Origin of the sequence: Curtobacterium sp. MCBA15_004 (assembly GCF_001865055.2) — a bacterium.
Taxonomy (GTDB): domain Bacteria; phylum Actinomycetota; class Actinomycetes; order Actinomycetales; family Microbacteriaceae; genus Curtobacterium.
Genome location: NZ_CP126266.1, coordinates 1,139,684 through 1,196,776, shown reverse-complemented (window position 1 = coordinate 1,196,776; position 57,093 = coordinate 1,139,684). Strand labels below are relative to the sequence as shown.

General features: G+C 72.2%; 52 protein-coding genes and 3 tRNA genes (2 of these 55 only partly in view). 21 read left to right on the top strand and 34 right to left on the bottom strand.

Features of this window, described 5'->3' with window-relative positions:
* The 12 genes from QOL16_RS05670 to rplU form a co-directional block, all read right to left on the bottom strand.
* A protein-coding gene (locus QOL16_RS05670) for an anthranilate synthase component I family protein (protein WP_071285037.1) crosses the window boundary here: on the bottom strand, positions 1-949 show its 5' portion. Its footprint begins 665 nt before the window's first position; the window shows 949 of its 1,614 coding nt (coding positions 1-949); its start codon is at positions 947-949; its stop codon lies off the left edge, out of view.
* Positions 928-1,851, bottom strand: a complete 924-nt coding sequence (locus QOL16_RS05665) for an aldose 1-epimerase family protein (RefSeq protein WP_071245833.1) — start codon at positions 1,849-1,851, stop codon at positions 928-930. Before QOL16_RS05665 ends, QOL16_RS05670 begins: the two co-directional genes overlap by 22 nt.
* A 246-nt stretch (positions 1,852-2,097) precedes the next feature.
* Positions 2,098-2,170, bottom strand: a tRNA-Ala gene (locus QOL16_RS05660).
* Between the two features lie 134 nt (positions 2,171-2,304).
* A complete protein-coding gene (gene rsfS / locus QOL16_RS05655; RefSeq protein WP_071245831.1) occupies positions 2,305-2,697 on the bottom strand; it encodes a ribosome silencing factor in 393 nt (130 codons plus the stop codon).
* A 182-nt stretch (positions 2,698-2,879) separates the two neighbouring features.
* Positions 2,880-4,364 (bottom strand): hypothetical protein, encoded by a 1,485-nt coding sequence (locus QOL16_RS05650; protein WP_071245829.1) that lies wholly within the window; start codon positions 4,362-4,364, stop codon positions 2,880-2,882.
* Positions 4,361-4,960: a nicotinate-nucleotide adenylyltransferase gene (gene nadD / locus QOL16_RS05645; RefSeq protein ID WP_065960247.1), complete on the bottom strand. Its 600-nt coding sequence runs from the start codon at positions 4,958-4,960 to the stop codon at positions 4,361-4,363. The genes QOL16_RS05650 and nadD overlap by 4 nt, the downstream gene beginning before the upstream one ends.
* An 11-nt stretch (positions 4,961-4,971) precedes the next feature.
* Positions 4,972-5,172 carry a hypothetical protein gene (locus tag QOL16_RS05640; RefSeq protein WP_065960243.1) on the bottom strand — a complete coding sequence of 67 codons (201 nt, stop codon included), beginning with the start codon at positions 5,170-5,172 and terminating at the stop codon, positions 4,972-4,974.
* 43 nt (positions 5,173-5,215) lie between these two features.
* The gene (locus QOL16_RS05635; protein ID WP_065960241.1) at positions 5,216-6,481 is read right to left on the bottom strand and encodes a glutamate-5-semialdehyde dehydrogenase; all 1,266 of its coding nucleotides are present in this window, start codon (positions 6,479-6,481) and stop codon (positions 5,216-5,218) included.
* A 234-nt stretch (positions 6,482-6,715) separates the two neighbouring features.
* Positions 6,716-7,534 (bottom strand): glutamate 5-kinase, encoded by an 819-nt coding sequence (gene proB / locus QOL16_RS05630; protein WP_065960240.1) that lies wholly within the window; start codon positions 7,532-7,534, stop codon positions 6,716-6,718.
* A 49-nt stretch (positions 7,535-7,583) separates the two neighbouring features.
* Positions 7,584-9,098, bottom strand: a complete 1,515-nt coding sequence (gene obgE / locus QOL16_RS05625; RefSeq protein WP_071285038.1) for a GTPase ObgE — start codon at positions 9,096-9,098, stop codon at positions 7,584-7,586.
* Between the two features lie 191 nt (positions 9,099-9,289).
* Positions 9,290-9,541 carry a 50S ribosomal protein L27 gene (gene rpmA / locus QOL16_RS05620; RefSeq protein ID WP_065960235.1) on the bottom strand — a complete coding sequence of 84 codons (252 nt, stop codon included), beginning with the start codon at positions 9,539-9,541 and terminating at the stop codon, positions 9,290-9,292.
* A 14-nt stretch (positions 9,542-9,555) separates the two neighbouring features.
* Positions 9,556-9,864, bottom strand: coding sequence for a 50S ribosomal protein L21 (rplU, locus tag QOL16_RS05615; protein ID WP_065960233.1), 309 nt, complete (start codon positions 9,862-9,864; stop codon positions 9,556-9,558).
* A 178-nt stretch (positions 9,865-10,042) separates the two neighbouring features.
* Between rplU and QOL16_RS05610 the strand changes: the two genes are divergently transcribed.
* Entirely contained in the window at positions 10,043-10,315 is a 273-nt protein-coding gene (locus tag QOL16_RS05610) for a DUF4031 domain-containing protein (RefSeq protein ID WP_065960231.1), read from the top strand.
* Between the two features lie 116 nt (positions 10,316-10,431).
* Here QOL16_RS05610 and QOL16_RS05605 read toward each other — a convergent pair whose 3' ends face one another.
* Together QOL16_RS05605 and QOL16_RS05600 are read right to left on the bottom strand one after the other, a co-directional pair.
* Positions 10,432-11,361, bottom strand: a complete 930-nt coding sequence (locus tag QOL16_RS05605) for a hypothetical protein (protein WP_139266468.1) — start codon at positions 11,359-11,361, stop codon at positions 10,432-10,434.
* Between the two features lie 157 nt (positions 11,362-11,518).
* Positions 11,519-14,530 (bottom strand): Rne/Rng family ribonuclease, encoded by a 3,012-nt coding sequence (locus QOL16_RS05600; RefSeq protein WP_071285040.1) that lies wholly within the window; start codon positions 14,528-14,530, stop codon positions 11,519-11,521.
* 359 nt (positions 14,531-14,889) lie between these two features.
* On the opposite strand from QOL16_RS05600, the gene QOL16_RS05595 reads away from it, so the two are divergent.
* Entirely contained in the window at positions 14,890-15,492 is a 603-nt protein-coding gene (locus QOL16_RS05595; protein ID WP_253181549.1) for a vitamin K epoxide reductase family protein, read from the top strand.
* A gap of 87 nt (positions 15,493-15,579) precedes the next feature.
* Here the strand turns inward: QOL16_RS05595 and QOL16_RS05590 are convergent, their stop codons facing one another.
* Genes QOL16_RS05590 through ileS form a run of 5 tightly spaced genes read right to left on the bottom strand, consistent with a single transcriptional unit; the run spans position 15,580 to position 22,121 of the window.
* Entirely contained in the window at positions 15,580-16,428 is an 849-nt protein-coding gene (locus tag QOL16_RS05590) for a thioredoxin domain-containing protein (protein WP_083395108.1), read from the bottom strand.
* 14 nt (positions 16,429-16,442) lie between these two features.
* A complete protein-coding gene (ndk, locus tag QOL16_RS05585; protein WP_065960223.1) occupies positions 16,443-16,862 on the bottom strand; it encodes a nucleoside-diphosphate kinase in 420 nt (139 codons plus the stop codon).
* A 32-nt stretch (positions 16,863-16,894) separates the two neighbouring features.
* Complete coding sequence (locus tag QOL16_RS05580) at positions 16,895-17,266, bottom strand: DUF4233 domain-containing protein (RefSeq protein WP_083393842.1); 372 nt, start codon at positions 17,264-17,266, stop codon at positions 16,895-16,897.
* A 41-nt stretch (positions 17,267-17,307) separates the two neighbouring features.
* Positions 17,308-18,855 (bottom strand): folylpolyglutamate synthase/dihydrofolate synthase family protein, encoded by a 1,548-nt coding sequence (locus QOL16_RS05575; protein WP_254780298.1) that lies wholly within the window; start codon positions 18,853-18,855, stop codon positions 17,308-17,310.
* Positions 18,852-22,121: an isoleucine--tRNA ligase gene (gene ileS / locus QOL16_RS05570; protein ID WP_071285043.1), complete on the bottom strand. Its 3,270-nt coding sequence runs from the start codon at positions 22,119-22,121 to the stop codon at positions 18,852-18,854. The genes QOL16_RS05575 and ileS overlap by 4 nt, the downstream gene beginning before the upstream one ends.
* A 258-nt stretch (positions 22,122-22,379) precedes the next feature.
* On the opposite strand from ileS, the gene QOL16_RS05565 reads away from it, so the two are divergent.
* Positions 22,380-23,414 (top strand): cation diffusion facilitator family transporter, encoded by a 1,035-nt coding sequence (locus QOL16_RS05565; RefSeq protein ID WP_071285044.1) that lies wholly within the window; start codon positions 22,380-22,382, stop codon positions 23,412-23,414.
* Between the two features lie 79 nt (positions 23,415-23,493).
* On the opposite strand, the gene QOL16_RS05560 is transcribed toward QOL16_RS05565, so the two are convergent.
* Positions 23,494-24,093: a TetR/AcrR family transcriptional regulator gene (locus tag QOL16_RS05560; protein WP_071285045.1), complete on the bottom strand. Its 600-nt coding sequence runs from the start codon at positions 24,091-24,093 to the stop codon at positions 23,494-23,496.
* Positions 24,094-24,124: 31 nt separating this feature from the next.
* On the opposite strand from QOL16_RS05560, the gene QOL16_RS05555 reads away from it, so the two are divergent.
* The 4 genes from QOL16_RS05555 to QOL16_RS05540 all read left to right on the top strand — a co-directional run bounded on the left by QOL16_RS05555 (position 24,125) and on the right by QOL16_RS05540 (position 29,305).
* The gene (locus QOL16_RS05555) at positions 24,125-25,765 is read left to right on the top strand and encodes an ABC transporter substrate-binding protein (RefSeq protein WP_071285046.1); all 1,641 of its coding nucleotides are present in this window, start codon (positions 24,125-24,127) and stop codon (positions 25,763-25,765) included.
* Between the two features lie 140 nt (positions 25,766-25,905).
* Entirely contained in the window at positions 25,906-26,826 is a 921-nt protein-coding gene (locus tag QOL16_RS05550) for an ABC transporter permease (protein WP_254780299.1), read from the top strand.
* Positions 26,823-27,704: an ABC transporter permease gene (locus tag QOL16_RS05545; protein WP_083393841.1), complete on the top strand. Its 882-nt coding sequence runs from the start codon at positions 26,823-26,825 to the stop codon at positions 27,702-27,704. Before QOL16_RS05550 ends, QOL16_RS05545 begins: the two co-directional genes overlap by 4 nt.
* Positions 27,701-29,305 carry an ABC transporter ATP-binding protein gene (locus tag QOL16_RS05540; protein WP_071285047.1) on the top strand — a complete coding sequence of 535 codons (1,605 nt, stop codon included), beginning with the start codon at positions 27,701-27,703 and terminating at the stop codon, positions 29,303-29,305. Before QOL16_RS05545 ends, QOL16_RS05540 begins: the two co-directional genes overlap by 4 nt.
* Positions 29,306-29,450: 145 nt before the next feature.
* Here QOL16_RS05540 and proP read toward each other — a convergent pair whose 3' ends face one another.
* Positions 29,451-31,025, bottom strand: coding sequence for a glycine betaine/L-proline transporter ProP (gene proP, locus QOL16_RS05535; protein ID WP_253181547.1), 1,575 nt, complete (start codon positions 31,023-31,025; stop codon positions 29,451-29,453).
* A 273-nt stretch (positions 31,026-31,298) separates the two neighbouring features.
* On the opposite strand from proP, the gene valS reads away from it, so the two are divergent.
* The 6 genes from valS to QOL16_RS05505 all read left to right on the top strand — a co-directional run bounded on the left by valS (position 31,299) and on the right by QOL16_RS05505 (position 38,870).
* Complete coding sequence (valS, locus tag QOL16_RS05530) at positions 31,299-33,890, top strand: valine--tRNA ligase (protein WP_071285048.1); 2,592 nt, start codon at positions 31,299-31,301, stop codon at positions 33,888-33,890.
* 65 nt (positions 33,891-33,955) lie between these two features.
* Positions 33,956-34,207: a hypothetical protein gene (locus QOL16_RS05525; protein ID WP_071245813.1), complete on the top strand. Its 252-nt coding sequence runs from the start codon at positions 33,956-33,958 to the stop codon at positions 34,205-34,207.
* Positions 34,208-34,269: 62 nt separating this feature from the next.
* Positions 34,270-34,932 (top strand): hypothetical protein, encoded by a 663-nt coding sequence (locus QOL16_RS05520; protein WP_139197312.1) that lies wholly within the window; start codon positions 34,270-34,272, stop codon positions 34,930-34,932.
* Between the two features lie 33 nt (positions 34,933-34,965).
* Positions 34,966-36,102, top strand: a complete 1,137-nt coding sequence (locus tag QOL16_RS05515; RefSeq protein ID WP_071245809.1) for an XRE family transcriptional regulator — start codon at positions 34,966-34,968, stop codon at positions 36,100-36,102.
* Positions 36,103-36,232: 130 nt separating this feature from the next.
* Positions 36,233-36,811 carry a TetR/AcrR family transcriptional regulator gene (locus tag QOL16_RS05510; RefSeq protein WP_071285049.1) on the top strand — a complete coding sequence of 193 codons (579 nt, stop codon included), beginning with the start codon at positions 36,233-36,235 and terminating at the stop codon, positions 36,809-36,811.
* A gap of 34 nt (positions 36,812-36,845) precedes the next feature.
* Entirely contained in the window at positions 36,846-38,870 is a 2,025-nt protein-coding gene (locus tag QOL16_RS05505) for a M3 family metallopeptidase (RefSeq protein WP_071285050.1), read from the top strand.
* Positions 38,871-39,161: 291 nt separating this feature from the next.
* Here QOL16_RS05505 and clpX read toward each other — a convergent pair whose 3' ends face one another.
* Entirely contained in the window at positions 39,162-40,442 is a 1,281-nt protein-coding gene (clpX, locus tag QOL16_RS05500) for an ATP-dependent Clp protease ATP-binding subunit ClpX (RefSeq protein ID WP_065960188.1), read from the bottom strand.
* A 182-nt stretch (positions 40,443-40,624) separates the two neighbouring features.
* Here clpX and QOL16_RS05495 point away from each other — a divergent pair, with 182 nt between their 5' ends.
* On the top strand, positions 40,625-41,353 hold the full coding sequence (locus QOL16_RS05495; RefSeq protein WP_065960185.1) for a YcnI family protein: 729 nt from the start codon (positions 40,625-40,627) through the stop codon (positions 41,351-41,353).
* Positions 41,354-41,418: 65 nt separating this feature from the next.
* Complete coding sequence (locus tag QOL16_RS05490; protein WP_071285065.1) at positions 41,419-42,030, top strand: copper resistance CopC family protein; 612 nt, start codon at positions 41,419-41,421, stop codon at positions 42,028-42,030.
* 215 nt (positions 42,031-42,245) lie between these two features.
* Here QOL16_RS05490 and QOL16_RS05485 read toward each other — a convergent pair whose 3' ends face one another.
* The 5 genes from QOL16_RS05485 to QOL16_RS05465 form a co-directional block, all read right to left on the bottom strand.
* A complete protein-coding gene (locus QOL16_RS05485) occupies positions 42,246-42,905 on the bottom strand; it encodes an ATP-dependent Clp protease proteolytic subunit (RefSeq protein WP_065960181.1) in 660 nt (219 codons plus the stop codon).
* 26 nt (positions 42,906-42,931) lie between these two features.
* Complete coding sequence (locus QOL16_RS05480) at positions 42,932-43,558, bottom strand: ATP-dependent Clp protease proteolytic subunit (RefSeq protein ID WP_071245799.1); 627 nt, start codon at positions 43,556-43,558, stop codon at positions 42,932-42,934.
* Positions 43,559-43,727: 169 nt separating this feature from the next.
* Positions 43,728-45,071: a trigger factor gene (gene tig / locus QOL16_RS05475; RefSeq protein ID WP_065960176.1), complete on the bottom strand. Its 1,344-nt coding sequence runs from the start codon at positions 45,069-45,071 to the stop codon at positions 43,728-43,730.
* Positions 45,072-45,107: 36 nt separating this feature from the next.
* Positions 45,108-45,184 (bottom strand) — tRNA-Pro (locus QOL16_RS05470).
* 55 nt (positions 45,185-45,239) lie between these two features.
* A complete protein-coding gene (locus tag QOL16_RS05465; RefSeq protein ID WP_139266469.1) occupies positions 45,240-45,563 on the bottom strand; it encodes a hypothetical protein in 324 nt (107 codons plus the stop codon).
* A gap of 54 nt (positions 45,564-45,617) precedes the next feature.
* Between QOL16_RS05465 and QOL16_RS05460 the strand changes: the two genes are divergently transcribed.
* A tRNA-Gly gene (locus QOL16_RS05460) sits at positions 45,618-45,691 on the top strand.
* Between the two features lie 150 nt (positions 45,692-45,841).
* Here QOL16_RS05460 and QOL16_RS05455 read toward each other — a convergent pair.
* Together QOL16_RS05455 and QOL16_RS05450 are read right to left on the bottom strand one after the other, a co-directional pair.
* A complete protein-coding gene (locus tag QOL16_RS05455) occupies positions 45,842-46,177 on the bottom strand; it encodes a hypothetical protein (RefSeq protein ID WP_139266470.1) in 336 nt (111 codons plus the stop codon).
* 137 nt (positions 46,178-46,314) lie between these two features.
* Complete coding sequence (locus tag QOL16_RS05450) at positions 46,315-47,118, bottom strand: hypothetical protein (protein WP_139266471.1); 804 nt, start codon at positions 47,116-47,118, stop codon at positions 46,315-46,317.
* Between the two features lie 220 nt (positions 47,119-47,338).
* Between QOL16_RS05450 and QOL16_RS05445 the strand changes: the two genes are divergently transcribed.
* Entirely contained in the window at positions 47,339-47,662 is a 324-nt protein-coding gene (locus QOL16_RS05445) for a hypothetical protein (protein WP_065960173.1), read from the top strand.
* A 97-nt stretch (positions 47,663-47,759) separates the two neighbouring features.
* Complete coding sequence (locus QOL16_RS05440; protein ID WP_175473120.1) at positions 47,760-47,912, top strand: hypothetical protein; 153 nt, start codon at positions 47,760-47,762, stop codon at positions 47,910-47,912.
* Positions 47,913-48,229: 317 nt separating this feature from the next.
* Here QOL16_RS05440 and QOL16_RS05435 read toward each other — a convergent pair whose 3' ends face one another.
* From QOL16_RS05435 to QOL16_RS05425, 3 genes are read right to left on the bottom strand one after another with little or no spacing between them, the layout of a single operon-like run.
* Complete coding sequence (locus QOL16_RS05435; RefSeq protein WP_083395190.1) at positions 48,230-49,105, bottom strand: DMT family transporter; 876 nt, start codon at positions 49,103-49,105, stop codon at positions 48,230-48,232.
* A 26-nt stretch (positions 49,106-49,131) separates the two neighbouring features.
* On the bottom strand, positions 49,132-49,794 hold the full coding sequence (locus QOL16_RS05430; RefSeq protein ID WP_071245795.1) for a response regulator transcription factor: 663 nt from the start codon (positions 49,792-49,794) through the stop codon (positions 49,132-49,134).
* A gap of 38 nt (positions 49,795-49,832) precedes the next feature.
* A complete protein-coding gene (locus tag QOL16_RS05425; RefSeq protein ID WP_083395192.1) occupies positions 49,833-51,413 on the bottom strand; it encodes a sensor histidine kinase in 1,581 nt (526 codons plus the stop codon).
* A gap of 141 nt (positions 51,414-51,554) precedes the next feature.
* On the opposite strand from QOL16_RS05425, the gene QOL16_RS05420 reads away from it, so the two are divergent.
* A complete protein-coding gene (locus QOL16_RS05420; protein WP_305411441.1) occupies positions 51,555-52,550 on the top strand; it encodes a hypothetical protein in 996 nt (331 codons plus the stop codon).
* Positions 52,551-52,674: 124 nt separating this feature from the next.
* Here QOL16_RS05420 and QOL16_RS05415 read toward each other — a convergent pair whose 3' ends face one another.
* On the bottom strand, positions 52,675-54,081 hold the full coding sequence (locus tag QOL16_RS05415; RefSeq protein WP_071285633.1) for a serine hydrolase: 1,407 nt from the start codon (positions 54,079-54,081) through the stop codon (positions 52,675-52,677).
* A 33-nt stretch (positions 54,082-54,114) separates the two neighbouring features.
* Between QOL16_RS05415 and QOL16_RS05410 the strand changes: the two genes are divergently transcribed.
* The gene (locus QOL16_RS05410) at positions 54,115-54,768 is read left to right on the top strand and encodes an FMN-binding negative transcriptional regulator (RefSeq protein ID WP_071285631.1); all 654 of its coding nucleotides are present in this window, start codon (positions 54,115-54,117) and stop codon (positions 54,766-54,768) included.
* The gene (locus tag QOL16_RS05405) at positions 54,765-56,237 is read left to right on the top strand and encodes an amidohydrolase (protein ID WP_071285630.1); all 1,473 of its coding nucleotides are present in this window, start codon (positions 54,765-54,767) and stop codon (positions 56,235-56,237) included. The genes QOL16_RS05410 and QOL16_RS05405 overlap by 4 nt, the downstream gene beginning before the upstream one ends.
* 6 nt (positions 56,238-56,243) lie before the next feature.
* Here the strand turns inward: QOL16_RS05405 and QOL16_RS05400 are convergent, their stop codons facing one another.
* Positions 56,244-57,093 carry the 3' portion of an Fpg/Nei family DNA glycosylase gene (locus QOL16_RS05400; RefSeq protein WP_065960161.1) on the bottom strand. It continues 80 nt past the right edge of the window, so only the last 850 of its 930 coding nucleotides appear in the window; its start codon lies beyond the right edge, outside the window; the stop codon is at positions 56,244-56,246.

Here is a 57,093-nt window from a genome sequence, read left to right as displayed (position 1 = left end):
AGGCGCCGAACGGCACCGGGTCGACGGCGCGCAGCCGCAGGTACTCGTCCAGGTGCGGGTCCGTGGCGGGCCCGACCCGCGCCTCCAGGCCGACCGCGAATGCGGTGGTGAGGCACACCTGGAAGGCGTTGCCCTCGCGGATCTCCGCGCGGCAGGTCTCGACCGCGGTCTCGTAGGCGGCCCGCGACACGCGCCCGGTCGCCACACCGGTCGGGAGGCCCGTGGCCGCGCCCGCCCCGCCGGTCACGCCCGGCACCCCGGTCACCGCACCGGCCGGGAGGCCCGTGGTCGCGCCCGCGTCCACCGCGGCGGCCGGTCGCGTGGTCACCTCGTCGAGCCACGCGCGGTTCGCCGTGCTGGCCGCGCCTGCCGCACCGTCCGTGTCCGTGCCCGCTTCCGCGTCCGCGCCCGTGTCCGTGTCCGTGTCCACGACGAGGGCGAGCGCCCACGCGCCGCCATCCGCGTCGACCACGACGGCCCGGTCCACGAACCGCAGGTCGGCGTCCGCGTGCTGCCCGGCGGTCCGGTCCGGCCCGTCGGTCTCACGGCCGAGCTCGTACCCGAGGAAGCCCACCCACCCCAGCGCGAAGCCGCACCCGGCGATCGGCGCGGTGCAGGCCGGTGTGCGTGCGAGCAGGTCCCCGAGCGTCGCGAACGCGCCCGCGTCGACGCTCCGCGAGGGACCGAACCACGCCTCCGCGGCCGGGGACACGTCGAGGAGTGCACGACGGTCCTCGTGCCGGAACCCGGCACCGAACGGCCCGCCGGTCAGGGCGAGGACGGACCAGCGGGCCCGCTCACGTGCGGCGTCCGGTGCGCCGTCGGGCAGGGCGGAGTCGAGCCAGACGACGTCGCCGGCCGCCGAGGCCGCGAGGGAGCCGAGGTCCGGGGTCCACCCGAACCGGCGGACGAGCGCCCGCGCTCCGGTCAGACCGCGGCGATCGTCCACGAGGCGGCGTGCGAGGCGTGCGGCTCGAGCACGACGAGCCCCGACTCCTCGCCGGTGTTGAAGGCGTCCGGCGCGCACGTCATCGGCTCGACGGCCAGGCCGACGCGGTGGTACTCGGGGACGACGTGGTCGGCGGTGTGCACCTGCACCCACGGGCACTCGGGACCGAACGCCACGCGGACGCCGCGGCCGTCGGCACCGGTGAGGACGATCGTCGCGACCCCCTCGCCGCCGCGGTCGAAGTCGGTGTAGGCGTGGTCGATGAAGCGGTCGCCGATCGGGGTCGCGGTGCGGAGGTCGAACTCGTCGTGCACGTCGGCGAGGCCGGTCGGCACGAGACGGTCCTCGGTCACCTCGAGCACCCGGGCCGCCGGCAGCGTGAGCGTCCAGTCGTCGACGCGCCCCGCGCCGCCGACCAGGTACGGGTGCGGACCGGTCCCCCAGGGCGCGGACTCGTGCCCGGTGTTCGTGCCGGTCACGGTGGTGTGCAGACCGTCGGCGTCGACGCGGTACTCGACCAGGACGTCCACGCGGTACGGGTAGCCCTCCTGCGCGGCGACCGTGGTGGCGAGGACGGCACGGTCCGGCTCGTGCGCGACCGTGCGGAAGTCCGTCCACGCGACCAGACCGTGCAGGGCGTGGTGGCGCTTCGGCTCGGTCAGGGCCAGCTCGTGCTCCCGGCCGCCGAACGTGTAGCGGCCGTCCACGACCCGGTTCGGCCACGGAGCGAGGACCGCGCCCCGGAAGGCCGGACGGACCTCGTCGGCGTCGAACGGCACGACCAGGTCGCGGCCCTCGTGCCGGAGGGTGCGCAGCGATGCCCCCACCGAGGCGATCTCGGCGGTGTAGCCCGCCGCGGTGATCGTCAGGGCGGAACCGGACAGGGGCGCGTCGTTGCTCATGCGGATCAGCGTAGCGGGAGCGTGGCGACGGTACGGAACCACCGCGGGGCCGTGGAACGGCACCACCACGGGTCGATCGGGGCCTCGGGGCATCAGGGAGCGACCGGGCCCCGGGAACGCCAGGAGCTCGGGGACGACAGGCGCTCGGGGACGACAGGCGCTCGGGAGCGACAGGCGCTCGTGAACGACAGGCGCTCGAGAACGACGAAACCCCACCGCTCGTGAGCGACGGGGTTCCGGTGTGGGTGGATCTGAGGGGACTCGAACCCCTGACCCCCTGCATGCCATGCAGGTGCGCTACCAGCTGCGCCACAGACCCAGGTCACGGTGCAAGTTCTCACTTGCTCGTGTGGTGTTCCTCCGAACCGGAGGCACCATGGAAGCGTACACCATGCGAACGCCGGGTGACGTAATCGAGCTCGTCACCCGGGCGCGTCGCGTGTGGTGGCCCGATCAGGCGGGCTGGTCGGCGGCGGCGGACTGGTCCACCGGCAGCTCGAGCGGGATGGTCGGGCAGTCCGACCAGAGACGCTCGAGCGAGTAGTACTGGCGGTCTTCCTCGTGGAAGACGTGCACGACGATGTCACCGAAGTCGATGAGCACCCAGCGGCCCTCGGCACGGCCTTCGCGACGGAGCGGCTTGGCGCCGTCGGCGAGGAGCCGGTCCTCGATCTCGTCCGCGATGGCGAGCACGTTGCGCTCGTTCCGGCCGGTCGCGAGCAGGAACACGTCGGTGAGCTGCAGCGGCGCGGTCACGTCGAGGGCGACGAGGTCTTCGGCCTGCTTGGCGTCAGCTGCCTGGGCGGCGAGCTGGACGAGTTCCACTGCACGGGGAGAGGCGGTCACGGAGTCCTTCCGGTCGTCGGACCCGCAGCGTGCGGACCCGTGTGATGGGTCCCGATCATAGGCCACCCCACCGACAGCGGCCAGGCAACGGGCTCGGGGGACGATCGGACCGGCGACGTCGATCGCCACCGGAGTGCGTCTGGTCGGACCACCACGGGGCGGTCCGGACGGGGAACGGCCGGTCAGCCGCCCATGTGCGTCGTGACCAGAGCCACGATGATGACCGCAGCCGCAGCGAGGCCCACGGCACCGACCGTCACACCGAGGATCACCGGCGTGCGGGACTCCTTGGGCTTGGCGGCGGCGAGGACGACCTGTCGCGTCGAGGTGTGGCTGGAGATGGCGCGGCTCGCACGGACCGGGCTCGCGTCCGTCTCGGGCTGCTCGTCGTGCTGCTCGAGCAGACGGTCGACCTCGGCGCCGTCGATCGGTCGGTGCGACCCGGTCGAGGACAGCGACGCGGGCAGGTCGATCGACCCGGTCAGGATCACCTCGCCCGTGGCGTTCAGCGCGCCGGTCGGGTCGGCCAGTGCGGAGTCGGGGAGCACGATCGAGTTCGTGTTCTGCACGGCGACACGGCGGGTGCCGGTCTCCTCGTCGTGCACCTCGGCGTCGTTCGCGTCGTCCGCGAGCTGCGACCAGTGACCGGCCGGCGGGGTGAACGCCGTCGTCACCGGCTTCGGCTCGACCGGACGGGCGAAGGAGGCCGGCACGCGGGGCGCGTCGTCGGCAGAGGCCGGGCGTGCCGACGCGGAGGTCGGGCGCTGGACCGGGACCTCGTTCGTGTCGTCGTCGAGCGACAGCGGGAACACAACCGGCGTCGACGAGGTCGGCAGGTCGGTGCCGGGCGTGGTCGCGGTGTCGGCGGTGTCCGCGTCAGCGTCCTCGTCGGGCGACGACCACGTGGACCGGTGCCGGCGGGGCTCCTCGGCGTGTGCCGCGGCCTCGCTGAGCGGCTCGAGGTCGTCCGGCGAACCGTCGGCCTCGGTCGCCTGCGCGACGGCGGCCGCGTCGAGCCGGACGGTCTCCCCGGGCTCGGGGGCGGACGGCACCGACGGGGTCGGCGTCGAGCCGACGGGGGCCGCGGGCGACGGCACGGAGGGGGCGTCCTGCGCCGAGGGCGCCGGGACGGCCGCACGCTCGGGAGCTGCCGGCGAGGGTGCTGCCGAGGCCGGGCGCACGGGGGTCGGGGGCTCGTCGGTGTCGAGCCGGTCCACGGAACCGAGGACGTCCTGCACGGTGCGGTCGGACGACTGCGGGGTCGGTGCCCGCAGCGGGACGGGCTGGACCGCCTGTCCCTCGGCCTCACGGCGCAGACGGAGCTGACGACGCGTCAGCCCTCCGGTACCGGGGACGATCTCGGTCGCCGAGGCCGGTGCCGGGCTCGCGGGTGACGGCGTGGACGACGAGGGGTCGCCGGACGCCTCGGCGCCGGAGGCCGGGGCGAGCGGGAACGCACCGGGCGTGCCCTGGGCGGACCGCTGCGCCGGCCCGGAGGGCGACGGCGCGACGTGCGAACCCGGGCGGCGGCGTTCCTCGCTCGGCTGGTCGGCCTGCGGCGTGACGGTCGGCGGGGGCGTGACGGGCTGCGAACCGGCTGCGGCGGCACGCTCCCGCTCGCGCGCTTCGCGCCGCGACAGTGGCGGCTGCGCGTCGGACGAACTCATGCAACGCTCCGATACAGATGGTGCTTGGAGATGTACTGGACGACACCGTCGGGGACCAAGTACCACACGGGTGACCCGCGCCTGACCCGGTCGCGGCAGTCGGTGGACGATATCGCCAACGCGGGGACTTCGAGCAAGCTTACGTCGCGTTCGGGCAGTCCGGTGATGCTGAGGTCGTGTCCCGGCCGGGTGACCGCGACGAAGTGCGCCAGGTCCCACAGCCCATCGTGGTCCTTCCAGTCGAGGATCTGCTGGACGGCGTCCGCGCCCGAGATGAAGACGAGCTGGGCATCGGGACGCTGCGCGTGCAGGTCACGGAGCGTGTCGACCGTGTACGTCGGTCCGGGACGGTCGATGTCGACCCGGCTGACCGTGAACATCGGGTTCGACGCCGTCGCGATGACCGTCATGAGGTACCGGTGCTCGGCGTCCGTGACGTCCGACTTCATGTACGGCTGGCCGGTGGGCACGAAGACGACCTCGTCGAGGTCGAAGGCGCGCGCGACCTCCGACGCCGCCACGAGGTGTCCGTGGTGGATCGGGTCGAAGGTGCCACCCATCACACCGATGCGTGGGCGCCCCGTGCTCTCGAGCATCGAGCCGGAGGTCAGTGCTTGGTGTGACCGAACTCGTCCACACCCGTCTCGTGGTGGCGGGTGGCCTCGAACTTCTGGGAGTGGCGGTACGCGACGTCGCGGAAGCTCCAGGTCACGAACCCGAGGAACGTGAAGAAGAGCGCGGCGACCATGGGGAAGACGAACGCGGGGACCCCGGAGGAGTGTTCTGCGGCTTCAGCGAGGAAGGTCATCGGACCGGTGCTCCGTTCGATCGGGGGGAAGACGCCGCCCAGTCTAGCCGCGGATCTGTCCCTGACCGCGCACGATCCACTTGGTGCTCGTGAGTTCCGGCAACCCCATCGGCCCACGGGCGTGCAGCTTCTGCGTCGAGATCCCGACCTCGGCACCGAAGCCGAACTCGCCACCGTCGGTGAACCGTGTCGACGCGTTCGCCATCACGACGGCCGAGTCCACCTGGGCCAGGAAGCGCTCCGCGGTGTCGACGTCGTCCGTGACGATCGACTCGGTGTGGTGCGTCGACCACCGCGCGATGTGCGCCATCGCCTCGTCGACGTCGGCCACGACGCGGATCGAGAGGTCGAGGTCCATCGACTCGGTGCCCCAGTCGGCCTCGGTCGCGCGGAGCACCCCCGGGACGATCGTGCGGGTCGCGTCGTCACCGCGGAGGGTGACACCGGCGGCACGGAGGCGCGCGGCGAGCACCGGGAGCAGGCGTTCGGCCGCCGCCCGGTGCACGAGCAGGGTCTCGAGGGCGTTGCAGACGCTCGGCCGCTGCACCTTGCTGTTGAGCACGATGTCGACCGCGCGGCCCTCGGGGGCGGAGGCGTCGAGGAACACGTGCACGACGCCGGCGCCGGTCTCGATCACCGGCACCTGCGACTCGGTGACGACGGTCTGGATGAGCGACGCGCTCCCCCGCGGGATGAGGACGTCGACGAGCCCGCGGGCACGCATGAGCTCGGTCGCCCCCTGACGCCCGAACTCGTCGATGGTCTGGACCAGGTCCTCGGGCAGGCCGACGGACCCGAGCGCGGCACGGACCGTGTCGACGAGCACCGCGTTGGTGCGGAGGGCGGCCGATCCCCCGCGCAGGACCACCGCGTTCCCGCTCTTCAGGCCGAGCGCGGCGATGTCCACGGTGACGTTCGGACGGGCCTCGTAGATCGCGCCGACCACGCCGAAGGGCACACGCACCTGCGACAGCTGCAGCCCGTTCGGCAGTCGTGACCCACGGACGTGCTGGCCGACCGGGTCGGTGAGCCCCACGACGTGCTCGACGGCTGCCGCGAGGGCCTCGATCCGGGTGGCGTCGAGCCGCAGACGGTCGAGCAGGCCGGACGACAGGCCGCTCTCCTCGCCCGCCACGAGGTCCTGGTGGTTGGCCGCGACGATGGCGTCGGTGTCCCCGCGCAGCCGTGCCGCCACCGCGCGCAGTGCGGCGTCCTTGACCGACGTCGTCGCGGTCGCGAGCACGGTGGACGCGCTGCGGGCGGCGACCAGCTTGTCGGTGAGGGTCGGGGCGGGTGCGGTCAGCGACATGGTCCGATTGTAGGAGCGGACGGGCCGGACGTGACCTCCTGCGTCGGTCCGGTGGAGGGCATCCGTGCCAGGCCGCCCTGTGGAGGAGGAGCCGGCCACGCGAGGTGGTCGCGACCCCGCACGCGACGAACCGGACCCTTCCGGCCGCACCGCGCCTCCCGACCGCGACCCGGAGCGCGACGCGCCGGACCCACCCGGCCGCACCGCGCCTCCCGACCGGTGGACCAGGTCGGGTCAGCCCCGCGGAGCCGGGTGGAAGAAGGTGCCGACCTGCTCGCCGGCCAGCGCGCGCTCGACCAGGCCGGTCGCGGTCACGAGCACGGCGGTGCCGGCCTCGGCGGCGAGCCGGGCAGCGGCGACCTTCGTGGCCGCTCCCCCGGTACCCACGCCGGCCGCTCCCGACGCGCCGAACGTGACCCCGGCGAGCTCGTCACCGAACGGGACGTCGTGGATCGGCCGCGCGTCGGGGTGCTCCGGCGGCCGCGTGTACAGCGACTCGACGTCGGAGAGCAGCACGAGCGCGTCGGCGCCGAGCAGGCGCGCGACGAGGGCGGCCAGCCGGTCGTTGTCGCCGAAGCGGATCTCGTGCGTGGCCACGGTGTCGTTCTCGTTCACGATCGGCAGGACCCGCAGCTCGAGCAGCCGGTCGACGGCCCGTTGCGCGTTCACCCGGTGCGTCGGGTTCTGCATGTCCCCCGCGGTGAGCAGGACCTGGGCCGCGACGACGCCGTGCCGGTCGAGCTCCTTCTGGTACCGGAACATCAGGAGGTTCTGCCCGGTCGCCGCGGCCGCCTGCTGGGTCGCGAGGTCGTCCGGGCGGCCCTCGAGCCCGAGGAATGGGAACCCGGTCGCGATGGCGCCCGAGGACACGAGCACGACCTCGGTCCCCCGGGCGTGCACGGCGGCCAGGGCGTCGACGAGCGCGCCGATCTGGCCGGCCGCGTCGCCGCTGACCGACGACGAACCGACCTTGACGACGAGGCGCCGGGCACGCGGGACGTCAGCCCGCTCCAGCACGGCTCCGGTGTCGGCGCGGTCGGTCGTCTCGGTCATCGGTCGTCGGTCCCTCGTCGGTCGGGGCTGCTGCGTCGGCGGACCGCCGTCAGCGGCCGTCCTCGTCGTCGTCGGCCCACAGGCCGGCGATGCGCTCCTGCTCGAGCTCGGCGCGCGCCGCCGCCTTGGCGTCCATGCGCTCGAAGTAGTCCTCGCGGCGCTCGTTGCGGGTCGGTCGCGAGGACCCACCCACCCGGGAGTCGGTGCCACGCGCGCTCGTGATGAGCTCGGCGGTCGAGGTGAGCGTGGGCTCCCAGTCGAAGATCATGCCCCCGTCGCCACCGATGACGACCGTCGACCCGGCGACCGCGCCGGCCTTGAACAGGCCGTCCTCGACGCCGAGCTTGGCGAGCCGGTCGGCCAGGTAGCCGATCGCCTCCTCGTTGGTGAAGTCGGTCTGCACGACCCAGCGCTCCGGCTTCTCGCCGCGGACGCGGTAGAAGCGGTGCTCCTCGCCGCCCTCGGCACGGACCGTGAAGGGCTTCGCGTTGACGGCCTTCGGACGGAGCACGATGCGCTCCTGCTCGGGCACGGCCGGACGGGCGGCGCGGGCCTGCTCGACGACCTCGGCCAGCGCGAAGGTCAGCTCGCGCAGGCCGGCGCGGGACGCGGTCGAGATCGGGAACACCCGGTAGCCGCGGTCCTCGAGCTCGGCCGTGACGAACTCGGCGAGTTCGGCGGCCTCGGGGACGTCGACCTTGTTGAGGGCGACGAGCTGCGGACGTTCGAGCAGCGGGGTCTGGCCCTCGGGGACCGGGTAGCGCTCGAGCTCGCCGAGGATCACGTCGAGGTCGCTCAACGGGTCGCGGCCCGGGTCGAGCGTCGCGCAGTCGATGACGTGCAGGAGCGCCTCGCAGCGCTCGACGTGGCGCAGGAACTCGAGACCGAGGCCCTTGCCCTCCGACGCGCCCTCGATGAGACCGGGGACGTCGGCGACCGTGAAGCGGACCTCGCCCGACTCGACGACGCCGAGGTTCGGGGTCAGGGTCGTGAACGGGTAGTCGGCGATCTTCGGCTTCGCGGCCGAGATCGCGGCGATGAGCGAGGACTTGCCGGCGCTCGGGAACCCGACGAGTGCGACGTCGGCGATGGTCTTCAGCTCGAGGCTGACGTCGCCGGTCCACCCGGGTGTCCCCAGCAGGGCGAAGCCGGGGGCCTTCCGCTTGGTGGTCGCGAGGGCCGCGTTGCCGAGGCCGCCCTGACCGCCCGGTGCGACGACGACGCGCATGCCGGGCTCGGTCATGTCCGCGAGCACCTCGCCGCCCTCGTCGTGCACGACGGTGCCGATCGGGACGGGCAGCTCGAGGGTCTCGCCGCTCACGCCGCTGCGCATGTCGCCCATGCCGGGCTGGCCGTTCTTCGAGGAACGGTGCGGCGAGCGGTGGTAGCCGAGCAGGGTCGTCACCTGCGGGTCGGCCACGAGCACGATGTCGCCGCCGTCACCGCCGTTGCCGCCGTCGGGCCCGGCGAGGGGCTTGAACTTCTCACGGCGGACCGAAACGCAGCCGTTGCCGCCGTTCCCCGCGGTGAGGTGCAGGGTCACGCGGTCGACGAAGGTCGCCATGGTTCCACTCCTTACGGTGCGGGCAGGTGTGCCCGCGAGGCTGCGGACAGGTGTGTCCGCGAAGGTGCGGGCAGATCGGCCCGCGAGGGCGCGGGCCGGTGTGCCCGCGAGGGCGCGGACAGGTCGGCCCGCGGAAAGCGAAGGAGGGGCGGGCACTCGGCCCGCCCCTCCAACTGAGAACGCTTCGTCGACTACGCCGCGACGATGTTGACGACCTTGCGGCCGCCCTTGGTGCCGAACTCGACCGCACCGGCCGAGAGGGCGAACAGCGTGTCGTCGCCACCGCGGCCGACGTTGGCGCCCGGGTGGAAGTGGGTGCCACGCTGGCGGAGGATGATCTCCCCGGCGTTGACGACCTGGCCACCGAAGCGCTTCACGCCGAGGCGCTGTGCGTTCGAGTCACGACCGTTGCGAGTGGAGCTCGCACCCTTCTTGTGTGCCATCTTCTACTCCCGCCTTACGCGATCGAGGTGATCTTGACGCGGGTCAGCTCAGCGCGGAAACCCTGACGCTTCTTGTACCCGGTCTTGTTCTTGAACTTCTGGATGACGACCTTCGGACCGCGGAGGTCCTCGAGCACCTGTGCGGTGACGGTGACGCCGGCGAGCTCGGAAGCGGCCGACGTGATCTTGTCACCGTCCACGAGGAGCACCGGCGCGAGGTCGATGTTGCCCTTGTCGTCGGCCTTGGCACGGTCGATCGTGAGGATGGTGCCGACCTCGACCTTCTCCTGACGGCCGCCGGCGCGCACTACTGCGTAAACCACGTGGAAATCCTTACGTACTCTGCTTGAGGGAAGTCTCGGGTGCCCACTTCTGCACGAGCGGCTCCCGGTAGGCCGGGCCCGATCGGCGACGCAGGCAGAACGGCCCGCTGACACCAGGGGTCGAGAATACTCGATCCCCCTAGGTCCGGTCAAACGGCGACACACGTACGATCGATCCGTGACCGTCCTGATCGACCCGCCGAGCTGGCCCGCGCACGACACGGTGTGGTCCCACCTGGTCAGCGACGCGTCCTACGACGAGCTCCACGCCTTCGCGCACCGTGCCGGGATCCCGCGTCGTGCGTTCGACCACGACCACTACGACGTGCCCCTCGCGCGCTACGACGAACTCGTCGCGGCCGGGGCCACCGCGGTGAGCGGTCGGGAGCTCGTGCTCCGGCTGATCGCGAGCGGGCTGCGGGTCGCGCAGCGCGACAAGCGCGCCGACTGAGACCGCGGGCCGGCACGCGGTGTCGGCCGGGAGGCGCGGCGCACCGCCGACACGTCGGTCCGGCTCCGCCTCGCCTCGTCTCGCCAACGGGTGCCGGGACGGGTGCGGATCTGTGCTCAGCGCGGTGCCGGCGGCTGCCAGGGCCGGGGCTGCTGCTCGGGCTGCGGCGCCCCGTGCTGCCCCTGCTCGGCCTGCGACGTCCCCTGCGGCCCCTGCGGCCCCTGCGCGGGGCCCTGGCCCCACGGGGCCTGCTGCGGCGTCTGCTGCCCCCGTACGGGCTGCTGCGGGTCCTGCTGCCCCCACGGCTCCTGCGGCGCCTGCTGCCCCCACGGCTGCTGCTGGCCCTGCTGCCCCCACGAGGGCTCCTGCGGCGCCTGCTGCGCCTGCTGCGGCCACGCCGGGGTCCCGGGCTGCGGCGGCACGGACTGCGGCCACGCCTGCGCCCCGGGGTGCGGAGCGGGTCGACGGGCCGGCTGCGGCTGTCCCCACGCCTGGCCCGGCTGCTGCACCGTCGCCGACGGCACCGCGTCGGCGGGCCGCACCGTGCCAAGACGCCCCGAGCCGCCACGGGCACCGGGACGAGCGCCTCCCGGGCGTCCGGTCCAGAGCCACGCGACGGTCGCGGTGCCGAGCAGCATGAGGGTGAACGGCACGCCGTTCGCCAGCGGGCCCGTGACGACGGCCGCGACGGTCCGGCCCCCCGCCCCGGGACGGCCGAGGTCGACCAGCGCGGTGGCCATCCCCACGAGCACGAGCGCCACGGTCCCGGCGGCGCCGGCGAGCAGCGCGCGGACCAGCACGGTCGGCAGCGGGCTGCGGCGGGCGATCGGCGTCAGGAACGCGAGCGCGAGGAAGGTGACCAGGTAGTACGGCAGCGGCGCGGTGAACACGCCCGTGACGAAGCTGCCGAGCAGGGACGCACCGGTGCCGGCGTTGCCGAACGGGTGCACCACGAGGGTCGTCCCGACCAGCGACGCCAGGCCCGAGACGAACTCGACGAGGACGATCGAGACGACCGCGATGAGCGCACTCGTGGTGTTCGCCACCGAGGCCCCGGGTGCGACGGCACGCCGCGGGTCACCGGCGGGACGACCCCGCCCGGTGGGCCCGGCGGGCATCCGGTCCCCCGGAGCGGGCTGTCCCCAGCCCGCTCCGTGGGACCCGGCGTCGTGCTGCCGGCCGGGGCCCGCCGGGTCGGTCACGTCAGTTGCCCACGATCACGGCACCGGCGTCGGGCGTGTCGCCCGCGTCGGTGCCGGTGTCCGCGGTGGCCGGAGCGCTGATGCTCGGCGACGAGACGCGACGCGAGCGGGAGCGGCCCTGGCCGGGCTGCTTCGGCTCGGGGAGCGCCTGCAGCACCGAGTCGAGCAGGGACTCGGCGTCGCCGGTCACCGGTCGGGGCTCGCGCTTCGTGACGGCGACCGGGATGTCCAGGATCGCGACCGTGGTGTCGGCCGGCGTCACCGTGGCGCTCGAGCTCGCCCGACGACGAGCCGGGGCCTTGACGGGCTCGGCGGCGGCGGTCGGCGCGGAGGCCGAGGTGACCGGCGCGGGCGCCTGCTCGGCTGCCGGTGCCGCGGGCGTGGACTCGGACCGACCGGACGTGGCTGCCGGACGCTCCTCGGGCGCCGGGGTCTGCTCGGCGCCGACGGTCCCGCCTGCGCCGTTGCCGCCGCGGCCACCGCGGCGACGACGACGCTTGCCGGACGGCTGCTCGCCGCCGTGCGCCTGGCCCTGCGACTGGTCGGCCTCGTCCGGTGCGGACACCGGGGTGGCGGTCGACGCGGGCGACGCCGGAGTCTCGGCTGCCGGTGCGGCCGCTCCCCCGCGGGGGTTCGCGATGCCGGTCCGGGGTGCGTCGGACTCCTCGTGGGGCAGCGTCGAGGCGGCGATGCGCGACAGGGCGTTCTTGACGTCCTCGGTGATCTGGTGCGCCGCGCCGCCACCGTTCGAGCCGGAGCCGTTCGACGAGCCGTTCGAGGACCCACCGTTCGACCCGTTGCCCGAGCCGTTGCCGCCGGTGCTCCGGGCCTTGCGACGGCCCTTGGTCGGACCGGGGTCGGCGTTGTTGTCGTTCACCTGCGCGTTGACCTCGTCGAGGGACTCGCGGAGGCCGACGCCGATCTTCTTGCGGGTCATCTGCACGAGGCCGAGCGAGGTGACCTCGGCGACCTGGTGCTTCGTCCGGTCGCGGCTCAGGCACTCGACCAGGCGACGGAGGACCAGGTCGCGGTTCGACTCGAGCACCATGTCGATGAAGTCGACGACGATGATGCCGCCGATGTCGCGCAGACGCAGCTGGCGGACGAGCTCCTCGGCGGCCTCGAGGTTGTTCTTCGTGACGGTCTCCTCGAGGTTGCCGCCGGATCCGACGAACTTGCCCGTGTTGACGTCGACGACGGTCATCGCCTCGGTACGGTCGATGACGAGCGAGCCACCCGACGGCAGCCACACCTTGCGGTCGAGCGCCTTGGCGATCTGCTCGTTGAGGCGGTACTCCTCGAAGGAGTCCGGGCCGTCGTACAGCTCGACGCGGTCCTTGAGGTCCGGCGCGACGGCGTCGAGGTAGTCCTCGATGACCCCGCGCGCGGCGTCGCCGTCGATGATGAGCTTCGTGAAGTCCTCGTTGAAGACGTCGCGGACGATCTTCACGAGCAGGTCGGGCTCGGAGTGCAGCATGACCGGCGCGTGGCCCCCGGCGACCTTCTTCTGGATCGCCTCCCACTGGCTGGTCAGGCGCTGCACGTCGCGGGTGAGCTGCTCCTCGGTCGCGCCTTCGGCGGCCGTGCGGACGATGACGCCGGCGTGCTCGGGCAGGACCTCCTTGAGGATCTTCTTCAGCCGGGCACGCTCGGTGTCGGGCAGCTTGCGCGAGATGCCGTTCATCGAGCCGTTCGGCACGTACACGAGGTAGCGGCCGGGCAGCGAGACCTGGCTGGTGAGCCGGGCACCCTTGTGGCCGACCGGGTCCTTCGTGACCTGCACGAGCACCTTGTCGCCCGGCTTGAGGGCGGCCTCGATGCGACGGCCGTGGTTGCCGGTGTCGACCGACGCCCAGTCGACCTCGCCCGCGTAGAGGACCGCGTTGCGCCCGCGGCCGATGTCGACGAACGCCGCCTCCATCGAGGGCAGCACGTTCTGGACCTTGCCCAGGTAGACGTTGCCGATGAGCGAGACGTTGTGCGACTTCGTGACGTAGTGCTCCGCGAGGACGTTGTCCTCGAGCACACCGATCTCGATCTTCGACGAGCTGGACCGCACGATCATCTGGCGGTCGACGCTCTCGCGGCGCGCGAGGAACTCGTCCTCGGTGATCACCTGGCGACGACGACCGGCGTCGCGACCGTCACGGCGACGCTGCTTCTTCGCCTCGAGGCGGGTCGAGCCCTTGATGCGCTGCGGCTCGGTGATGAGCTCCGGCTCGCGGCGGCGCGGCTCCTGGTGGTCGCGCGGCGCGCGCTGCTCGCGGTCGGCGCTCGTGCCACGACGGCGGGAGCGGCGACGGCCGCCGCCCTGCTCGTCGTCGTCCTCGTCGTCGTCGCGGTCGTCCCGCTCGTCGCGCGGGGCGCGGACGGGCACCTCCGGCAGCACCGGCGCGTGGAAGATCAGGCTGAGGGTGCTCGTGGCCCGCGGGACGAACGGCTCGTCGGACGCGTCGGACGCTTCGGCCGTCTGCACGGCGGCGTCCGGACGGGAGGCACGCCCCGCGTCGTCCGGCACGTCGCCCCCGGCGGTGGTCGGGTCGGCAGCGGTCGCACCTGCTTCGTCCTGCGTCCCGGCGGCCTGCGCCCCGTGCGCGTCGGCACCGGTGACGAGGGCGCCGACGCCGTCGCTGCCCACGCCGTCGGACGCCGCCCCGACGACCGGCAGGTCCCCGGTCAGCGTCGAGACGTCGTGCGGCTCACCGGACGCAGCGGCGACCGGGTCGACCGCGACCGGGACGGTCGTTCCGTCCTGCGCCACGACCGAGGACGGTGCCTCGGTCCCGTCCTGCACCGCTGCCGCGTCAGCGGCGGAGGTGTCGGGCGACGCGACGCGCTCGTCGGTCGCCGCGTCGGCGGGGAGGGTGACCCCGTCGGTGTCGGTCGTCGTCCGGTCGACGTCGCCACGGGCCTCCAGGCCGCCCGACCGCGCTCGGCGGCTGCCGAACAGGCGGCCGCGGCGCTTCGGCGTGGCGTCGTCGTTGGTCGTGTTGTCGGTGTTCTGCTCCACCATTGGTCTGGTGCACTCCTTGACCCCGCTCGCGCCCTGACGGGCGGCGGGAACTCTGCTCGTACCCTGTCGGGCACGGGAACCTTCGGTTGTGACGAGCGGCGTCCACGCCCCCGTCGTCGCTGTCTTGTGACCGGTGTCCGTCATCTTCGTACGGTCCGCGCCGGTTCCGCGGCGGACACCCGGTCCACGCGGATTCGGCGTCGGAGTGACGCACGTCCGGTCACGGTGCGCTCTCACCGCACCTGTTGCCCGGGCTGGGCCCGGGAAGCTCTGCTCGTCGCACGGTCGGACCGCGCGACTCGGCCATTGTCGCACGCCCTGCCAGGGAAGGGCCGGAACGGGCGTGCGAAGATGACGCGGTGAGCACGAGCGCAACCACGCACCGTCGTCCGATCGCGATGGCGGTCCTCCTCATCGTCACCGGCGCCGTCGCGCTGTACGCCGCCTTCCGCCTGGTGCTGGACGAGTTCCAGAAGTACGAGAACCCGCAGGCGGTCCTGAGCTGCGACGTCAGCCCGTTCGTGAACTGCTCGCAGGTCATGACGAGCTGGCAGGGGTCGCTGTTCGGCTTCCCGAACCCGCTCATCGGCGTGATGGGCTTCGTCGCGCCGATCGCGGTCGGCGTGATGCTGCTCGCCGGCATGCGGAACGGCCACCGGTGGTTCTGGATCACGTTCAACGCGGGCGTGTTCCTCGCCTGGGTGTTCGTCACCTGGCTGTTCACGCAGACCGTGTGGGTCATCGGCTACCTGTGCCCGTGGTGCCTGCTCGTCTGGTCGATGACCATCCCGATGTTCTGGGTCTTCACGATCTGGAACGCGGCCCAGGGGCGCTTCGGTGCAGGGCTGCAGCGCACGGGCCGGACCCTGCTGCCGTTCTCGTGGGCGTTCGTGCTCGCGAACTACGCGGTGGTCGTCGTCTGCATCCTGGTCGTCTTCCCCCGGGTGCTCAGCACGCTCTGACGGCTGCGACCGCGGTCGACGCGTCCGCACGACGCACGACGCCCCCGCTCCCTGGTCGGGAGCGGGGGCGTCGTCGGTGGTGGGGCGTTACTTCGCCGCTGCCTCGATCGTCGAGACGACGTCGGTCAGGCTGTCCACGCGCTTGCCGTTGACGAGGATCGTCGGCGTCCCGAAGCCCTGCGGGCCCGCGACCGAGGAGTCCTGCAGGACCTCGTTCGTCGACTTCGTGACCCAGCCCTTGTAGTGCTCGCTGGACAGACACTCGGAGATGTCCGAACCGGTGGCGCCGCCGGCCTTCACCAGGTCGGCGATCTCGGCGTTCGTCAGGCCCTTCGTGCCCTCCTCGGGCTGCTTCTCGAAGAACTGCTGCTGCACCGACAGGAACTTGTCCGGGGCGAAGTTCGCGACGCACATGGCGGCGTTCGCGGCACGGCTGGCGTAGCGCGAGCCGAGGTAGCTGCGGTCGAGGATCGACACGGGGTGCACCTCGAGGGTCGCCTTGCCGTCCTTGACCAGGTCGTTCACCTGGTCGCCGTAGGTGGTCTCGAACTGCTTGCACACCGGGCAGGCCCAGTCGACGTACTCGACGACCTTGACGGTGCCGTCGTCGTTCGCGGTGGCGACCGGCGACGGGGTGCCGTCGGCGGGGACGCCCTTCGTGGTGACGGGGGCCATCGCGCCGTTGCCGCCGGTGAACTGGATGCCGCCGGTGACCATGTTCTTCGGGCCAGCGGCCGAGGTGCTGCCGCCGCTGTTGACGTTCACCACGACGATGGCGACGATGGCCGCGACCGCCACGATGCCCAGGCCGATGCCGCCCTGGAGGAACCACTTGTTGCGGCGCTTGCGGCGCTTCTCGGCGTCGGCGCGCTGCCGGGCGACCTCACGCGCGTGCTGGCGCCGCTCGTTCTTGCTCGGTCGGTCGTTGTTCGTCACGTCGTCTCCCCCTCTCAGGCGAACCAGAGCGCGAGCTCGCGCGCGGCTGACTCGGGGCTGTCGGACCCGTGCACCAGGTTCTGCTGCACCTTGAGACCCCAGTCACGGCCGAGGTCGCCGCGGATGGTGCCGGGCGCGGCGGTGGTCGGGTCGGTGGTGCCGGCGAGCGAGCGGAAGCCCGCGATCGCGGCGTTGCCGGCGACGCGCACGGCGACGACCGGGCCGGACTGCATGAACTCGACGAGCGGCTCGAAGAACGGCTTGCCCTGGTGCTCCTCGTAGTGCTGGTCGAGCAGGTCGCGGGGCGCCGTCAGCATCTTCAGGTCGACGATCTCGTAGCCCTTGGCCTCGATCCGGCGGAGGATCTCACCGGTGAGCTGGCGGGCGACGCCGTCGGGCTTGACGAGGACGAGGGTCTCTTCGAGATCGGACACGCAGGTCTCCTGTTTCGTGGTCGATGTGGGGGTCAGCCCTCGCCCGCGGCGGCCCGGCGCGCGGCGTTCAGACGGTCGAGCTGACCGCCCTTGACGAAGCAGAAGACCCACAGCGCCAGGAACACCACCGCGACCGCGAACATGAACGGTTCGATGAAGCCGGTGGCGAGGATGGCCGCCTGCAGCAGCCACCCGAACACTACACCGGCGGGCTTGTCGGTCAGGCGTGAGGCGACTGTGAGGACGACGATGGCGGCGATGCCGCCGCCGAACGCCGCGAGCGGCGGGAGCGTGCCCTTGCCGTACACGACGAGCATCGGGAAGAAGAACATGATCGCCTCGAGCACGAGGGCGATCGACAGCAGGCTCTCCCGTGCTCCGCGGTCGCGTCGCGGCTTCCGCACGCGCGGCTGGTGACCCGGTCGGGAGGCCCGTGGTGCGTCCGTCACTTCGCCTCCCCCTCGGAGTGGACCAGGTCCATGACCGCGCCCACCATGACGACCGACCCGGCGACGAGCACGAGCGCGTCCTCGGCGTCCGCCTCGTCCGCGAGGTCGCGGGCTTCCCGCAGTGCCTGTGCGAGCGACGGCTCGACGACGACCCGGTCCTCGCCGACCTCGGCGACGACGACCCGGGCGAAGGCGTCCGCGTCGAGCGCGCGCTCCCCCGGCGGCTGCGTCACGACGAACGTCTGCACGGCGTCCCGGAGCGCGCGGACGAACCCGCGGGCGTCCTTGTCGGCGAGGACCCCGACGACGCCGACGACGTGCCCGGAGGGGAACGCGACGGGCAGCGCCGCGGCGAGTGCGCGGGCACCGTGCGGGTTGTGCGCGGCGTCGACCACGACGGTCGGCTCCTGCGCGATCGCCTGCAGGCGGCCGGGGCTCGTCGTCCCGGCGAGGCCCTCGGACAGCACGTCCTCGTCGAGGGCCTGCGACCCGCGGCCGAGGAACGACTCGACCGCGGCGATCGCGACGGCGGCGTTCTGCGCCTGGTGGCGCCCGAAGAGCGGCAGGAACAGGTCGTCGTACCGGCCGGCGATGCCCTGCACGGTGACGAGCTGCCCGCCGACCGCCGGGGTCACGTCGAGCACCGAGAACCCGGCGCCCTCGACCGTGAGCGTCGACTCGGTGAGCTCGGCGGCGCGCTCGAGCTCGGCGAGCGCCTCGGGCGCCTGCGCGCTCGACACGACCGCCGAGGACGGCTTGACGATGCCCGACTTGGTGCGGGCGATCTCGGCGACGGTGCCGCCGAGCTGCTTGGCGTGGTCGATCGCGATCGGGGTGACGACCTGGACCTGGCTCTGCACGACGTTCGTGGAGTCCCACTCACCGCCCATGCCGACCTCGATCACGGCGACGTCGACGGGTGCCTCGGCGAAGCACGCGAGCGCCAGGACGGTCAGCGCCTCGAAGAAGGTCAGCGGCTGCTCGCCCTTCGCGGTGAGCTCGGCGTCGGTCATCTCGAGGATCGGAGTGATGTCGTCCCAGTTCTCGACGAAGCGCGCCGGCGCGATCGGCTCGCCGTCGATGACGATGCGCTCCCGGATCGACACCAGGTGCGGGCTCGTCATGAGCCCGGTGCGCAGGCCGTGGGCGCGGACGATGCTCTCGGTCATCCGGGCGGTCGAGGTCTTGCCGTTCGTGCCGGTGAGGTGGACGACCGGGTACGCGAGGTGCGGGTCGCCGAGGAGCTCGACCGCGCGCCGGGTGGCGTGCAGCCGTCGTTCCGGGGCCTGCTCGCCGATCCGGGCGTACAGGGCCGCCTCGACCCGCCGGACCTCGTCGTCGTCCCCGCCGTAGGGCAGGGCGGCGCCGGGGGCCTGGTCGCCCGCTGGGCCGACCGGGATCGCGACGCCGTCGGCGCCGCCGTCGGCGACGGAGCCGTCGGCGTGCCCGCCGGACCCGTCGGACTCGTCGTGACGATCGTCGTCGTGCTCGTCGTCGTACTGGTCGTCGTACTGGTCGCTGTCGTACTGGTTGCTGTCGCTCATGCGCGTGCCACCTCCACGGACACCTTCGCTGCGGCACCGACGTCGGTGCCCTCGCCGTCGGCGAAGGCACGTTCGGCCACGTGCACGGTCGTCGCGAGGGTCTCCCCCGCGATGAGTTCCTGGTGCGCCCGGACCGCGGCACCCGCGGTCGCGTCGACACCGAGCGTCAGGGTGATGCGGTCGCTGACGTCGAGGTCGGCGTCGCGACGGGCCTGCTGCACGGCGCGGACGACGTCGCGTGCGAGCCCCTCGGCCTCGAGCTCCGGCGTCGTCACGGTGTCGAGCACCGCGAATCCGCCGCCGTCGAGGAACGCCACCGCGACGGAGTCGTCCGCCACGGTGAGGTCGAGCGAGTACTCGCCCTCGACCAGGTCGACACCGCCGACGGTGACGCCGGTGTCGGTCGCGACCCAGTCACCGCGCTTGGCGGCCGGGATGACCTGCTGCACCTGCCCGCCGATGCGGGGACCGGCGGCGCGGGCGTTGACGGTGAGCTTCCGCTCGATCCCGTACCGGCCGAGCGAGGACTCCTCCTGCTGCTCGAGGACGACGCGCTTGACGTTGAGCTCGTCGCGCAGGATGTCGGCGAAGGCCGCGATCGCGTCCGGGTCCGGCACCACGAGGGTGAGCGTCGCGAGGGGCAGCCGCACGCGCTTGCCGGTCGCCTTGCGGAGCGCGAGGCCCTTCGACGCGACGTCACGGACGCGGTCCATCGCCGCGACCAGGGCGTCGTCGGCGGGGAACTCGGCGGCGTCCGGGAAGTCCTCGAGGTGCACGCTGCGCCCACCGGTCAGGCCCTTCCAGACCTCCTCGGTGACGAGCGGTGCGAGCGGTGCGGCGACGCGGGTGAGCGTCTCGAGCACGGTGTACAGCGTGTCGAACGCCGCCTGCGCCTCGGGCGAGGAGCCGGCACCGAGCCAGAACTTGTCGCGGGAGCGCCGGACGTACCAGTTCGTCAGGACGTCGGCGAAGTCACGCACGGCCTGCGCCGCGAGCGGGGTGTCGAGCGCGTCGAGGTGCGTCGTGACGTCCTCGACGAGCACACGGGTCTTCGCGAGCAGGTACCGGTCGAGCACGTCGGTGCTGTCGGTGCGCCGCGTTGCCTGGTACCCCGACTCCCCCGAGGCGTTCGCGTACAGGGTGAAGAAGTAGTAGGTCGACCAGAGCGGCAGCAGGAACTCGCGGACGCCCTGGCGGATGCCCTCCTCGGTGACGACGAGGTTGCCGCCGCGGATCACCGACGACGACATGAGGAACCAGCGCATCGCGTCGGCGCCGTCGCGGTCGAACACCTCGGACACGTCCGGGTAGTTCCGCAGGCTCTTCGACATCTTCTGGCCGTCCGAGCCGAGGACGATGCCGTGGCTGATGACGTTCCGGAACGCCGGGCGGTCGAACAGCGCGGTGGACAGCGCGTGCATGACATAGAACCAGCCGCGGGTCTGCCCGATGTACTCGACGATGAAGTCGGCCGGGCTGTGGCTGTCGAACCACTCGCGGTTCTCGAACGGGTAGTGCACCTGGGCGTACGGCATCGAGCCCGAGTCGAACCACACGTCGAACACGTCGGTGATCCGGCGCATGGTCGACCGCCCGGTCGGGTCGTCGGGGTTCGGTCGGGTCAGCTCGTCGATGAACGGGCGGTGCAGGTCGACCTCGCCCTCCGCGTTCAGCGGGAGCCGACCGAAGTCGCGCTCGATCTCCGCGAGCGAGCCGTAGACGTCCTGGCGCGGGTACGCCGGGTCGTCCGAGACCCAGACCGGGATCGGCGTGCCGAAGTAGCGGTTGCGCGACACCGACCAGTCGATGGCGTTGCCGACCCACTTGCCGAACTGGCCGTCCTTGACGTTGTCCGGCACCCAGTTGACGTCCTGGTTCAGCTCGCCCATGCGGTCGCGGAACGCCGTGACGCGGACGAACCACGACGAGACGGCCTTGTAGATGAGCGGCTTGCGGCAGCGCCAGCAGTGCGGGTAGCTGTGCTCGTACGAGGCCTGGCGGAGCAGACGACCGGCCTCGCGCACGGCCTTGGTCAGCGGCTTGTTCGCATCGGACCAGAGCATGCCGGCGACCTCGCCGAACCGCGACGTGAAGACGCCGCCCTCGTCGAGCGAGAGCACCACGGGGATGCCCGCCGCGGCGCAGACCTCCTGGTCGTCGGCGCCGTACGCCGGGGCCTGGTGCACGATGCCCGTGCCCTCGCCCGTCTCGACGTAGTCGGCGACGAGGATCCGCCAGGCGTGCTCGTAGCCCTCCTGGTCGGCGAGGTGGTCGAACAGGCGCTCGTAGGCGACGCCGTCGAGCTCGGCGCCGGCGACCGTGCGGAGCACGGCGGCGAGCGCGTCGTCGGCCGACTCGTAGCCGAGGTCCTTCGCGTGCGCGGCCACGGTGTCGGACGCGAGCAGGTACCGGGCGGAACCGGCGTCGCCACCGTCAGCCGCGCCTCCCGGCCCGGCCGGCACGACCGCGTAGGCGATCTCCGGACCGACCGCGAGCGCGGCGTTCGTCGGCAGCGTCCAGGGGGTCGTCGTCCAGGCGAGTGCCCGCACGCCGGCCAGGTCGAGCGCCTCGGCGCGGTCCCCGCGCAGCGGGAACGTGACCGTCACCGACTGGTCCTGCCGCATCTGGTAGACGTCGTCGTCCATGCGGAGCTCGTGGTTCGACAGCGGCGTCTGGTCGTTCCAGCAGTAGGGCAGCACGCGGAAGCCCTCGTACGCGAGGCCCTTGTCCCAGAGCTGCTTCCACGCCCACAGCACGCTCTCCATGAAGGTGACGTCGAGCGTCTTGTAGTCGTCCTCGAAGTCGACCCAGCGCGCCTGACGGGTGACGTACGCCTGCCACTCGTCGGTGTAGCGGAGCACCGACTGCTTGGCCGCGGCGTTGAAGACGTCCACGCCCATCTCGTCGATCTCGCGCTTCTCGGTGATCCCGAGCTGCCGCATCGCCTCGAGCTCGGCGGGGAGCCCGTGGGTGTCCCAGCCGAACCGGCGGTGCACCTGCTTGCCGCGCATGGTCTGGTAGCGCGGGAAGACGTCCTTGGCGTACCCGGTCAGCAGGTGCCCGTAGTGCGGCAGGCCGTTCGCGAAGGGCGGGCCGTCGTAGAACGTCCACTCGGTGCAGCCCTCGCGCTGGTCGATGGACGCCTGGAACGTGTCGTCGCGCTTCCAGAACGCGAGGATCCCCTGCTCGACGGCGGGGAAGGACGGCGACGGGGTGACGCCGGCCGCGCTCGTGTCGTCAGCGGGTCGGTTCAGTGGGTAACGCACCGGGGGCTCCTGTGGTCGGACGGAACTGGGGGTTCGGTCGATCTCCACGAGGACGGAAGCACTGCTCCGCGGTACCACCTCGTTTGCCGTCGGTGCTGGTGCTGCCGACGACCGCTCGTTGTCCGGGTGCGGTGCGGCCCGGTCCGCCCGGTTCTACTGACGGCCGTGCTGCTGCCGCGTTCTTCCGGAGGCTCACCGGTGATGGCCGGTTCGACGCCTGTCCGGGCGAGTCTACCGGACGCCGAGCATGCTGGAGGGATGCCCGAACCTGAGAAGCAGGACCGTCCGGAGTCCCTGCTCACCGTCGTCATCGCCTTCGCCGCCAACCTGCTCGTCGCCGTCGCCAAGACGATCGCGTCCGTGCTCACCGGGTCGGCGTCGATGACCGCGGAGGCCGCACACTCGTGGGCCGACACCGGCAACGAGGTCTTCCTGCTCGTCGCCGAACGGCGCGGTGCGAAGCAGCGCGACACGAAGCACCCGCTCGGGTACGGCCGGGAGACGTACATCTGGTCGATGTTCGCCGCGTTCGGCCTGTTCACCGCCGGGGCCGTCGTGTCGATCTGGCACGGGATCACCGAGCTCGGCGAGACCGGGCCCGCCGAGGACGTCGTCCTCAACTACGTCGTGCTCGGCATCGCGTTCGTGCTCGAGGGCACGAGCTTCGTGCAGGCCTACCGGCAGGCGCACGGTGCCGCGACGAAGCGCCGGGTGCCCGTGCTCCGCCACGTGCTGCAGTCGTCGAACCCCACGCTCCGGGCCGTCTTCGCCGAGGACGCCGCGGCGCTGGTCGGGCTCGTGATCGCGTTCCTCGGCGTGCTCCTGCACCAGCTCACCGGACTGGCGGTGTTCGACGCCGTCGGGTCGATCGCGGTCGGGGTCCTGCTCGGTGTCGTCGCGATCGTGCTCATCGAGCGCAACCGCCGGTTCCTGCTCGGCGAGGCGACCTCCCCCGAGCTCGAGGACGCCGTGCTCACCGAGCTGCTGCGGCGCGACGAGGTGGAGCGGGTCACCTACCTGCACCTGGAGTTCGTCGGGCCCTCGCGGGTGTTCCTGGTCGCGGCCGTCGACCTGGAGGGCAACGAGGACGAGGAGCACGTCGCGGTGCGGCTGCGTCGTGTCGAGGCGTCCCTCGAGACGAGCGAGTACATCGAGGAGGCGATCCTCACGCTGTCGCTGCCCGGCGACGCGTCCCTCGCGGGGAGGAACCGTGGACCGGTGGCCGCGACCGTGCGGGACGGCACGGCGGAGGACGTCGCCGCGGGCGGTGCGGGGACGCTGCGGACCGAGTGACGACCGGCGACCGCGGCCCGGGTGGTCGGCGGTCCGTCCGACCTTCCGACCGTCCGAGCCGGCTACCGGCCCCCGCGGCTCAGCGCGCGTCGAGGCCCGCGGCCACCGGGGTGAGCGCCGCCCCGACGTACTCGACGAGCGGGCGGCGGGCGACCCCGTCCGCGACCCAGACCCCGAACGCCGCCGCGGCAGCGCCGAGCATCGCGCCCGAGACGGTCTGCGGCCAGAGCGACGCCGGGTGCTCCCCCGTGCGTCCCCCGACGAACGCGGCGACGGCCGCGTGCTGCGCCGTGACCCGGGCAGCCACGCTCGCGACGAGCTCGTCGCCGATGCCCATCACCTCGGCCTGCGCGATCGCCCACGGCACCCGCTCCGGGTCGTGGGCCCGGGCGGTCGCGAGCAGCGCCTGCTCCACGGCCCGCACGGCCGCTGGCTCGGTCGACGCCGCGAGGTGCGAGGGCAGCGACGCGACCGCGGCGTCGAGCTCGAGCCAGAGCACGTCGGACTTCGACGCGAAGTAGTTGAAGAACGTGGCGCGGCTCACCCCGGCGCGGGCCGCGACGTGGTCGACCGTGGTCCGCGCGTAGCCCTGCTCGAGGAACAGCTCGGCGGCCGCGTCGGCGAGGACCTCGGCGCTGGAGCGTCGGGGGCGGCCACCACGGCGCATCGTCTCGTCCATGCGCTCATTCAACCGCTAGACTCGGGCAGCCATGATCTTGGACCGAGTACAGAAAACACGCCTGCGCGCCACGAGCAGCCTCGCGGGAGCCGCCGCCCTCCTCCTCGCCCTGACCGCCTGCACCGGCGGCGGCGCGGCGACCTCGGCCAGCACGCCGCAGACCGGCGGGACGCTGACGTACGCCTCCGGCGACGCCGAGCCGACCTGTCTTGACCCGCACGTCGGCGGCAACTACCCGCAGGCCCTGCTGTCGACGCAGTTCATCGAGGGGCTCACCGCGCTCGACGACGGCAGGCCCGTCCCGGCCCTCGCCCGGTCGTGGACCACGAGCGACGACGGCACGACGATGACGTTCGACCTGCGCGACGACGTCACGTTCTCGGACGGCACGCCGTTCGACGCGGCGGCGGTCGTCGCCAACATCGAGCACGTGCAGGACCCGGCGACCGCGTCGAGCACCGGCTACCTGGCGCTGCAGTCGATCACGAAGGCCACCGCGACCGACGACCACACGGTCACGCTCACCCTGAGCCGGCCGGACAGCGCGCTGCTCGAGTCCTTCTCGCAGCCGTGGGTCGGCATGGAGTCGCCGAAGGCCCTGCAGCGTCCGCAGGCGACGAACTGCGAGTCGCCGGTCGGCACCGGCCCGTTCGCCGTCACCGCCTGGCAGCACGGCGACCGGGTGACCCTGCGGAAGAACGACCGGTACACGCCGCTGACCGGCTCGACGAAGCCGCGCCTCGACGGCATCACGTGGCGCTTCCTGCCCGACTCGACCTCGCGCTACGCCGCGCTGCAGTCCGGCCAGGTCGACGTGGTCGACAACGCCCAGCCGGACCAGCTCAAGGCCGCCTCGGCGAAGGGCGCGATCCGCGACCTCGACGCCCCGCGCCCCGGCGCCTCGAACCGCCTCGAGCTGAACTCCGGCCACGGCGTCTTCCGCGACGAGGCCGTCCGCAAGGCGTTCATCGCGGGTGCCCAGCTCGACCCGGGCCTGCGCAGCCTGTTCCTCGGCACCGCGGAGCGCTCGTACTCGGTGCTGTCCAGCGTCGAGCCGTACGCCTACTCCGACCCGAGCCTGTTCCGGTACTCGCCGACGAAGGCGAAGGAGTTCCTCGACGAGGCCGGCTGGAAGGTCGGCAGCGACGGCGTGCGCGAGAAGGACGGACAGCGCCTGACCGTGACCTTCCCGGTGTCGACGAACCAGTCGGTCCCGGCCGAGCGCAGCCTGTTCCAGCAGGTCCAGGCGTCCGAGAAGGCCGTCGGGTTCGACGTGCGGATCGAGGAGCTCGACCTGTCCAGCTGGTACGCGGCGCTCGCGAAGAACCAGTACGACGTCGTCAGCGCCCCGTACACGAAGGTCGGCGCGGACGTGCTCCGCATCCTGTACGACAGCGCGAGCATCCGACCGGCACCGTCCGGCTACTTCGCGAACCTCGCGCAGCTCGACGACCCCGAGGTCGACCGACTCGTCGAGCAGGCCGCACGGACGTCGGACACCGCGGAGCGCGGGAAGCTCTACGAGCAGGCGCAGCGACGCATCCTCGCGAGCGGCACGGTGCTGCCCCTGTACGACCAGCAGAACCACTTCCTGTACCGCTCCGCCGTGCACGGCATCCGCACCACGGCCGTCTCCACGCCCTGGTTCGGCACCGCGTGGATCGACCGCTGACGCGGTCACCGGCCGGGAGGCCCGTCCCACGTCGGTCGCGCGGCGGGCTGCCCGCCGGGTGGCCGGGTTGGTCGCTGTGGGGACTCCGCCGTGCGGCCGGCGGTGTCGGGGTGCTCTGGGCCGTCGCGACGATCGTCTTCGTGGCGATCCGACTGATCCCCGGCGACCCGGCACTGGCGATCCTCGGCGGTCCGGGCTCGCAGGCCTCGGCCGAGGCGGTAGCCCGGGTCCGCCAGGACTACGGCCTCGACCAGCCCGTGCTCGTGCAGTACGCGGTGTTCCTCGGCCGGCTCGCGACCGGGCACCTCGGGGACTCCTACGCGTTCCGCACCCCGGTGGCGGGGCTGCTCGCGCAGCAGCTGCCGGTCACCCTGACCCTGGCGGTCGCGGGGCTCGTCGTCGCGTGGGTCCTCGCGATCGGCGCGGCCTGGTGGTCGACGCAGCGCGGTCGTGTCGCCGCGGCGCTGACCGGTGCGATCACCGTGACGGCGAGCGTCGTGCCGCACTTCTGGCTCGGCAGCGTGCTCATCGTGGTCTTCGCGAGCGGTCTCGGGTGGGTGCCGGCGGTGTCGGACGGCACCCTCGCCGGCTGGGTGCTGCCAGTGCTGACCGTCGCGGTGCCAGTCGCCGGCTACCTGGCCGAGACGGTGCGGGACGGGGTCGTCGACGCCCAGCGCTCCGCGTTCGCCCTCGCGGCGCGCGGTCGCGGTGAGTCCCCCGCGGGCCTGTTCGGGCGCCACCTGCTCCGGCACGCGGTCCTGCCCGGCATCGCCCTGTCCGCGTGGGCGTTCGGGTCGCTCGTGTCGGGCGCGGTGGTCGTCGAGTCGGTGTTCGCGCTCCCGGGCGTCGGACGCGCCCTCGTCGGCGCCGTGACCCAGCGCGACATGCCGCTCGTGACCGGGATCGCCCTCGTGTCCGCGGCGGCCTACGTCGTCGTGCTCGCCGTGGCCGACCTCGTCGAGCGGGTCGTCGATCCCCGGGGCGGGACGGCGGAACGGTCCCGGGCGGGCCGCCGTGGCGGCGCACCGCGCCCGACGCACACCGGGGCGGGCGCACGGTGAGCGGCATCGTCGACCCGCGCCTCCCGGCCGACACCCGTGACGGCGGCCGTGTCCGCCGGTCCGAGCGATCTCGTGGGGGGACGCTCGGACCGGTCGGCACGGCCGCCGCGGCGGTGGTGCTGCTGGCGGTCGTCGCGGCGGCGTGGCCGGCGCTGCTCGGCGGCGGCGACCCGCTCGCCGTGCACCCGGAGGTGGCGCTGCAGGCGCCGTCGTGGACGCACCCGTTCGGCACGGACGAGTCCGGGCGGGACGTCCTCGGTCGGGTCGTCGCGGGCACGCGGGCGTCGCTCGTCGTCGGTGTCCTGGCCACCCTGGTCGGCGGCGCGGTCGGCGTGGTGCTCGGCACCGCGGCGGGCCTGGGCGGCCGGGTGGTCGACGCCGTCGTCGGGCGGGTCACCGAGGTGGCGTTCGCGCTGCCGCTGCTCCTCGTCGCCCTCGTCGTGATCGCGGTCACGGGACCCGGGCCGGTCCCGGCGACGCTCGCCGTCGGCTTCGCGACCGCACCCGGGTACGCCCGGATCGTCCGCGGGCTCGTCCGGACGGCCCGGCGGTCGCAGGTCGTCGAGACCGCGGTGCTGCAGGGCCGCCGACCCGCGCTGATCACCGTCCGCCACGTCCTGCCCGCCGCGCTCTGGCCGGTCGTCGCCGTCGCCACGCTCGGCGTCGGACAGGCCGTGGTGTGGGCCTCCGCGCTGAGCTACCTCGGCGTCGGCACCCCGCCGCCCGCACCCGAGTGGGGCGCGATGCTCGCCGACGGTCGGACCTACCTGCTCACCGCGCCGTGGACGAGCACGTTCCCCGGTCTGGCGATCGTCGTGCTCGCCACCTCGGTCACGGTGCTCGGACGCGCGGTGCGACGGAGCGGAGCCGTGCGGTGAGCGTGCTGCAGGTCGAGGGCCTGACCGTCCGGGCCGGGGACACGACCCTCGTGCACGACGTGTCGTTCACGGTCGAGCCCGGCGAGTGCGTCGCCCTCGTCGGCGCGTCCGGTTCCGGCAAGACCCTGACCGCGCGGGCCGTGCTCGGGCTCTCGGCCGCCGGGCTCACGGTCGACGCCGCGGCCCTCCGGCTCGACGGGCGCGACGTCCGCGGACTGTCCGAGCGGCGGTGGCGGTCGGTGCGCGGCGCCCTGGTCGGCTACGTCGGCCAGGAGGCGCTCGGTGCCCTCGACCCGCTCCGACCGGTCGGCCGCGAGGTCGCCGACGCCCTGCGGCTGCACACCCGGACGACCGCTGCGGAACGGGTCGACGCCGTCCGCGCTGCGCTGACCGCGGTCGGCCTCGACCCGGACCTCGCGACCGACGGACGACTGGCCGACACGATGTCCGGCGGGATGCGCCAGCGTGCGCTCATCGCCGCGGCGACCGTCGCCTCCCCCGCCCTCGTCGTGGCGGACGAACCGACCACGGCACTCGACGCGGCCGTCGCGGTCACCGTGATGGAGCAGCTCCGGGCGGCGCAGGAGCGCGGGGCCGGACTGCTCGTCATCACGCACGACCTCGGACTCGTCGCCGGGTGGGCGGACCGCGTCGTCGTCGTCGACGGGGGCACGGTCGTCGAACAGGGGCCGGTCGACCGGGTGTTCGCCGCGCCCGGGCACCCGGCGACCGAGGCGCTCGTCCGGGCCGCCCGCACCGGCGTCGAGCGCACCGCCCGCCCCGACGACCGGGCGGCCTCGGGCACCCGCGACCGGACGGCCGGCGCGGACGCGCCCGCCCTGCTCGCCGCGGACGGCCTGTCCCGTACCTTCGCCCAGGTCCGCGCCGTCGACGACGTCTCCCTCGCGGTGCGGCCCGGCCGCGTGCTCGGGGTGATCGGCGCCTCGGGCTCGGGCAAGACGACGATCGCGCGGATGCTGCTCGGACTCGAGGACCCCGACGCCGGGACGGTCACGCTCGACGGCGGCGCGTGGGCACCACTGCCGGAACGCGACCGCCGGGCACGACGACACCGGGTGGCGGCCGTCGTGCAGGACCCGGGCGCCACCTTCGACGAGCGCTGGACCGTCGAGCGCGTGCTCGCCGACGCACTGTCCGACGGCCGGGAGCGCCGCGCGCGCGGTCCGCTCGCCGACCGGGTGGACGACGCGCTCCGGCAGGTCGGGCTCGACCCGGCGCTCCGACCGCGCTCCCCCCGCACCCTGTCGGGCGGGCAACGGCAGCGCCTGGCGATCGCCCGGGCGCTCGCGACCGAACCCGAGGTGGTCGTGCTCGACGAGCCCGTGACCGCCCTCGACGCGACCGTGCAGGACGCGGTCCTGACGCTGCTCGAACGGCTCCGGGACGCGACCGGTGTGGCGATGGTGTTCGTGTCGCACGACCTGCGCGCCGTGCGACGGACGGCCGACGACGTGCTCGTCGTGCACCGGGGGCGCGTGGTCGAGCACGGCCCCGCGGCCCCGGTGTTCGACGCGCCGGAGCACCCCGAGACCGTGCGGCTGCTGCGCGCCGCCGAGCGGCTCGCCGCAGGCCCCGCCTGACCGGTGGACGCGGCCGCGGGCACGGCCGCGGCCGCGTCCGGCGCCACCGAGGGCGCGGCGCCACCACGGACCGGGAGCCACGACGGCCGGGAGGCGCGGTGCGGGACGGACCCGCACCGCGCCTCCCGGCCGGATGGTGACGTGCCTACGCGCCCGTCGGCTCCTTGTCCTGGCCCGCCGTCGGGGCGTCACCCGAGATGATCGGGATCTCGCTCGTCGAGAAGTCCTTCGCCCAGTCGGACTGCGCGAGCTCCGAGGTCGGGTCGTTGTAGTCCTTGATGACGTCGGCGATCTCGTCCTCGTGCGCGACCGTCGGGCCCGAGCCCATGAGCGGCGTCGCGGCGGTCTCCTTGGTGAAGTACACGGCGACGAGGCCGATCACCGCGGCGAGCATGAGGTAGAACGCGGGGATGTCCTCGGCCCACGACAGGCCGGCGTCCTTGGCGCCCGCGATGAGCGCCTGCGTCGCGAGGGGCGTGGTGCCGCCGAACAGCGAGACGGACACGTTGAACGCGATCGCGAGGGCGCCGTACCGGATGATCGTCGGGAACAGCGCCGGGAGCGTCGACGGCATGGTCGAGGTGAAGGTCACCAGGACCAGGCCGAGCAGCAGCAGGCCCGTGAAGACGCCGACACCCGTGCCGGTCTGGACGAGCTTGAGGGCCGGCCAGGACAGCACGATGAAGCCGATGCAGCCCGCGGCCAGGACCGGACGACGGCCGAACTTGTCGGACAGCCGCCCGCCGAACGTGATGACGACCATCATGAGGATCATCACGATGACGATGAGGATCAGGCCGAACGTGGCGTTCTGGCCGAGGTTCGTCTCGAGGTACGTCGGCATGTACGACAGCAGCATGTAGTCGGTCACGTTGAAGACCAGCACGAGGCCGATGCAGACGATGAGCGAGCGCCAGTTCTCGGCGAACAGCTTGAGGAACGGGGTCTTCTGCGACTCGCGCTCGGCGGCCTGCTCCTGCTGCTTCTGGAAGGCCGGGGTCTCCTCGAGCTTGAGGCGCAGGTACAGCCCGATCAGGCCGAGCGGACCGGCGACGATGAACGGGATGCGCCAGCCCCAGCTGAGGAGCGCGTCCTCGGGCATCGCGTACTGCAGCACGGTGACGATCGACGCGCCGAGCACGTAGCCGGCCAGCGTGCCGAACTCGAGCCACGAGCCCATGAAGCCGCGACGCTTGTCGGGCGAGTACTCGGCGATGAAGGTCGCGGCGCCGCCGTACTCGCCACCCGTCGAGAAGCCCTGCACGAAGCGTGCGACGAGCAGCAGGACCGGGGCCCAGAAGCCGATCGTCGAGTACGACGGGATGAGGCCGATCATGAGCGTGCCGGCGGCCATCAGGATCATCGTCAGCGCGAGGACCTTCTGGCGGCCGATCCTGTCACCGATCGGGCCGAAGACGGCGCCACCGATCGGGCGGACGATGAACGCTGCGGCGAAGAAGCCGAACGTCGCCACGAGGTTCGAGGTCGGGTCGCCCTCGGGCAGGAACACCTTCGAGATCGTGACCGTGAGGTACGCGAAGATACCGAAGTCGAACCACTCCATGGCGTTGCCGAGCGCGGCGGCGGCGACCGCGCGCTTGAGCAGCGACTCCTCGACGACGGTGACGTCGTCCTCGGTCAGCTTGCGGCGTGCGCGCTTCGCGGCGGCCTTCGTGCGCAACGGCCGGTCGCCGTGCGGATGTGCATCGTTCGGTGCCAAGTTCGTTCCTCCGGTAGTGCTGCGTCTTGCCTTCGGGCGTCCGGCGGAGAGCAACGATGCGGTCCCGACGGAACCCACGCTCGCCGGACAAACCCCGACAGACTAGCAGCCGCCCTCCAGCGTGTCCTCCCCTCCCCTGTGGTACGCGCACACCGCGGCGGGTGCAGCGCCGGGACCCGCTCCGGTACGATCGACCCGCCGTGCAGTGCGCGCGGACACTCAGGCACCTCACCACGGACTCGGTGCCGCACACATCGATCGAGAGGCCCTGCCATGTCGAAGCCCATGCCCGAGAAGCCCACCGTCGACGGACTCGAGCAGGTCTGGGGCCCGGTCTGGGAGCAGGACGGCACCTACCGGTTCGACCGCGACAGCGCCACGAAGGACGCCGTCTACTCGATCGACACCCCGCCGCCGACCGCCTCGGGCTCGCTGCACATCGGTCACGTGTTCTCGTACACGCACACCGACCTCAAGGCCCGGTACGAGCGCATGCGCGGCAAGCACGTCTTCTACCCCATGGGCTGGGACGACAACGGCCTGCCCACCGAGCGCCGCGTGCAGAACTACTACGGCGTCCGCTGCGACCCGCAGCTCCCCTACGACCCGGCCTTCGTCCCGCCGTTCGAGGGCGGCGACGGCAAGTCGAGCAAGGCCGCCGACCAGGTGCCGGTCTCGCGTCGCAACTTCATCGAGCTGTGCGAGCGCCTGACCGTGCAGGACGAGCAGCAGTTCGAGCACCTCTTCCGCACGCTCGGCCTGTCGGTGGACTGGACGCAGTCGTACCGCACCATCGACGACACCTCCCGCGCGAGCGCCCAGCGCGCCTTCCTCCGCAACCTCGAGCGCGGCGAGGCCTACCAGGCCGACGCCCCGACGCTCTGGGACGTCACGTTCCGCACGGCCGTCGCGCAGGCCGAGCTCGAGGACAAGGACATGCCCGGCGCGTACCACGGGCTGGCGTTCCACCGCACCGACGACGGCGAGGACGTCGTCATCCAGACCACCCGCCCCGAGCTCCTGCCCGCGTGCGTCGCCCTCGTCGCGCACCCGGACGACGAGCGCTTCCAGGACCTGTTCGGCACGACCGTCCGCTCCCCCTTGTTCGACGTCGAGGTCCCCGTGCTCGCGCACCACCTCGCGCAGCAGGACAAGGGCGCCGGCATCGCGATGGTCTGCACCTTCGGCGACACGACCGACGTCGTGTGGTGGCGCGAGCTGCAGCTGCCGAACCGCGCGATCATCGGCTTCGACGGTCGCGTCCGCTCCGACGAGCCGGCGTGGATCGAGAGCGCCCGCGGCAAGGAGCTCTACGCGGAGATGGCCGGCAAGACGGTGTTCTCGGCGAAGAAGGTCCTCGTGGACGCCCTCACCGAGTCCGGCGAACTGATCGGCGACGTGAAGACCATCACCCACCCGGTGAAGTTCTTCGAGAAGGGCGACAAGCCCCTCGAGATCGTCTCGACCCGCCAGTGGTACATCGTGAACGGCGCGCGCGACGAGCAGCTCAAGGAGACGCTCCGCAAGCGCGGCGAGGAGATCGCGTTCCACCCCGACTTCATGCGCGTCCGGTACGACAACTGGGTCGGCGGGCTGTCCGGCGACTGGCTCATCTCGCGCCAGCGGTTCTTCGGCGTGCCGATCCCGGTCTGGTACCCGCTCGACGGCGACGGCAACCCCGTGTACGACCAGCCGATCGTCCCGACCGAGGCCCAGCTGCCGGTCGACCCGGCGGCCGAGCCGGCCCCGGGATACGAGGAATCCCAGCGCGGCCAGGCCGGCGGGTTCCAGGGCGAGCTCGACGTGATGGACACCTGGGCGACCTCGTCGCTCACGCCGCAGCTCGCGGGCAAGTGGGAGACCGACACGGAGTTGTACGACCTGGTCTACCCGTACGACGTCCGCCCGCAGGCGCAGGACATCATCCGCACCTGGCTGTTCACGACCGCGCTCCGCAGCCAGCTCGAGGCCGGCGTCGCGCCGTGGAAGCACGCCAGCATCTCCGGCTTCATCGTCGACCCCGACCGCAAGAAGATGTCGAAGTCGAAGGGCAACGTCGTCACGCCGCTGTCGATCCTCGAGCAGCACGGCGCCGACGCGGTCCGCTACTGGGCCGCCTCGTCCAAGCTCGGCACCGACGCGGCCTTCGACCCGCAGAACCCGAAGCAGATCAAGGTCGGCCGTCGTCTCGCGATCAAGGTGCTCAACGCCGCGAAGTTCGTCTACGGCTTCCCGCTGCCCGAGGGCGCCACGAGCGTCACCGAGCCGCTCGACGTCGACGTGCTGGCCGAGCTGGGCGCCGTGGTCGACCAGGCCACCGCGGCCTTCGACGCGTTCGACCACGCCCGGGCCCTCGAGGTCACCGAGCGCTTCTTCTGGACCTTCTGCGACGACTACCTCGAGCTCGTGAAGGAGCGTGCCTACGGCACCGCGGCCGACGCGACGCACGAGACCCAGGCGAGCGCGGTCCTGGCGCTGCGCGCCGCGATCGACGCGCTGCTCCGTCTGCTGGCACCGTTCCTCCCGTTCGCGACCGAGGAGGTGTGGGCCTGGACCCACGACACCAGCGTGCACCGCGCCTCCTGGCCGACGCGGGCCGAACTGCCCACCCAGGCCGAGCCGACCGGACTGCTCGGTGCCGTCGGGCAGGCGCTCATCGGCATCCGCGGCGCGAAGACGGCCGCCAAGGCGTCCCAGAAGACGCCCGTGACGCGTGCCGTCGTCGCGGCTCCGCCGGAGCAGCGCGTGCTCATCGAGCGCGCGGCGGTCGACCTGGCGGCCGTCGGCCGCATCGAGAACCTGTCGTTCACCGACGGCCCGGAGCTCGCGGTGACCGAGATCGAGCTGGCGGAACAGCAGGCGTAGCGTCGCCCCCACGGGCCGGGTCGCGTCCGCGACCCGGCCCGTCCACACCCACCCTGGAGGCACGGATGCAGTTGGGCACACGCTGGAACGTCGGTGGGCAGCCGCCCGCGCGACTGCCCGAGACGATGGTCGTCGCCGTGCGCGGCGTCGAGGACGAGCTGGCAGCGGCCTCGGTGGACGCGTCCACCTGGGGCTGGACGCTCACCTTCCTCGAGGGCAAGCCGATCGTCGAGCTCGACGACGGCACCTCGATCCGCCTCGACCCGGCCGGGCACGCGCAGGTCACCGACCCGGACGACGCGGCCGAGGAGGACTGAGCCGAAGTTGCGCGAAATTCGACCTCGATTGTGGTAGCTTTTCACGCAACGGAGGGGTGCACATGACGCAACAAGCTCGGCAGCATCGCGAGAGCGAGCCGAAACTCGAGGACCTCGGACTCGATCCGACGATGTTCCGAGATGCTGCGTCACGCGGCCTCGACAGTGCACTTTCCCGGACCGGGTTCGCCAACCCCGGAGCGCAGTCGAACGACCTCTACCAAGACCTCAGCGAAGACATCCGGAGACGGCTCGGACGCATGGGGTGGACGGTAGGAACCGTCAACAACCAGCGTCGCATCGTCCACCCGGACGGCTTGCTCGCCATCGTCGTCACCGCGGCGAAGAACGTCGGTGTGGTCGGCGATCCGCTCCTCGTCCCGGTGACGACCCCGAAGGGCCCGGTGACGCGGAAGTCCATTGATCGGTACAACCGCCTCACTGGTCAGGGATTCTTCCAGTTCGACGGCGTTCCCGATCCTGTGCGTGCCGATCCGGACGAGCTCGCCGCTGCGGCTCCGCTTTGGTTCCTCATGCACCACCTGGTGGGACGCACGCTCCTCCTCGAGCTTGCCGAGCCGATCGGCTACCGTCCGACAAGTGGCAAGGTGGACACCTGGGGTCGGCGGTTCCCGATCGACCCCATCTCCTTCGATGAGGACGACGGTTTCCCGGATGACACCGAAGGTCCTGCTGATCTCGACATCCCGATCACCCGGCGCTGAACCCGAACTCAGCGCCAACAAGAAGGTGCTGCAGTGTTCACCCCATCACGTCTCCGACTCGCAAGGCTTCGAGCAGGACTCTCTTTGGTCAAGCTTGCTGAACTGTCGAACGTCTCAAATCGGTCGTTGTCCGGGTACGAGAACGGAGACTTGGTGCCGTCCCGGGAGGCGTTGGAAAAGATCGGCGACGTCCTCGGAGTACAGATCGCGTTCTTCGCGCACGACGAGATCGAGCTCGTCGATGTCGAGTCGGTGAGCTTCCGGAAGCTGAGCAAGACCACTGCAAGCGTTCGAGACGCTGCTCTCGCCGGAGCGACGATCAGTCTCGAGCTCGCCGACTGGATCGACCGCAACTTCGTGCTGCCGGGCCCCGATCTTCCGACCCTCGACAAACATGATCCGGAGACCGCAGCAGAGATCCTTCGATCTACTTGGAAACTTGGTTCCGGGCCGATCGCGAACCTCTTCCACTCGATGGAAGCGCACGGCGTTCGAGTGTTCGCAATCACCGAGGACGTTCGCGAGATAGACGCTTTCTCCTTCTGGCGAAACGGGGTTCCGTACGTCTTCCTCAGCACGTCGAAGACTGCCGAACGTCAACGATTCGACCTTGCACATGAGCTCGGTCACCTCGTCCTCCACGGCGACTCGCCGGAAGCGCCCCAGGGCCGCGAGCGTGAGCTCGAGGCGAACGTCTTCGCGTCCGCATTGCTCATGCCTGCCGATGGCCTGTTGCCGCAGCGGCTGAGGAGCGCGTCCGTCGACCAGATCCTGAGGGCTCGATCCCACTGGCGGGTCTCAGCCATGGCACTGGCTCACCGCCTTCATGCTCTGAAGCTCCTGACCGACTGGAACTACCGCTCGATCTGCATCGAATTGGCGAAGCGTGGGTTCAGGACCGAAGAACCCGGTAGCGATCTCGTGGCCGAGACCTCGCAGGTCCTTCGGAAGGTCTTCTTCGGCGACGGCTCCTCGAACGTGACGGCCGAAGCGCTTGCCGAGTTGCACGTCAGCCGCCAGGAACTCCTCGGTCACTTGCGAGGGCTCGTCCCGATGGCGCTCGATCGAACAGCGAGCCCCCAGAAGATCGCTCCCGTGGTTCCACTCACCCACAGGCACCGATCGCGACCGGAGGACCCTCGTCGGGCTCACCTTCGTCGCGTCGAGTAAGTTCTCGAACCTGCACCCGCTCATTCCTGCACGCGCTTGCGATTGGCGATGGCTGGAGGCGCACGCGTAGGCTCGAGAACGAGCGTTCCGGGAGCAGGACCGGCGACGCACCGCAGGGATCAGGATGGCAATGACACGCTCCGTCGACCCGGCCGTCCGGGACCACATCGTCGAGGTGGCGGACGAGCTGTTCTACGCCCGCGGCATCCAGACGGTCGGCATGGACGAGATCCGGACCGGTGCCGGCGTCTCGCTGAAGAAGCTCTACGCGGCGTTCCCGGGCAAGGACCGGCTGGTCGCCGCGGTGCTCGGCAGCCGGCACGACCTGTGGGAACGGGGCGTGCACGGCGCGGTCGACGCCGCCACCACCCCGCGGGACAAGCTGCTGGCCGTGTACGACTTCCTCGAGTCGTGGTTCGGGGACGACACCTTCCGGGGCTGCGGGTTCATCAACGCGTTCGGCGAGCTCGGGGCGATCTCCGACGCGGTCGCCGAGATCGCGCGTGAGCACAAGGCGTCGTTCCAGCGGTACGTGGCGTCGCTCACGTCGGGGCTCGTCGAGGACGCGGGGCGGGCCGAGGTCCTCGCCGCGCAGCTCGCGCTGCTCGCCGAGGGGGCGCAGACGACGGCGGCGATCGCGGGGACCACCGAGCCGGCGGCGCACGCGCGCGCGGCGGCCGAGACCCTGATCGACGCCGCGACGCGCTGACGCAGCCCGTGTGGTGCGTCCGTAGGGTGGCTGCATGGCAACCCCGTTCGACGAACCGAGCACGCTCCCCTACGCCCTCCCGCCCTTCGACGACGTCCGGCTCGAGCACTTCCGTCCCGCGTTCGACGCCGGCATCGCCGAGCAGCGCGCCGAGGTCGACGCGATCGCCACGGACCCGCAGGCCCCCACGTTCGAGAACACGCTCGTCGCCCTCGAGCGCTCCGGGCAGCTGCTGGCGCGCGTTGGGCACGTCTTCTGGACCCTGACCGGCGCCGACTCCACGCCCGAGCTCAGGGACCTCGAGGCCGAGCTCTCCCCCGTGCTCGCCGCGCACCGCGACGCGATCACCCTCGACGCGCGGCTGTACGCCCGGGTGGCCGCGGTCCGCGACGACCTGGCCCGAGCGGACCTCTCCGCCGAGGACCGCCGGCTCGTCGAACGCGTGCACACCGAGATGACCCTCGCGGGCGCCGGGCTCGACGCCGCCGGCAAGGAACGCCTCACCGCGATCAACCAGGAGCTGTCGACGCTGAGCGCGACGTTCGAGCGGAACCTGCTCGACGAGACGAACGACCTCGCCGTGCACGTCACCGACGAGGCCGAGCTCGACGGGCTCGACGACGGGGCCCGCTCCGCCGCCGCCGGGGCCGCCGCCAACCGCGGACTCGACGGCTGGCTCGTCACCCTGCCGCTGTACACGGGGCACCCGTGGCTCGGCTCGCTCACCCACCGCGGTCTGCGCGAACGCATCATGCGCGCGTCGCTGTCCCGTGGTCGGCGCGGGAACGACCACGACAACCGTGACGTGCTGCTCCGGATCGTCCGGCTCCGCGCCGAGCGCGCCGAACTGCTCGGGTACCCGGACCACGCGTCGGTCGTCACCGCTGATGAGACCGCCCGCACGCCCCAGGCCGTCGACGGGCTGCTGTCGTCGCTCGTGCCCGCCGCCGCCGCGAACGCCGAGGACGAGCGCGCCGTCCGGTCCCGGGCCGTCGGGTTCGAGGTCGAGGCGTGGGACTGGGCGTACGCCACCGAGGTCCTCCGTGGCGAGCAGTTCGCGGCGGACAGCTCGGCGCTCCGACCGTACTTCGAGGCCGACCGGGTGCTCCGGGACGGGGTGTTCCACGCCGCCGGGGAGCTGTACGGCCTGCGCTTCACCGAGCGGCCGGACCTGCACGGGTACAACGACGAGGTGCGCGTCTTCGAGGTGCGCTCGGAGGACGACGAACCCGTCGGCCTGTACCTGCTCGACCTCTACACGCGCGACGGCAAGCGCGGCGGCGCGTGGATGCACCCCGTCGTCGAGCAGTCGCACCTGCTCGGCACGCTGCCCGTCGTCGTGAACAACCTCAACGTCGCGAAGCCCGCCGCCGGGTCGCCGACCCTGCTCGTGCAGGACGAGGTCGAGACGCTGTTCCACGAGTTCGGCCACGCGCTGCACGGGCTCATCGCCCGGACGACGTACCCGCGGTTCTCGGGCACGAACGTCGAGCGCGACTTCGTCGAGTTCCCCTCGCAGGTGAACGAGATGTGGGTGACCTGGCCCTCGGTGCTCGCGAACTACGCGAAGCACCACGAGACCGGCGAACCGCTGCCGCCCGAGCTCGTCCTCGGCCTGAGCGACTCGGCCGGCTTCAACGAGGGCTTCTCGACCACGGAGTACCTCGCGGCAGCCCTGCTCGACCAGGCGTGGCACCGTCTGTCCGCCGCCGAGGCCGCCGCGGTCACCGACGTCGAGGACTTCGAGCGCCGTGCCCTCGCCGACGCCGGGGTGGACGTCCGGGCGGTGCCGCCGCGGTACTCGTCGACGTACTTCGCGCACACGTTCTCGGGCGGGTACGACGCCGGCTACTACGGCTACATCTGGTCCGAGGTGCTCGACGCGGACGCGGTGGAGTGGTTCCGGGAGCACGGCGGGCTCTCCCGCGAGGCCGGGCGCCGCTTCGCGACCACCGTGCTCGGGGTCGGCGGGGCGCAGGACCCGCTCGAGGCCTACCGCGCGTTCCGCGGCCGCGACGCCGAGGTCGGGCCGCTGCTGCGCCGCCGCGGGCTGGAGTAGCGCGCAGGCGGCCCCGCGGCCGCGACCCGGTCGGGTGGCGGGCGGCCCGGTCGGGCCGGCCCGCGCACCGCGCACAACGAGAAGCACCTCGCGCCACGGAATCCCGTGGTGCGAGGTGCTCCCCGTTGTGCGGCGCGTCACCACCGGGGACGCCCGGGGACCGCCCGGCGCGGCGCAGGCCAGGCCCGCGGCGCCGGTCCAGGCGGCGCGTCACCACCGGGGACGCCCGGGCACCGCACTCACGACGACGGCCCGACCCCCTCGGGGGCCGGGCCGTCTCGGGACCGCGCGCTACGCCGACTTCTCGACGCGCTTCGCCCGCGGCCGGGGCACGATGGTCGGCGCCGCGTTCTCGAGCACCGACTCGCGGGTGATGACCACCCGGGCGACGTCGTCGTCCGAGGGCACGTCGAACATGACCGGACCGAGTACCTCCTCGAGGATGGCCCGGAGCCCACGAGCACCGGTCTGCCGCAGGACGGCGAGGTCCGCGATCGCCTCGAGTGCCCCGCGGTCGAACTCGAGCTCGACGCCGTCGATCTGGAACATGCGCTGGTACTGCTTCACGAGCGCGTTCTTCGGCTCGGTCAGGATCTGCATGAGCGCCGCCTGGTCGAGCTGCGACACCGTGGTCACGACGGGCAGACGACCGATGAACTCGGGGATGAGGCCGAACTTGTGCAGGTCCTCGGGCAGGACGTCGGCGAACAGGTCCTGCTGGTCGAGCGGGCTGTGCAGCGGCGCACCGAACCCGATGCCGCGCTTGCCCACGCGCGAGGACACGATGTCCTCGAGCCCGGCGAACGCCCCCGCCACGATGAACAGCACGTTCGTCGTGTCGATCTGGATGAACTCCTGGTGCGGGTGCTTCCGGCCGCCCTGCGGCGGGACCGATGCCGTCGTCCCCTCGAGGATCTTGAGCAGCGCCTGCTGCACGCCCTCGCCCGAGACGTCGCGCGTGATCGAGGGGTTCTCGGCCTTCCGCGCGATCTTGTCGACCTCGTCGATGTAGATGATGCCCGTCTCGGCGCGCTTGACGTCGTAGTCGGCGGCCTGGATGAGCTTGAGGAGGATGTTCTCGACGTCCTCGCCGACGTAGCCGGCCTCGGTCAGGGCCGTGGCGTCGGCGACCGCGAAGGGCACGTTCAGGCGCTTCGCGAGCGTCTGCGCCAGGTAGGTCTTGCCGCAGCCGGTCGGCCCGATGAGCAGGATGTTCGACTTCGCGATCTCGATGTCGTCGCGGTCCTCGGCAGCGGTGATCTGCCCCTGCGCACGGATGCGCTTGTAGTGGTTGTAGACGGCCACCGCGAGGGCACGCTTCGCCGGGTCCTGCCCGATGACGTACTCCTGCAGGAAGTCGAAGATCTCGCGCGGCTTCGGCAGTTCGAAGTCGCCGCTCGCGGTGTCCTCGCCGGCCTCGGCCAGGCGTTCCTCGATGATCTCGTTGCACAGCTCGACGCACTCGTCGCAGATGTACACACCCGGCCCGGCGATGAGCTGCTGGACCTGCTTCTGGCTCTTGCCGCAGAAGGAGCACTTGAGCAGGTCAGCGCTCTCCCCGATGCGTGCCATGTCGGTGCCCTCCCTGGTTGACCGATGCGGGCAGGTGACCCGCCCGGTGCTCCGAGCCTAACCGCATCCGGTGACACCGACGGCGACGCCACCCGGTCTGTCCCGGCTCGTTCGCCCACGGCGTGCGCACCTGGTACCGTTGCCACCGCTGCTCTACAAGTTGTAGAAATCGAGAGGACCCCATGACCAAGCGCCTCGCCCTCGTCGGCACCGCGACCCTCGGCGTCACCGCCGCGATCGTCCTCGGCACCGCCGGCGCCGCCAGCGCGCACGTCGAGGCCGACGCCACGTCGACCGCCGCGAACTCGTACACGACCGCGACGTTCTCGGTCCCGCACGGCTGCGACGGCTCCCCCACGACGAAGCTCGAGTTCTCGGTGCCGAAGTCGGTGATCGAGGTCACCCCGACCGTGAACCCGAACTGGACCATCACGAAGACCACCGAGCCGTACACGAGCTCGTCGTCGAGCAGCAGCAGCGACGAGGAGGCCGCCCCCGCCGAGCGCGTCACGAGCGTGACGTACACGGCGAAGACCCCGCTCCCCGCCGACGAACGCGACACCTTCGCACTGTCGTTCTCGCTGCCCGACGGCAAGCCCGGCGACCGGGTGTCGTTCCCGGTCGTGCAGACCTGCGAGCAGGGCTCGACCGACTGGGACCAGCAGCAGACCGGCAAGGAGGAGCCCGAGCACCCGGCCCCCTCGATCGTCCTCACCGCCGCGTCCTCGTCGACGGGTGACGACGACGCCACCACGGCGACCGCGAGCACGGCGTCCGCGACGACCGGCGGCCCCGACCTGGTCGGCCGCTTCCTCGGCCTCGGCGGCCTGGTCGTCGGCGCCGTCGGCCTGGTCGTCGCCGTCGCCGCCACGCGTCGCCGCGACGCCGGCGCACGGAACACCACCAAGTGACGCCCGTGGCGGGTCGGACGGGTGTCCGGCGGTCCGACGCCGGTCGGCGGTCGGCCTGGAGGCTCGTGGCCACGTCCGCCGCGTCGGTCGCGATCGCGGGCGGCGCGGTCCTCGGGCTCGCCGCCCCCGCCAGCGCGCACAACTACCTGGTGTCCTCGACCCCGGCGGTCGGTGGGACGCTCACCGAGCTGCCCGACCGGTTCGACATCACGACGAACGACCGGCTCCTGGCGATCGGCGGCTCCGACTCGGGCTTCGCCTTCCGCGTGCTCGGACCCGACGGCCGGTACTACGAGGACGGCTGTGTCGCGGTGGACGGTCCGTCGATGACCACGAAGGCCGCGCTCGGCGCCTCCGGGAAGTACGAGGTCGAGTGGCAGATCGTGTCCGCCGACGGCCACACCGTCTCGGACCGCTACGACTTCACGTGGGACGCCCCCGCCGGCTTCTCCCCCGCAGTCGGCGCGACGAAGCCGCCCACGTGCGCGACGGACCGCGGTGCGACCGCCGGTGCCGAGTCGGACCCGGGCACCACGACCGCGGGCGGCGACTCGACCGCGTCGGACGCGCTGTGGATCGGTGCCGGCGGCGTCGTGCTCGTCGGGCTCGTCGTCGCGGTCCTGCTGCTCCTGCGCCGTCGTCCCGCCCCCGCGCCGGACGACCCCGACGAGGACTGACCGGGCACCGACGTCGACGTGCACCGACGTCGACCGGCACCGACGTCGACCGGCACCGACGACGACCGACACCGACGTCGACGTGCACCGACGCACCGGACCCGCACCGCGCCTCCCGTCCGGCACGTCGCACCACGCGACGGACGCGACCCGCACGCACCCCGCGCACGACGAAGGCCCCACACCGGACGGTGCGGGGCCTTCGTCGTGGCGCGCTACTTGACGAGCGCCGGCAGGTTCTTGCGGCTCGTGAGGACCTGGTCGATCAGGCCGTACTCGAGGGCTTCCTGCGCCGACATGATCTTGTCGCGCTCGATGTCGTTGTTGACCTCGGCCGCCGTCTTGTTCGAGTGCTTCGACAGCGTCTCCTCGAGCCAGGTGCGCATGCGGAGGATCTCCGCCGCCTGGATCTCGATGTCCGACGCCTGACCGCCACCCTGCTGCACGGCGGGCTGGTGGATGAGCACCCGGGCGTTCGGCAGCGCCAGACGCTTGCCGGGGGTACCGGCAGCGAGGAGCACCGACGCGGCCGATGCGGCCTGACCGAGGCAGACCGTCTGGATCTGCGGGCGGATGTACTGCATCGTGTCGTAGATCGCCGTCATCGCGGTGAACGAGCCACCGGGCGAGTTGATGTACATCACGATGTCGCGGTCCGGGTCCATCGACTCGAGCACGAGCAGCTGGGCCATGACGTCGTCGGCCGACGCGTCGTCGACCTGGACGCCGAGGAACACGATGCGGTCCTCGAACAGCTTCGCGTACGGGTCCTGACGCTTGAAGCCGTAGGCCGTGCGCTCCTCGAAGCTGGGGAGGATGTAGCGATCGGACGGAGCCGGGACGTTCTGCGCGCCACCGAGCATGGGGAGGTGCATTCTCGTTTCCTTCTCTTCGGTGGTGGTCAGTGGGACTCGGGCTCGGCGGCCGCGGTCGGCGTCTCGCCGTCGCCCACGGTGCCGCCACCACCGACGACCTCGGCGCTCGAGGCGCGGAGGTGGTCGACGAAGCCGTACTCGAGGGCTTCCTGCGCCGTGAACCAGTTGTCGCGGTCGTTGTCCTTGAGGACCTGCTCGATCGACTTGCCGGTCTGCTCGGCCGTGAGCTCCGCCATCCGCTGCTTCATGTCGAGGATGACCTTGGCCTGCGTCTGGATGTCGGCAGCGGTGCCACCGAAGCCACCGGACGGCTGGTGCAGGAGCACGCGGGCGTTCGGGGTGATGTAGCGCTTGCCCGGGGTGCCCGAGGACAGCAGGAACTGGCCCATCGAGGCGGCCAGGCCGATGCCCACGGTGACGATGTCGTTCGGCACGAACTGCATCGTGTCGTAGATCGCCATGCCGGCGGTGATCGAGCCGCCGGGCGAGTTGATGTAGAGGTAGATGTCCTTCTCAGGGTCCTCGGCGGCGAGCATCAGCAGCTTGGCTGCGATCTCGTTCGAGTTGTCGTCGCGGACCTCGGAGCCGAGCCACACGATCCGGTCTCTCAGAAGGCGGTCAAAAACACTGGGGCTCAGTGTCGCTTCGGCCATGGAAAAGCTCCCGTTCAGTTGTCGCTTGATGTCGAACTTATCGGGTGCAACGCAGCACTTCGCCCCTGTTCGCTGTGGGCGGTGCGGACGGCGCGGGAACCGCGCCGGACGACGGACGGGAGGCACGGTGCCAGCTGGCACCGTGCCTCCCGTCCGTGACGTGCGCGCGTTACTTCGCGTCGGACTCCGCGGCCTCGTCGGCGTCGGACGCCTCGTCGGCGGCCGGCTCCTGCGCGACACCCGCCGTGAAGGCGGAGAGGTCGACGGCGTCGCCGTTGGTGTCCTTGACGGTCACCTTCGACAGGACGGTCGCGACCGCCTTCGAGCGGGCGACCTCGCCGACCATGCCCGGGATCTGACCGTTCTGGTCGATCACCTTGATGAACTCGGCGGGCTCCATGCCGTACTGCGCAGCGGCCTGGATGAGGTACTGCGTGAGCTCCTCCTGCGAGACCTGGATCTGCTCCTGCTCGGCGATGGCGTCGAGGAGGATCTGCGAACGGAAGGCCTTCTCGCTGGACTCGGAGACCTCCTTGCGGTGCTCCTCGTCCTCGAGACGGTTCTCCTGCTCGAGGTGACGGTGCACCTCGTCCTCGATGAGCTGCGCGGAGATCGGGATCTCGACGTCCTCGATGAGCTTCTCGACGAGCTTGTCGCGAGCCGCCGCGCCCTGACCGAAGGTCTTGGACTTGGCGATCTGCTCCTTGAGGTCGGCCTTGAGCTCGTCGATCGTGTCGAACTGGCTGGCGATCTGGGCGAACTCGTCGTCGGCCTCGGGGAGCTCGCGCTCCTTGACGGCGGTGACGGTGACCGCGATCTGGGCGGTCTCGCCCTCGCGGTCGCCACCGACCAGGGTCGACTCGAAGGTCGTCGACTCGCCGGCGGTCAGGGACTCGAGCGCCTCGTCGATGCCCTCGAGCAGATCGCCCGAGCCGATCTCGTAGGAGACGCCGGTGGCCGAGTCGACCTCGTCGTCACCGATGGTCGCGGTGAGGTCGATCTGGGCGAAGTCGCCGGTCTTGGCCGGACGGTCCACCGTGACGAGCGTGCCGAAGCGGGTGCGCAGGTTCTGCAGCTCCTCCTCGATCTCGTCGTCGGAGACCTCGACCGCGTCGACCGTCAGCTCGTACGCGTCGTACTTCGGCAGGTCGAACTCGGGGCGGACGTCCACCTCGAAGGTGAGGACGAGGTCGCCCGTGAAGTCCTTCACGTTCGGGAGCTCGGCGACGTCAGCCTCGGCACGGCCGAGGATGCGCAGCTCCTGCTCCTCCACCGCCTGGCGGTAGAAGGTGTCGATCGCGTCGCCGACGGCGTGGTTCAGGACCTCGCCGCGGCCGACACGCTGGTCGACGATGGCCGGCGGGACCTTGCCCTTGCGGAAGCCGGGGATGTTGATCTGCTCGGCGATGTGCTTGTACGCGTGGTCGATGCTCGGCTTGAGATCTTCCGGCGTCACGTTCACGGTGAGCTTGACGCGGGTGTCGCTCACCTTGTCGACGGTGCTGGTGGCCAAGGGATGTACTCCTGTTGGTTGACGTTCGAGTGGACCTGGTCGGGGCGACAGGATTTGAACCTGCGACCTCCCGCTCCCAAAGCGGGCGCTCTACCAAGCTGAGCTACGCCCCGTGACTGGGCCAGGGTCGTCGCGCGCACCACGAGGGCACGCACGACCGCGACGAGTCTAGCGGTCCGTCGGTGACTGGTTCCCGGGCGGCGTGGCGGGCCCGTCCGCATCGCCCTCGGCACGTCGCCGGAGCACCCGTCGCCACTGCACACCCACGGCGACCTGCACCCCGAGCGCGGCGACCACGAGCACGATGCCGACGACGATCCGCCACACGTGCAGCACGGCGTGCCACGGTGCGCCCTGCGGGTCGCCGAACACCTCCGGCCGGAGCGAGAACACCACCGCGGCGGCCGTCAGGAGCAGGAACGAGGCCACCCGTGAGCGCCGGATCGTCCGCGCGTCGGCATCGGTCGGCGGGAGCGTGACGCGAGGTGGCATGTCGGTGGGGCTTCGTCCGCTACGATGGTGGCGCTGCGATCACGGTCGCTGCGCGGGGATGTAGCTCAATGGTAGAGCCCCAGTCTTCCAAACTGGCCACGCGGGTTCGATTCCCGTCATCCCCTCCACAAGTCGCGCACGGTCAGCCGCGAGGTTCGGGCAACGCGTGACACACCTTCCCCACGGCCCGCTGCGGCTTCCTCCTGGCCCGAGCGGAGATGTCCAGCCAGTGAGGCCGCCCTCGTACCCGGAGGAACTGAGGGCGGCCGCAATCCTGCCTACTGGTGCGACAACCGGACGGTCGCAGTGCTGCCCGCGATGGTCACGGGGAAACTGATCTCGCCGTCGTCGTACACGAAGTCCTTGGTCGCGTCACTGGACGCGAGCAGAGCTGACTCGGTCGCCGCTTGGTCGCGGGTCGACGTCCAGGTGTAGGGCAGATCAGGACCCGAGGGGGCTGTGAAGCTCCCGACCCAGAACAGCGACGTCATGTCCCCGCTGTCAGTCACGAAGTTGGCCGTGATCGTGTCCGCAGTGATCGTGGCGGTCATCCAGCCACTGTCACTCGCCGAGTTGTTCTGCTTCCACTCGCCGGACAGGTCAGGGATGACCACCGCTTCAGGGGTCGGTTCGGAGCTCGCCGTCTTCGTACCCGTCGCACTCTCGTGTGATGACGCCGTCGTGCCGGTCGAGGTGCAACCCGCCAACACCAGTACGGACAAGAGGCCCACCACGATCCCGCTGCTCGTTCTCACTTGAACCACCCCGAGACGCCGACGGTGAAGGTGTCGCACTTCGTCTCGTACAGGTCGTGGCTGAAGGACACGGTCCCTCCAGGCTCGACGTCTCCGTCCTCGGTGGCGAAGTCCACAGTGGAGGCGGTCAGGGTGTCACCGTCGAGGCAGTAGATACCCACTGAGTACGGTCCGGTGAGCTGCGCACCTGTCTCGTTGACCGCTCCACCGATGATCGAGGTGCCGTTGTGGTTCGCCTCGGTCACGCGCAGCGGAGCCGTGTTGTACGAGGACTTGTCGGCTGATGAGGTCGAGGCACGGAACGCGTAGTCGACACCGGCGTCGGGGACGGACGAGACGTCCTCGAAGTAGATGAACCCGAACCCGGCCTCGCCGGGCTGCACCTGAGCGGGGACGACGTCCTGACTCGACCCGCTCGCGACGAGCTTGCCCCCTGCCTTCGCCGTGGCAGTGAAGTCGACGTGCGAGATCGCCTTCGCCGTGTTGTTCCGGAAGGCGAAGGTGAGGACGCCGCTCCCGAGCGCTGCGTCCTTCGCGAGCGGTCCGGTCGCCACGACGGACACTTGCCCAGGTTCCCCCGCGGCGATCGTCGGCGCGGCGTTGCCGCCGAGCAGCTTCCCTGCGTTGAAGGGGAGAGCCATGACGCCGTCGGCCTTCGTCACAGACGACGCCGTAGGCGTCGCAGCGTCCTGGACTGCGCCGGCACTGACGTTGGATGCGGACGGCGTCGAACAGCTCGTCAGCAGGACGGCGAGGACTCCGCCGAGCGATGCGGCGCCGAGCGCCTTCTTGGAGATCATGGTGATGCGGTCTTTCTCGTAGAGCCTCTGTTGAGGCTGTGGGTCCGCTCACGGTAGCGATGCACTCGTACCGAACCTGACCAAACCTCCCCTTCTGGGGGTGAAGTTGCGGGGGACCGCACGACTCGGAGAAGGAACGACACGCCCCACCGCCGATCCACCGCCCGCAGTGCCGCGCGCCGGACTTGACGCCGGTTCGAACACACGTTCGAATACCGTGGTGGGACGGCGTCGCGAGAACCGGTGGCAGCCCCCGGAACACCCGGAGGTCGAACGCCCGCGCGCCTACTCCCTGTCGGAGGACGCCCGCGGGCCCGACGTCTGCCACGCCGTCACCCCGTCGCCGGTCTGGGCCTGGGTGCAGTTCCCGACGTTCCACATCCGCGTGAAGGGCTTCGCGAAGAGCTGGACCCGCGACGCCGTCCTGGTCGAGTGGGCGCAGTTCGGACAACAGGCGGACGCGTGGGTCTGGCGATCCGCCGTGAAGCACCGCGCTCTGCGGACAGAACGGACCGACGGCCGTCCCCCTGACGCACCGCGTTGACTTCCGGCCCGCACCCGAGGATCGTTCGGTGGACACGGAGTGGCCGAACTACTCAATCATCGAGTAGTTCGTCTGCGCCACGACCCGAGGAGGCACCGTGAAGAAGACCGAGGTGCCGTCCTGGGTGGCGCACGTGCTGACCCCGCCGGAGGTCGTCGCCGCGTTCGTCGAACGCCGGGTGAACGACCCCGCGCTCCTGTCCGGCGACCGGTCGGAGCCGACGTACGCCGACTTCCTGCGCGCCGGGTAGCGCGGCGCCACGGCGCCGACGGACCGGCCGGGAGGCGCGGCTGCGGTCCGCCTTCGCCGCGTGCGTCCACGACGTGGTGCGGTCGCCCGCCCGGCGAGCGTCCGACGCGGCGGCGTGCGTCCCGACGTGGCGGCGTGCGTCCCGACGTGGCGGCGTGCGTCCCGACGTGGCGGCGACGCGCCTCCCGGCTGCCACGGGGCGGGCGTGGGCCGGTGGTGTGACGCGGTCCGCGCCTCCCGGCCGACACGGGACGGAACGTGAGCCGACCGTGCGACGCGAGCCGCGCCTCCCGGCCGTCCCGTGCGCGACGCGAGGGGTCAGGCGTCCGAGGGGGTGTCTGTCGGACCGGACCCGCGCCGACGCCGCGCGGTGAGCGTCACGCCGACGCTCGCCGCGGTCACGCAGGCGAGCGCGACGACCTCGAGCGTCGAGAGCGCCTCGCGCAGGATCACGAGTCCGGCGAGGGCGGCGATCGCCGGACCGAGGCTCTGCAGCACGCCGAACACCCGGGTCGGCATGCGGCGCAGCGCGGACATCTCGAGGGCGTAGGGCAGCACGCTGGACAGCACGGCGACACCGCCGAACACGAGGAGCAGCGACGGGTCGGCGACGACGCCCTCGGCCGCGGTGCTGAGGCCGAACGGCAGCGACACGAGCATCGCGACGACCATCGACACCGCGAGGCCGTCGACCCCCGGGATCGCGGCACCGACCCGGCGGTTCATCACGATGTAGCCCGCCCAGCAGGCCGCGGCGGCGATCGCGGCGAGGACACCACCGACCGCGGTGACCGCGGAGGGCCCGACGCCGAGGAGCACCACGCCCGCGAGCGCGAGCGCCGCCCACGTCACGTCGCGCCACCGCCGGGTGTGCACGAGCGACAGCGCCAGGGGGCCGAGGAACTCGATCGTCACCGCGACGCCGATCGGGATGCTCGCGAACGCGACGTAGATGAGGACGTTCATGCCACCGAGCGCCAGGCCGAGCAGCACCGCCGCGGTCCACTGCGCCCGGGTCCAGTGCCGGACGCGCGGACGCACCACCAGCACGAGGACGACGGCGCCGATCACGAGCCGGAGCGTCGCCGCACCGACCGAGCCGACCTCGTCGAAGCGGGTCTTCGCCGTCGCGGCACCGAGCTGCACGGACACCATCGCGGCGAGCGCCAGCAGCGGTGCGGGGACGCGGGTCACGGGTGGACGGGCACGGTCGGGGCCGGTCAGCCGAGGTACGCCAGGACGGCGAGGACGCGGCGGTGGTCGGCGCCGGTGTCCTCGAGCCCGAGCTTGCCGAAGATGCTCGTGACGTGCTTCTCGACGGCGCCGGTGCCGATGACGAGCGCCCGGGCGATCGCGGCGTTCGTGCGGCCCTCGGCCATCAGCCCGAGGACGTCGCGTTCGCGGGGCGTCAGGGCGGCGAGCGGGTCCCGACGGCGGCCCATGAGCTGCGTGACGACCTCGGGGTCGAGCACGGTGCCGCCGGCGGCGATGCGGCGGACGGCGTCGTCGATCTCGTCGAGTCGGGTGACGCGGTCCTTGAGCAGGTAGCCGATGCCCGTGGCGCCGGCTGCGAGGACCTCCTCGGCGTAGGTGGCCTCGACGTACTGGGAGAGCAGGAGGACACCCGTGCCCGGGGCAGTGCGGCGGGTCTGCACGGCGGCGCGGACCCCCTCGTCGGTGAAGGTCGGCGGCATCCGGACGTCCATCACGACCACGTCGGGGGCGTCGTGCGGCAGGGTCGCGAGGAAGGAATCCGCGTCTGCGTACTGCCCGACGACGTCGATGCCGGCCTCGTCGAGCACGCGGGACAGCCCCTCGCGCAGGAGGACGGCGTCGTCGACGACGACGGCCCGGATGCGTGCTGCATCCGGGCCGTCGCTCATGCCGACCAGCCTAGTGGGAGCGGTGTCGCTCCCCGGGCTCAGGCGCGTGCGGTGGGCACGCCGTTCAGGGCACCGAGCGGGATCCGCGCGGTGGCCTCGGTCGGGCCGCCGTCGGGGCTGTTCACGATGAGCTCGCCGTCCAGGGCACGCATGCGTCCCATCAGCCCCTCGATGCCGTGGCCCTGCTGCGGGCGTGCTCCCCCGCGACCGTCGTCGGTCACGCTGACCGTGAGGTACCAGACGCCGGACGCGTCGACGATGAGCCCGAGGTAGACGCCCGCGGCCGAGGCGCCGGCGTGCTTTGTCGTGTTCGTGAGGAGCTCGCTGACGGTGAAGTACACGTTGCGCTGGATCTCGGTGCCGAGCTCGAGTCCCTCGGGCAGGCGAACGTCGAGGCCGACCGGGATCGGGGTGCGGGCGACGAGCGCCTCGAGGGCGGCGACGAGTCCGCGGTCGAGCAGGATCGGCGGGGCGAAGCCGCGGGACAGGGCGCGGAGCTCGTCGAGGGCGTCCTTGGCGTGCTCGGTCGCCTCGACGATGAGCTGCTTCGCCTTCGCCGGGTCGCGGTCCATCGCGCGCTCGGCTGCCGCGAGGTCCATGCGGAGCCGGACCAGGCGCTGCTGGGGGCCGTCGTGCAGGTCCCGCTCGATCTGTCGGAGCGCCTGGCCCTCGGCCGTCACGGCGCCGGCACGGGAGGCCTGCAGTCCGGCGACCCGCTGCTCGAGCTGCTCGGCGCGGAACCCGCCGAGCAGGCCGAAGTCGATCCAGTAGTGGGCGAGCACAGAGCCGCGGGACCACAGCGGGAGCAGCACGACCGAGGCGGCCATCGACAGCAGTCCGGCGAGGGCGACACCGATGACGAAGCTGGCCTCGGTGGGCCCGGAGTAACCGGACCGGACGTCGTTCACGAGGAACAGCCCACCGACGGCGAGCGGCCAGGTGAACCCGACGGCCAACAGCACGCCGGTGCCGACCGTGATGAGCGCCGCGAGCGGGTACACGACCACCGCGTGCAGCAGGTACAGCCAGTAGTGCGGGTTGGCGACCGCCGATCCCGTGCGCGTCCACCAGTTCTGCTGCCAGCGCGGGGTCCAGTCGACCGGGCGGATCGGCCGCGGGTCGGCCCAGCCGATGCGGACCTTCTCGAACTGCCCGATCCACCGCGCGACGAAGAGCGCGATGAAGAACATGAGCAGGACGAACGGGTTGAAGAGGTCGCGCAACCCGCCGCCGAGGAGCGCCGCCGGGAACGCCGCGTAGAGCGTGCAGAGCAGCACGGCGGTGAGCGCCATGTACCCGAAGTCGCGCGGCAGGCGACGCCAGGCGTCGCGGTAGAACGCGCCCGCGGTCGTGCCCGATCCGCCTCGGCCACCGAGCGACCCCACGGCGGGCGTCTCCGACCACCCGGCCGGTGCGGCCGCGGGCTGCTCGGGCACGCGCTGCTCGGGCACGGGCTGCTCGGGCGCGCGCTGCTCGGGCACGGGCTGCTCAGGCACGGGCTTCGTGGCTCCCTGCGGCACGGCGCCGTCGAGCGGGACGGTGCGTGCCTGGTCGGACGCGGCGGAGGTGTCGTCCAGCGGGACGGTCTCGGCCTGGTCGAGGCGGTCGGTGTCGGTCATGGTGCAAGCCTCGCGGAGCGCGGGCTCGAGCCCCATCCTGCCGCCTCCCGGACTCGTGGTGGGGTTGTCCCCACCCCCGGTTCCTCCACAGACCGCTCCCGACCCGGTGTCCGTCGCGCGCCGCGGTGCCACGGTCGGTGCGTGACCGATGCACTCGCTGCCCTGCTCGACGTCGTCGGGCTCGACGTCCGGTACGACCGCGAGGTGTCCAGCGCCGACGGCGACTGGGCGCTCGACCTCCCGCCGTCGCACGGCCTCCGGTGGGTCGCCAGCTCGACGCACACGACGGTGTGGGTGGCGTGGCACGGCGGGGCCGAACTCGTGCGACCCGGCAGCGCACTGCTCGTGCCCGCGAGCGGCACCGGGGCGAGGAGCGGGACCGGAACCGGAACCCGAAGCCGAGCCGGAACCGGAGCCGGAGCCGGAGCCGCGGTCTGCACCGGTGTCAGGGTGGGGACGGCACGCGGTCCCCTGCCCGCGCCGGACGGCGCACCGCTCGACCCGTTCCACGCCACCGGGGTGCACGTCGGCAGCGTCCGGGCCGGCCCGCTCGCCGACGAGGCCCTCGACCTCACCCGCCCCCTGCGCACCCGACCGGTCGACGCACTGTCCGAGGACGTCGTCCGAGCACTCGCCCACGTCGAGGCGCTGACCGGCCAGCGCTGGGCGACGGCGCAGCGCGACACGCTCGCCCGCGCCGTGGTGATCGCGGTCCTGCGCGACGAACCGCCGGCGTACCTGACGGACAACGGCCTGCTGCGGTGCATCGACGCGCTGTTCGCCGACACCGGGACCGGCACCGACACCGACACCGACACCGACACCGGCAGCAGCGCGGCGCGCTCGGTCGCCGACCTGCTCAGGACGACGGTGCGCGGGTCCCGTCGGACGGCGGAGCGGCGGTTCCGCGCCACGACCGGTTGCACCCCGGACGCCCTGCGCCGGTGGTTCCTGTCGCTCGGCATCCGTCGTGCCCTGGACGACGGACGCGACGAGGAGTCCGTCGCGACCGCGTTCGGCTTCGCGAGGGTCAGCTCGATGCGGCGCGCGCTGGCGCGGGTGACGCCCCCGAGGACCGACCGTCCGGCGGACCCGTGGGTCCTGCCCTCGGGAGGCGCCGATGCCTTGTGCTCGTGACGATCCCGGTACGCGATCCCCGGGGATCGCGCACCGATATCGTCACGGACGACGCGTGTCCTGCCGTCGCCGCCGCGCCCCACAGACCGTTGTCGTCGCCGCCGCGGTCGGGGGCGGCCGCGGGTCAGACGAGGGCGGCGGCGACCTCGGGGGTCTCCTCGGGGACGGACCACGGGCGGTGGGTCATGCCGCTGTCGCCCCGCACCGAGACGACCGCGCCCGACTCGTCGCGCGTGAACGTGACGAGCTCGTCGATCGAGCCGAAGCGGTTGCCGGCAGCCATCCGCAGGGTGTCCGCGTCGACGACGTCGAGCCGCACCGGGGACTCGGTCGGCACCGGCTGGGTCGGGTCGATCGCGAGCAGCCGGCCGCCGACGCGGGCGAAGTCGGTGATGCCCTCGAACGTGGTGAAGCGTCCCGTGTACCGGGAGGTGTCGACGTCCGCCGGCAGGTCGGGGCCGGCCGGGTGCTCGTCGGCCGCGGTGTCGAGCAGGTGCACGATGCCGTTCGCGAGCATCCCCGCGGGGCCGGTCGCGCTGCTCGTCAGCACCGAGACGACGAGCGACGACGCCGGGTCGAACACCGACTGGGTGATCTGGCCGGGGAAGCCACCGGAGTGCCCGCGGACCTCGCGCCCGTTGATCCGGTCGACGATGAAGCCGGCGCCGTACCCGCGCGCTGCGGGGTCGGTGTCGAGGGCGCTCCAGGCCTTCCGCTGTGCCAGGCGCTTCGCGTGGTCGGACAGCAGGTCACCGCGACCGGGCACGTGCGCCGAGAAGTACCGCACCAGGTCCGAGGCGGTCCCGTGGAACCCCGTGGCCGCGGCGAGCGCCCCGGTCGTCACGTGCGGCACCCGCTGCCGGGTGCGGGCGGTGTGCAGGCCCGTGTAGCCGACGACGAACTCGTCCTCGCGGGCCGGGTCGAACTCCGGTCCGGTGCCGGTCAAGCCCAGCGGCTCGACGATCGCCGCGCGCACGTGCTCGGCGTACGTGGTACCGGTGACGGCCTCGACCACGAGCCCGAGCAGGCCGTAGCCGAGGTTCGAGTAGTTGAACGCGGAGCCGACGGGCACCTTCGAGCCACCCTCGACGACGAGTGCGACGAGCTGCTCGGCGTCCGGGAAGGGGTGCGCGAGGGCCCAGTGGTCGCCGTCGGCACCGTCACGGACCACCCCGCCGCCCATCTCCATGAGCTCGCGGACCGTGGCGTCCGCGACCGGGGAGCCGGCGTCGACGAGGGCCGGCACGAAGGACCCGACCGTGTCGTCGAGCCGCAGCCGTCCGGCGTCGGCGAGCTGGAGCAGCGCGGTCGCCGTGAAGGTCTTGGAGTGCGAGGCGATCCGGAACAGGTCGGTGGTGGTCAGGCGGCGGCCGGCCTCGACGTCGGCGTAGCCCCAGGCCTCGGCGAACAGTTCCTCGCCCTCGAACCCGACGGCGACCTGCACCCCGGGGAGCCGGAGCTGCCACACCTTGTACCCGATCCACTCGCGGACGTAGGGCAGGACGGACTCGTACGCGGCGCGCTTCTCCATACCGACCAGCCTGGCATGTGCCACGCTCGTCGGATGCGGCACACACCCCACTTCCTGATGACCGACGTCACCGAGGTCAAGCGCGTCGTGGCCGAGAACCCCTGGGCGACGATCGTGTCGTCCACCGAGGCGGGCGTCGTCGCCTCGCACTACCCGGTGCTGCTCGAGACACCCGGCCCCGACGACGACCCGGACGCGATCGTGCTCGTCTCGCACGTCGGCCGTCCCGACGAGGTCGCGCACGAGCTCGGTCGCCACGAGGTGCTCGTCGTGTTCCAGGGCCCGCACGGCTACGTCTCCCCCGCCTGGTATCCACCGGAGCAGTTCGTGCCGACCTGGAACCACGTCACCGCGCACCTGTGGGGCACGCCGGAGGTCCTGTCCGACGACGAGAACCTCCGGGTGCTCGGCGAGCTGGTCGACCACTTCGAGCAGGTCATGCCGGAGCCGACCTCCCTCGACGTCGACCTCGACACCGCCCGCCGGATCGCGAAGGGGACCGTCGGCATCCGCATCCGTGTCACCCGCTTCGACGCCCGCGCCAAGCTCTCGCAGAACAAGGCCCCCGAGGTGGTCGACCGGATCGTCGAGGCGCTGCGCGGCGACGGCCCGTACGCCGCCCCGGCGCTCGCCGACGAGATGGACCGGGTGCGCGGCGCGCGCGCGGACGGACGGGAGGCACGGTGACCGCGACCCTGCTCCGCACCGTCCGCCGCGTGGGCACCACCGGCGCCCCCGCCGACGTCCTGGTCGTCGACGGGCGGGTCACCGCGATCGCGCCCACCGGGACCGTCGACGTGCCGGAGGGCACCGACACCGAGGTGGTCGAGACCGACGGCGCCTGGCTCGGCCCCGGCCTGGTCGACCACCACGTGCACTTCGACCAGTGGGCCCTCGTGCGCGGCCGCGTCGACGTCGCGGACTGCACCACCGCCGAGGCCGCCGCCGACCGCCTCGCGGTCGCGGCCACCGGCGTGCGCGACGGCTCGGTCCTCGTCGGGCACGGGTACCGCGACGGGACCTGGCCGCGCCCCGCCCGACGCACGCTGCTCGACCAGGCCGCACCGGGCCTCCCGGTCGTCGTGGTGAGCGCGGACCTGCACGCGGTCTGGTGCAACGCGATCGCCCTCGCGCACTTCGCCGCCGTGCTCGGGCGGGCCCTGCCGGCCGGCGAGGACGGCGTCCTGCGCGAGCAGGACGCCTTCGACGTGACCGGCGCGCTCTCCCGCGTGCCGGACACGGTGCTCGACGCCGCCGTGTCCGACGCGGTCGACGCCGCGACGACCCGCGGGGTCACGGCCGTCGTCGACCTCGAGATGGCCTTCGGACTCGACCGGTGGGCACGCCGGATCGCGGCCGGCACGGACGGCATCCGCGTCGCGTCGGGCGTCTACCCGGCCGAGCTCGACGACCTGCTCGCCCGGGGTCTGCGCACCGGCGACGTCGTGCCCGGCACCCGGGGCCTGCTCACGATGGGGCCGTTCAAGGTCATCACCGACGGCTCGCTCGGCACCCGGACCGCGGCGACCGCCGACGGCGCCGGACTGCTCACGTGGGCGCCCGAGGACCTCGTCCCACTGCTCCGCCGGGCCGTCGACGGCGGGCTCGTGCCGGCCGTGCACGCGATCGGCGACCGGGCGGTCAGCCTCGCACTCGACGCCTTCGAGACCGTCGGTGCGCGCGGGACCGTCGAGCACGCGCAGCTGCTCCTCGACGAGGACGTCGACCGGTTCGCGCGGCTCGGCGTCGTCGCGTCGGTGCAACCCGAGCACGCGATGGACGACCGTGACGTCGCCGACCGGTACTGGGCCGGGTGGACCGGGCGCGCGTTCCCGTTCGCCGCGCTCGAGCGGGCCGGCGCGCGCATGCGGCTCGGCTCGGACGCGCCCGTCGCACCGCTCGACCCGTGGATCGCGATGGCGGCCGCGGTCGGACGGGACCGGGACGGCCGCGAGCCGTGGCACCCCGAGCAGCGGATGTCGCCACTCGCCGCGTGGCGCGGGTCGACGGACGGCCGCATGAGCGTCGCCGTCGGTGACGTCGCGGACCTCGTGCTCGTGCCGACCGACCCGCTCGGTGCATCGTCGGCGACGCTCCGCACGATGCGCGTGCTCGGCACCGCGGTCGCCGGGCGCTGGACGTACCTCGACCGGTAGCGGGCGCTACTTCTGGTCCTTCGGGCACCAGTAGAGCTTGCGTCCGGCCATGTCCGCCATCCGGATCTCGGTACCGCACACCCGGCAGGGTTCGCCCTGGCGGTGGTACACCCAGTGCCGGTCCTTGCGGGAGCGGACCGCCTTGGCGTGGTCGGCCGGCGACAGGTCGTCCATCGTGAGCATCAGCCCGTCGCGGACGCCCGCGTGCAGGAGCGTCGACCAGTCCTGCCAGAGCGCCTTCGCCTGCTTCACGGTGATCTTCTTGCCCGGCTTGTACGGGTCGATCCGCTGCCGGAACAGCAGCTCCGCGCGGTAGATGTTCCCGATGCCGGCGACGACCGACTGGTCCATGAGCAGCTGCCCGATCGCGACGTTCCGCTTCCGGACGTTCTCGACGAAGGTGCGCTCGGCCTCGGGTCCGTCGTCGTTGATCGGGTCGGGGCCGAGCTTGTCGAGCGCCCGCTGCACGCCCGCCGGGTCCTCGACCACGCACGCGGTCGGTCCGCGCAGGTCGGCGACGGTGTCCTCGGTGAGGAGCCGCACGCGCACCTGTCCGACGGGGTCCGGCGGGAAGGACTCGATCGGGTCCTCGACCTTCTCCTGCTCGGCCATCCGGTAGCGCGCGAGCCGCGGCGCACCGATCGACGACAGGGACTCCTCGCCGTCACCGTCCTCGGACAGCGCCTCGGCGGAGGAGATCACACCCGCGAAGTCCCACGCCCCGTACAACCCGAGGTGCACGCGCAGGAACAGGTCGTCCTCGAACTCGAGGAACAGCTGCTTCGCCACGGCACGCGCAGCGACCATGCGCTTGCCGTCGAGCTGCGCGGCACCGGCGGCGAACCGCCCCTGTGGA

What these genes read in the sequence shown, in the direction of transcription:
- QOL16_RS05665 (WP_071245833.1), bottom strand. Translation starts at nt 1,851, where the DNA reads ATGAGCAACGACGCGCCCCTGTCCGGTTCCGCCCTGACGATCACCGCG.
- QOL16_RS05650 (WP_071245829.1), bottom strand. Translation starts at nt 4,364, where the DNA reads ATGAGTTCGTCCGACGCGCAGCCGCCACTGTCGCGGCGCGAAGCGCGC.
- nadD (WP_065960247.1), bottom strand. Translation starts at nt 4,960, where the DNA reads ATGCTCGAGAGCACGGGGCGCCCACGCATCGGTGTGATGGGTGGCACC.
- QOL16_RS05640 (WP_065960243.1), bottom strand. Translation starts at nt 5,172, where the DNA reads ATGACCTTCCTCGCTGAAGCCGCAGAACACTCCTCCGGGGTCCCCGCG.
- QOL16_RS05635 (WP_065960241.1), bottom strand. Translation starts at nt 6,481, where the DNA reads ATGTCGCTGACCGCACCCGCCCCGACCCTCACCGACAAGCTGGTCGCC.
- proB (WP_065960240.1), bottom strand. Translation starts at nt 7,534, where the DNA reads ATGACCGAGACGACCGACCGCGCCGACACCGGAGCCGTGCTGGAGCGG.
- obgE (WP_071285038.1), bottom strand. Translation starts at nt 9,098, where the DNA reads ATGGCGACCTTCGTCGACCGCGTGACCCTGCACCTCACCGCGGGGAAC.
- rpmA (WP_065960235.1), bottom strand. Translation starts at nt 9,541, where the DNA reads ATGGCACACAAGAAGGGTGCGAGCTCCACTCGCAACGGTCGTGACTCG.
- QOL16_RS05600 (WP_071285040.1), bottom strand. Translation starts at nt 14,530, where the DNA reads ATGGTGGAGCAGAACACCGACAACACGACCAACGACGACGCCACGCCG.
- QOL16_RS05575 (WP_254780298.1), bottom strand. Translation starts at nt 18,855, where the DNA reads ATGAGCGACAGCAACCAGTACGACAGCGACCAGTACGACGACCAGTAC.
- QOL16_RS05565 (WP_071285044.1), top strand. Translation starts at nt 22,380, where the DNA reads ATGCCCGAACCTGAGAAGCAGGACCGTCCGGAGTCCCTGCTCACCGTC.
- QOL16_RS05560 (WP_071285045.1), bottom strand. Translation starts at nt 24,093, where the DNA reads ATGGACGAGACGATGCGCCGTGGTGGCCGCCCCCGACGCTCCAGCGCC.
- QOL16_RS05555 (WP_071285046.1), top strand. Translation starts at nt 24,125, where the DNA reads ATGATCTTGGACCGAGTACAGAAAACACGCCTGCGCGCCACGAGCAGC.
- valS (WP_071285048.1), top strand. Translation starts at nt 31,299, where the DNA reads ATGTCGAAGCCCATGCCCGAGAAGCCCACCGTCGACGGACTCGAGCAG.
- QOL16_RS05525 (WP_071245813.1), top strand. Translation starts at nt 33,956, where the DNA reads ATGCAGTTGGGCACACGCTGGAACGTCGGTGGGCAGCCGCCCGCGCGA.
- QOL16_RS05520 (WP_139197312.1), top strand. Translation starts at nt 34,270, where the DNA reads ATGACGCAACAAGCTCGGCAGCATCGCGAGAGCGAGCCGAAACTCGAG.
- QOL16_RS05510 (WP_071285049.1), top strand. Translation starts at nt 36,233, where the DNA reads ATGACACGCTCCGTCGACCCGGCCGTCCGGGACCACATCGTCGAGGTG.
- QOL16_RS05505 (WP_071285050.1), top strand. Translation starts at nt 36,846, where the DNA reads ATGGCAACCCCGTTCGACGAACCGAGCACGCTCCCCTACGCCCTCCCG.
- clpX (WP_065960188.1), bottom strand. Translation starts at nt 40,442, where the DNA reads ATGGCACGCATCGGGGAGAGCGCTGACCTGCTCAAGTGCTCCTTCTGC.
- QOL16_RS05495 (WP_065960185.1), top strand. Translation starts at nt 40,625, where the DNA reads ATGACCAAGCGCCTCGCCCTCGTCGGCACCGCGACCCTCGGCGTCACC.
- QOL16_RS05485 (WP_065960181.1), bottom strand. Translation starts at nt 42,905, where the DNA reads ATGCACCTCCCCATGCTCGGTGGCGCGCAGAACGTCCCGGCTCCGTCC.
- QOL16_RS05480 (WP_071245799.1), bottom strand. Translation starts at nt 43,558, where the DNA reads ATGGCCGAAGCGACACTGAGCCCCAGTGTTTTTGACCGCCTTCTGAGA.
- QOL16_RS05465 (WP_139266469.1), bottom strand. Translation starts at nt 45,563, where the DNA reads ATGCCACCTCGCGTCACGCTCCCGCCGACCGATGCCGACGCGCGGACG.
- QOL16_RS05450 (WP_139266471.1), bottom strand. Translation starts at nt 47,118, where the DNA reads ATGATCTCCAAGAAGGCGCTCGGCGCCGCATCGCTCGGCGGAGTCCTC.
- QOL16_RS05430 (WP_071245795.1), bottom strand. Translation starts at nt 49,794, where the DNA reads ATGAGCGACGGCCCGGATGCAGCACGCATCCGGGCCGTCGTCGTCGAC.
- QOL16_RS05425 (WP_083395192.1), bottom strand. Translation starts at nt 51,413, where the DNA reads ATGACCGACACCGACCGCCTCGACCAGGCCGAGACCGTCCCGCTGGAC.
- QOL16_RS05415 (WP_071285633.1), bottom strand. Translation starts at nt 54,081, where the DNA reads ATGGAGAAGCGCGCCGCGTACGAGTCCGTCCTGCCCTACGTCCGCGAG.
- QOL16_RS05410 (WP_071285631.1), top strand. Translation starts at nt 54,115, where the DNA reads ATGCGGCACACACCCCACTTCCTGATGACCGACGTCACCGAGGTCAAG.